General features: G+C 32.8%; 42 protein-coding genes and 1 other RNA gene (1 of these 43 running past the window's edge). 24 read left to right on the forward strand and 19 right to left on the reverse strand.

The window, feature by feature from the left end; genetic code table 11:
• Both V1468_RS09305 and aroC read right to left on the reverse strand, forming a co-directional pair.
• A protein-coding gene (locus tag V1468_RS09305; protein ID WP_331809966.1) for a dicarboxylate/amino acid:cation symporter crosses the window boundary here: on the reverse strand, window positions 1–1,304 show its 5' portion. It extends 4 nt beyond the left edge of the window; the window shows 1,304 of its 1,308 coding nt (coding positions 1–1,304); it begins with the start codon at window positions 1,302–1,304; its stop codon lies off the left edge, out of view.
• A gap of 42 nt (window positions 1,305–1,346) precedes the next feature.
• Window positions 1,347–2,420 (reverse strand): chorismate synthase, encoded by a 1,074-nt coding sequence (gene aroC / locus V1468_RS09310; protein ID WP_331809967.1) that lies wholly within the window; start codon window positions 2,418–2,420, stop codon window positions 1,347–1,349.
• A gap of 208 nt (window positions 2,421–2,628) precedes the next feature.
• Here aroC and V1468_RS09315 point away from each other — a divergent pair, with 208 nt between their 5' ends.
• Window positions 2,629–3,480 (forward strand): UDP-2,3-diacylglucosamine diphosphatase, encoded by an 852-nt coding sequence (locus tag V1468_RS09315; protein ID WP_331809968.1) that lies wholly within the window; start codon window positions 2,629–2,631, stop codon window positions 3,478–3,480.
• On the opposite strand, the gene V1468_RS09320 is transcribed toward V1468_RS09315, so the two are convergent.
• The gene (locus tag V1468_RS09320; protein WP_331810014.1) at window positions 3,472–6,321 is read right to left on the reverse strand and encodes an FAD-binding and (Fe-S)-binding domain-containing protein; all 2,850 of its coding nucleotides are present in this window, start codon (window positions 6,319–6,321) and stop codon (window positions 3,472–3,474) included. The genes V1468_RS09315 and V1468_RS09320 overlap by 9 nt on opposite strands.
• A gap of 220 nt (window positions 6,322–6,541) precedes the next feature.
• On the opposite strand from V1468_RS09320, the gene V1468_RS09325 reads away from it, so the two are divergent.
• Both V1468_RS09325 and V1468_RS09330 read left to right on the forward strand, forming a co-directional pair.
• Entirely contained in the window at window positions 6,542–7,018 is a 477-nt protein-coding gene (locus V1468_RS09325) for a hypothetical protein (protein WP_331809969.1), read from the forward strand.
• A 68-nt stretch (window positions 7,019–7,086) separates the two neighbouring features.
• Entirely contained in the window at window positions 7,087–8,805 is a 1,719-nt protein-coding gene (locus tag V1468_RS09330; RefSeq protein ID WP_331809970.1) for an FAD/NAD(P)-binding protein, read from the forward strand.
• Here the strand turns inward: V1468_RS09330 and V1468_RS09335 are convergent.
• Both V1468_RS09335 and V1468_RS09340 read right to left on the reverse strand, forming a co-directional pair.
• Entirely contained in the window at window positions 8,802–9,575 is a 774-nt protein-coding gene (locus V1468_RS09335) for a TIGR03915 family putative DNA repair protein (protein ID WP_331809971.1), read from the reverse strand. The genes V1468_RS09330 and V1468_RS09335 overlap by 4 nt on opposite strands.
• A complete protein-coding gene (locus tag V1468_RS09340; protein WP_331809972.1) occupies window positions 9,576–10,838 on the reverse strand; it encodes a putative DNA modification/repair radical SAM protein in 1,263 nt (420 codons plus the stop codon).
• A 235-nt stretch (window positions 10,839–11,073) separates the two neighbouring features.
• On the opposite strand from V1468_RS09340, the gene V1468_RS09345 reads away from it, so the two are divergent.
• Window positions 11,074–11,643, forward strand: coding sequence for a hypothetical protein (locus V1468_RS09345; RefSeq protein WP_331809973.1), 570 nt, complete (start codon window positions 11,074–11,076; stop codon window positions 11,641–11,643).
• Here V1468_RS09345 and V1468_RS09350 read toward each other — a convergent pair.
• Window positions 11,640–13,166 carry a GH3 family domain-containing protein gene (locus V1468_RS09350; RefSeq protein ID WP_331809974.1) on the reverse strand — a complete coding sequence of 509 codons (1,527 nt, stop codon included), beginning with the start codon at window positions 13,164–13,166 and terminating at the stop codon, window positions 11,640–11,642. The two genes, V1468_RS09345 and V1468_RS09350, sit on opposite strands and share 4 nt — an antisense overlap.
• A 266-nt stretch (window positions 13,167–13,432) precedes the next feature.
• On the opposite strand from V1468_RS09350, the gene gcvT reads away from it, so the two are divergent.
• The 6 genes from gcvT to V1468_RS09380 all read left to right on the forward strand — a co-directional run bounded on the left by gcvT (window position 13,433) and on the right by V1468_RS09380 (window position 18,707).
• A complete protein-coding gene (gene gcvT, locus V1468_RS09355) occupies window positions 13,433–14,515 on the forward strand; it encodes a glycine cleavage system aminomethyltransferase GcvT (protein ID WP_331809975.1) in 1,083 nt (360 codons plus the stop codon).
• Window positions 14,516–14,546: 31 nt separating this feature from the next.
• The gene (locus V1468_RS09360; protein ID WP_331809976.1) at window positions 14,547–15,377 is read left to right on the forward strand and encodes a sugar nucleotide-binding protein; all 831 of its coding nucleotides are present in this window, start codon (window positions 14,547–14,549) and stop codon (window positions 15,375–15,377) included.
• Between the two features lie 141 nt (window positions 15,378–15,518).
• Window positions 15,519–15,806, forward strand: coding sequence for a 4a-hydroxytetrahydrobiopterin dehydratase (locus V1468_RS09365; RefSeq protein WP_331809977.1), 288 nt, complete (start codon window positions 15,519–15,521; stop codon window positions 15,804–15,806).
• 54 nt (window positions 15,807–15,860) lie between these two features.
• Window positions 15,861–16,607, forward strand: a complete 747-nt coding sequence (locus tag V1468_RS09370) for a YebC/PmpR family DNA-binding transcriptional regulator (RefSeq protein ID WP_331809978.1) — start codon at window positions 15,861–15,863, stop codon at window positions 16,605–16,607.
• 130 nt (window positions 16,608–16,737) lie between these two features.
• Window positions 16,738–17,832, forward strand: a complete 1,095-nt coding sequence (locus V1468_RS09375; protein WP_331809979.1) for a heparan-alpha-glucosaminide N-acetyltransferase domain-containing protein — start codon at window positions 16,738–16,740, stop codon at window positions 17,830–17,832.
• A 2-nt stretch (window positions 17,833–17,834) separates the two neighbouring features.
• Window positions 17,835–18,707, forward strand: a complete 873-nt coding sequence (locus tag V1468_RS09380) for a carboxylesterase family protein (protein ID WP_331809980.1) — start codon at window positions 17,835–17,837, stop codon at window positions 18,705–18,707.
• 117 nt (window positions 18,708–18,824) lie between these two features.
• On the opposite strand, the gene V1468_RS09385 is transcribed toward V1468_RS09380, so the two are convergent.
• The gene (locus tag V1468_RS09385) at window positions 18,825–19,748 is read right to left on the reverse strand and encodes a LysR family transcriptional regulator (protein ID WP_331809981.1); all 924 of its coding nucleotides are present in this window, start codon (window positions 19,746–19,748) and stop codon (window positions 18,825–18,827) included.
• A 90-nt stretch (window positions 19,749–19,838) separates the two neighbouring features.
• On the opposite strand from V1468_RS09385, the gene V1468_RS09390 reads away from it, so the two are divergent.
• The 3 genes from V1468_RS09390 to V1468_RS09400 are packed head-to-tail and all read left to right on the forward strand — an operon-like array spanning window position 19,839 to window position 21,401.
• Window positions 19,839–20,063 carry a hypothetical protein gene (locus V1468_RS09390; protein ID WP_331809982.1) on the forward strand — a complete coding sequence of 75 codons (225 nt, stop codon included), beginning with the start codon at window positions 19,839–19,841 and terminating at the stop codon, window positions 20,061–20,063.
• An 18-nt stretch (window positions 20,064–20,081) separates the two neighbouring features.
• Complete coding sequence (locus tag V1468_RS09395) at window positions 20,082–20,393, forward strand: hypothetical protein (RefSeq protein WP_331809983.1); 312 nt, start codon at window positions 20,082–20,084, stop codon at window positions 20,391–20,393.
• 36 nt (window positions 20,394–20,429) lie between these two features.
• Window positions 20,430–21,401: a sodium-dependent bicarbonate transport family permease gene (locus tag V1468_RS09400; protein ID WP_331809984.1), complete on the forward strand. Its 972-nt coding sequence runs from the start codon at window positions 20,430–20,432 to the stop codon at window positions 21,399–21,401.
• A gap of 69 nt (window positions 21,402–21,470) precedes the next feature.
• On the opposite strand, the gene V1468_RS09405 is transcribed toward V1468_RS09400, so the two are convergent.
• The gene (locus V1468_RS09405) at window positions 21,471–22,520 is read right to left on the reverse strand and encodes a hypothetical protein (RefSeq protein WP_331809985.1); all 1,050 of its coding nucleotides are present in this window, start codon (window positions 22,518–22,520) and stop codon (window positions 21,471–21,473) included.
• A 102-nt stretch (window positions 22,521–22,622) separates the two neighbouring features.
• Between V1468_RS09405 and V1468_RS09410 the strand changes: the two genes are divergently transcribed.
• On the forward strand, window positions 22,623–23,087 hold the full coding sequence (locus V1468_RS09410) for a nuclear transport factor 2 family protein (RefSeq protein WP_331809986.1): 465 nt from the start codon (window positions 22,623–22,625) through the stop codon (window positions 23,085–23,087).
• 97 nt (window positions 23,088–23,184) lie between these two features.
• On the opposite strand, the gene V1468_RS09415 is transcribed toward V1468_RS09410, so the two are convergent.
• The 6 genes from V1468_RS09415 to V1468_RS09440 are packed head-to-tail and all read right to left on the reverse strand — an operon-like array spanning window position 23,185 to window position 28,385.
• The gene (locus V1468_RS09415) at window positions 23,185–23,733 is read right to left on the reverse strand and encodes a 1-acyl-sn-glycerol-3-phosphate acyltransferase (protein ID WP_331809987.1); all 549 of its coding nucleotides are present in this window, start codon (window positions 23,731–23,733) and stop codon (window positions 23,185–23,187) included.
• Between the two features lies 1 nt (window position 23,734).
• Window positions 23,735–24,817 carry an iron-containing alcohol dehydrogenase family protein gene (locus V1468_RS09420; RefSeq protein ID WP_331809988.1) on the reverse strand — a complete coding sequence of 361 codons (1,083 nt, stop codon included), beginning with the start codon at window positions 24,815–24,817 and terminating at the stop codon, window positions 23,735–23,737.
• 47 nt (window positions 24,818–24,864) lie between these two features.
• Window positions 24,865–25,482, reverse strand: coding sequence for a CatA-like O-acetyltransferase (locus tag V1468_RS09425; RefSeq protein ID WP_331809989.1), 618 nt, complete (start codon window positions 25,480–25,482; stop codon window positions 24,865–24,867).
• Window positions 25,479–26,183 carry an HAD family hydrolase gene (locus tag V1468_RS09430; protein WP_331809990.1) on the reverse strand — a complete coding sequence of 235 codons (705 nt, stop codon included), beginning with the start codon at window positions 26,181–26,183 and terminating at the stop codon, window positions 25,479–25,481. The genes V1468_RS09425 and V1468_RS09430 overlap by 4 nt, the downstream gene beginning before the upstream one ends.
• The gene (kdsB, locus tag V1468_RS09435) at window positions 26,174–26,902 is read right to left on the reverse strand and encodes a 3-deoxy-manno-octulosonate cytidylyltransferase (RefSeq protein WP_331809991.1); all 729 of its coding nucleotides are present in this window, start codon (window positions 26,900–26,902) and stop codon (window positions 26,174–26,176) included. Before kdsB ends, V1468_RS09430 begins: the two co-directional genes overlap by 10 nt.
• A gap of 40 nt (window positions 26,903–26,942) precedes the next feature.
• Complete coding sequence (locus V1468_RS09440) at window positions 26,943–28,385, reverse strand: ATP-dependent DNA helicase (RefSeq protein WP_331809992.1); 1,443 nt, start codon at window positions 28,383–28,385, stop codon at window positions 26,943–26,945.
• A gap of 149 nt (window positions 28,386–28,534) precedes the next feature.
• Between V1468_RS09440 and V1468_RS09445 the strand changes: the two genes are divergently transcribed.
• From V1468_RS09445 to V1468_RS09460, 4 genes are all read left to right on the forward strand, one after another.
• A complete protein-coding gene (locus V1468_RS09445) occupies window positions 28,535–29,257 on the forward strand; it encodes a hypothetical protein (protein ID WP_331809993.1) in 723 nt (240 codons plus the stop codon).
• A gap of 2 nt (window positions 29,258–29,259) precedes the next feature.
• Window positions 29,260–30,066 carry a DUF3822 family protein gene (locus V1468_RS09450; RefSeq protein ID WP_331809994.1) on the forward strand — a complete coding sequence of 269 codons (807 nt, stop codon included), beginning with the start codon at window positions 29,260–29,262 and terminating at the stop codon, window positions 30,064–30,066.
• Window positions 30,066–30,602, forward strand: a complete 537-nt coding sequence (locus tag V1468_RS09455; RefSeq protein ID WP_331809995.1) for an RsmD family RNA methyltransferase — start codon at window positions 30,066–30,068, stop codon at window positions 30,600–30,602. Before V1468_RS09450 ends, V1468_RS09455 begins: the two co-directional genes overlap by 1 nt.
• Before the next feature lie 210 nt (window positions 30,603–30,812).
• Window positions 30,813–31,574, forward strand: coding sequence for a hypothetical protein (locus V1468_RS09460; protein ID WP_331809996.1), 762 nt, complete (start codon window positions 30,813–30,815; stop codon window positions 31,572–31,574).
• A gap of 51 nt (window positions 31,575–31,625) precedes the next feature.
• On the opposite strand, the gene rnpB is transcribed toward V1468_RS09460, so the two are convergent.
• An RNA gene (gene rnpB / locus V1468_RS09465) (RNase P RNA component class A) lies at window positions 31,626–31,942 on the reverse strand.
• 102 nt (window positions 31,943–32,044) lie between these two features.
• Here rnpB and dnaX point away from each other — a divergent pair.
• From dnaX to V1468_RS09485, 4 genes are read left to right on the forward strand one after another with little or no spacing between them, the layout of a single operon-like run.
• Complete coding sequence (gene dnaX, locus V1468_RS09470; protein WP_331809997.1) at window positions 32,045–33,763, forward strand: DNA polymerase III subunit gamma/tau; 1,719 nt, start codon at window positions 32,045–32,047, stop codon at window positions 33,761–33,763.
• Window positions 33,764–33,767: 4 nt separating this feature from the next.
• On the forward strand, window positions 33,768–34,352 hold the full coding sequence (locus V1468_RS09475; RefSeq protein WP_331809998.1) for a hypothetical protein: 585 nt from the start codon (window positions 33,768–33,770) through the stop codon (window positions 34,350–34,352).
• Window positions 34,353–34,356: 4 nt separating this feature from the next.
• The gene (miaE, locus tag V1468_RS09480) at window positions 34,357–34,938 is read left to right on the forward strand and encodes a tRNA-(ms[2]io[6]A)-hydroxylase (protein ID WP_331809999.1); all 582 of its coding nucleotides are present in this window, start codon (window positions 34,357–34,359) and stop codon (window positions 34,936–34,938) included.
• Between the two features lie 38 nt (window positions 34,939–34,976).
• Complete coding sequence (locus V1468_RS09485) at window positions 34,977–36,107, forward strand: META domain-containing protein (RefSeq protein ID WP_331810000.1); 1,131 nt, start codon at window positions 34,977–34,979, stop codon at window positions 36,105–36,107.
• A 49-nt stretch (window positions 36,108–36,156) separates the two neighbouring features.
• Here the strand turns inward: V1468_RS09485 and V1468_RS09490 are convergent, their stop codons facing one another.
• The 4 genes from V1468_RS09490 to V1468_RS09505 form a co-directional block, all read right to left on the reverse strand.
• Window positions 36,157–36,690: a porin family protein gene (locus V1468_RS09490; RefSeq protein WP_331810001.1), complete on the reverse strand. Its 534-nt coding sequence runs from the start codon at window positions 36,688–36,690 to the stop codon at window positions 36,157–36,159.
• 106 nt (window positions 36,691–36,796) lie between these two features.
• Entirely contained in the window at window positions 36,797–37,702 is a 906-nt protein-coding gene (locus V1468_RS09495; RefSeq protein WP_331810002.1) for a Ppx/GppA phosphatase family protein, read from the reverse strand.
• 1 nt (window position 37,703) lies between these two features.
• The gene (ppk1, locus tag V1468_RS09500) at window positions 37,704–39,758 is read right to left on the reverse strand and encodes a polyphosphate kinase 1 (RefSeq protein ID WP_331810003.1); all 2,055 of its coding nucleotides are present in this window, start codon (window positions 39,756–39,758) and stop codon (window positions 37,704–37,706) included.
• Window positions 39,755–40,243, reverse strand: coding sequence for a SixA phosphatase family protein (locus V1468_RS09505; RefSeq protein ID WP_331810004.1), 489 nt, complete (start codon window positions 40,241–40,243; stop codon window positions 39,755–39,757). The genes ppk1 and V1468_RS09505 overlap by 4 nt, the downstream gene beginning before the upstream one ends.
• Before the next feature lie 361 nt (window positions 40,244–40,604).
• Here V1468_RS09505 and V1468_RS09510 point away from each other — a divergent pair, with 361 nt between their 5' ends.
• A complete protein-coding gene (locus V1468_RS09510; protein ID WP_331810005.1) occupies window positions 40,605–41,036 on the forward strand; it encodes a hypothetical protein in 432 nt (143 codons plus the stop codon).
• A gap of 34 nt (window positions 41,037–41,070) precedes the next feature.
• Window positions 41,071–47,876, forward strand: a 6,806-nt coding sequence (locus V1468_RS09515; protein ID WP_331810006.1) for a beta strand repeat-containing protein, incomplete at its 3' end; no start/stop codon positions are given.

The raw sequence follows: 47,876 nt of genomic DNA on the forward strand, positions 1-47,876 counted from the left end.
TTAACGGCCTCGTAATTATCATCCCATTCCTTAGGTTTAGGTTCATGAAGTTTGTTTTGCGATTTTGCGACCAACATAGAGACAGAAGCATCACCAGTAACATTAATCACTGTTCTACACATATCTAAAGGCCTGTCTACGGCAAATATTAATGCTAGTCCTGCTTCTGGTATTCCTGCATAACCAAGCACACCAACCAACATCACCATTCCTGCACCAGGAACAGCCGCAGAACCAATAGATGCTAAAGTTGCAGTTGCAATTATACCTAACTGAGTGCCAAACGTCAAATCAATTCCAAAAGCTTGTGCTATAAATAATGCCGCAACGGCTTGATACAAACTTGTACCATCCATATTTATAGTGGCTCCAACAGGTAACACAAAACTTGCAACATCTTCGTCTACACCAAGGTGTTCCGTAACCCTTTCCATCGTTACAGGAAGTGTCGCGGCACTACTGCTTGTAGAGAATGCTAATAATTGTGCTGGCGAGATTCCATTTAAAAAGAATTTAGGAGATGTTTTTGTGAATACACGTACAGCTGAAACATAGATTATTACCATGATAAGCAAGCCTCCTATAACAGAAACTGCATACATTGCCAGTGCAGCAAATAAATCAGCGCTCGGCGACTCTACAACTAATGCAGCTAATAAAGCAAATACACCATAAGGTGCCGCAAGCATTATTAGGTCTACCATTTTTAAAATGACATCATTTACTCCATCAAAAAAGTCCTTTACAGGTTTTCCTTTCTCTTCTGGTATAAGAATTAATGAAATACCAAAAAACACTGCAAAGAAAATAACCTGAAGCATATTTCTATTACTACTTGCGGCTTCAAAAATATTCTCAGGGACTAAATCTATAAGGGGTTGAAGCGGTCCTTTATTTTTTTGTTCCATAGAAGCTTCTTTTTTTGCAGCAGCATCTGCTGAATAAGCCTCAACAAGTTCGGTTCTAGTGTCTTCGGTTATTGTTTTACCTGGTTTTACTAAATTAACAACAACTAGACCGATTGATACGGCAATGATGGTTGTTGTGACATAGGTAATTATTGTTCTCGTTCCCATTTTAGAGAGACTAGAGATATCTTTCAAGTCAGTAATACCCTTTATTAACGCGGCTAAAATTAGAGGTATGGCAATTAACTTAAGAGAATTTATAAAAATAGTACCAAAAGGTTTTATCCAGTCTTTTACAAAATCTGCTCCCCATTCAAAATTAACCATCAAAAGTGCAAAAAGCACCCCTAATACCATTCCTATAATAATCTTCCAGTGTAATGCTAGTTTTTTCATATTGTTTGCCGCGAAAGCGGTAATCTTATTTATTTTACTCTTTTATTTCCAGTCATTAGACTCCTGCCTACGCAGAAGTGTGCAATCTGCCAAAACCAAAGCCGCCATGGCTTCTACAATAGGCACAGCTCTTGGCACCACACATGGATCGTGTCGACCTTTGCCTTGCATTTCTACAGTTTCTCCTTTGCTGTTTATGGTTTCTTGTTTTTGTAATGTGGTAGCAACAGGTTTAAATGCTACTCTAAAGTAAATATCCATACCATTACTAATACCACCTTGTATACCTCCCGACAAGTTAGTTTTTGTTGTTCCATCTTCATTAAACTTATCGTTATGTTCACTACCAATCATTTTTGCTCCGCAGAAACCACTTCCATATTCAAAGCCTTTTACAGCATTTATAGATAGCATAGCTTTACCTAATTCAGCATGCAACTTATCAAAAACAGGTTCACCTAAGCCAGCTGGAACATTTTGCAACACACAAGTTATGGTGCCACCAATGGTATCTCCTTGTTTCTTTACTTCTTGAACTCTAGCTATCATGCGCTCTGCAGAAGCTTCGTCTGGACATCGAATAATATTTGATTCAATTTTACTGAAATCTAAATCCTGATAAGGTTTATCTATAAAAATATCACCCACTGAAGAGGTAAATGCATTAATCTTTATTGAAGATAGCATTTGCTTAGCTATAGCACCAGCTACTACTCTACTTGCGGTTTCACGTGCAGAACTTCTTCCACCACCTCTGTAATCTCGTACACCATACTTCTTGTCATAAGTGTAGTCTGCATGACTTGGTCTGTAAACATCTTTGATATGGGAATAATCCTTAGATTTTTGATTGGTGTTTTTAATAACAAAACCTATGGGAGTTCCTGTTGTTACTCCTTCAAAAACACCAGACAAAAACTCTACTGTATCTGGTTCTTTACGTTGTGTTACAATTTTTGATTGTCCTGGTTTACGCCTGTTTAATTCGTTTTGAATTGCCTCAAAATCTAATTTTATACCCGAAGGACATCCATCAATTACTCCACCTATTGCGACACCATGGGATTCACCAAAAGTGGTGAGTTTAAAAAGTTTTCCGAAAGAATTTCCTGCCATTAATTCTTATTTTACGCTAATGTAAATGTATTATTACAGAAACAAAAATCATCATCTGTTTTTTAAACTTCATTATAACTTCATAACTAGAGGTTTTAACACAACTTTTCTCATAACAATTTCGTAACAGTTTGCTCATAGTTAGTTAATTATCTCATTACAATCAGTTAATAACTATAACTGTAATTTGTACCATTGATTTTTAGCCTTGAATTTAAAGAGAAAAGTAGAAATAGCAGTTATATCTGATGTTCATTTAGGTACTTTTGGTTGTCAAGCCAAACAACTCTTAACCTATTTGAATAGTATTGAGCCTAAGAAGTTAATTCTTAATGGTGATATTGTTGATATCTGGCAGTTTAAAAAACGTTACTTTCCAAAATCACATTTAAGTGTCATTAAAAAAATCATGGACTTTGCAGCAAATGGCACTGAAGTTATTTACATTACTGGCAATCATGATGAAATGCTTAGAAAATTTACTGATACTGAGATTGGAAATATCTCTATTGTAAACAAACTCGTACTTGATTTAGACGGCAAAAAAGCATGGTTTTTTCATGGTGATGTTTTTGATATTTCTATTCAAAATGCAAAATGGCTAGCTAAGTTAGGTGGTTGGGGATACGACTTATTGATTCTAATGAATAGCGTGGTGAATTGGGGATTAGAGAAGCTTGGAAAAGAGCGTTATTCCCTTTCTAAACGCATTAAAAATAGTGTAAAAGGTGCTGTGAAGTATATAAATGACTTTGAAAAAGTTGCTACTGATCTTGCGATAGAAAATGGTTATGACTATGTAGTTTGCGGCCATATCCATCAACCTAAAATGCTAATAAAAGAAAATAAATACGGTAAAACTACGTATCTAAACTCTGGTGATTGGGTAGAAAACTTTACTGCTTTAGAATATCAATTTAAACGTTGGAAAGTCTACAACTACAATAACGACAAACTCTCACCTTTTTTTGCTGACGAGGAACTTAAGGATATGGATGTAAAAGATCTTATTGCTGCCATTACGATAGTTGAACAGCCTAAAAAGAAAAAATCAAAGTAAAGCCTCTCTAAGAATTGAAACAGGATGCTTAGCAACACGTCCTGTGCCATCCTTAATTTGATGCCTGCAACTTGTACCATTAGCAGAAATTATAGTGTCTTCTGAAGCTTTACGAACAGCAGGAAACAGAGTTTGCTCGCCTATTTGCATACTAACCTCATAATTATCTTTTTCATAACCAAAACTACCTGCCATACCACAACATCCACTAGGTATTATGGTGACTTTGTAATTTTCTGGTAAATTAAGAATATCAAAGCTTGATTTTTGATTTGCTAGTGCCTTTTGATAGCAATGGCCATGAAATTTTACTGTTTTACTTTCTTTGGTAAATTGATTTGAAGTAATGTTACCTAATTCAATTTCCTTTTGAATAAATTCTTCAATAAGAAACGTTTTACTTGCAACAAACTGAGCTGTTTCTTTATCATCAGCTAATTTTAAATACTCATCTTTAAACGTTAAGATGGCAGAAGGCTCAATACCAATTAAATAAAAGTCATCATTAACTACACTCTTAAAATAAGAAATGTTCTTATTTGCTATAGCCTTAGCCTTTTCTAAAAAGCCTTTAGATAGAAAGCTTCTTCCGCTTTCTATATTGTTGATAGTAATTACTTTATAATTTAAAGATTCAAGCAATAGTTTAGCATCTATAGCTATATCGGATTCGAGATAATTTATAAACTCATCAACAAATAAATAGATTGTTTTGTTGTACGTTTTTCCTGCATTATATCTAGCATTGTTTTGGGTTATTTTTGAAAAGGACTTGGTTACTTCCGGTAAACTTCTTTTGGGATGAATATCTAAAGAAGCATTCATAAAACCTCTTACAAATTTGGTTTTAAATAACTCATTAGCTAAATCTGGAAAACGTGATGCCATTTTGTTATACTTAGTTGCATTGGCATAAAACTTATCTTTAAAAGATACTCCGTTTTCTTTTTGATATTGATATAAAAATTCAGCTTTTAAACTAGCCACATCTACACTACTTGGGCATTCACTTGCACATGCCTTACAGCTTAGACACAAGCTAAAAACATCTTTTAATTCTTGATGATTGAATTTATTCTGCTTCTCAGAGTTAGTCAAATACTCGCGTAATGCATTAGCTCGTGCTCTTGTGGTATCTTTTTCGTTTCGTGTAGCTCTGTAGCTTGGACACATTACACCACCAAACTCAGATAATTTTCTGCAATCACCAGAGCCATTACATTTTTCAGCCTCTCTAAGAATGCCTTGCGAATGCGAAAAATCTAAAAGTGTCTCTATTTCTGGTTCTTCCCTATCAGTTTCATACCGTAAGTTTTTATCCATCGGAAAAGCATCTACAATCTTTCCAGGATTAAAAATATTATCAACATCAAAAGCTGATTTTATTCGTTTTAATAATTGATAATTTGCTTCACCAATCATTAAAGGAATAAATTCTGCACGCACAATACCATCACCATGTTCACCAGACATTGAACCTTGATATTTCTTTACAAGTTTGGCAACATCTGTGGTTATAGTTCTAAACAATTTAACATCTTCAGCGTGTTTTAGATTTAAAATTGGTCGTAGATGTAATTCACCAGCTCCTGCATGTGCATAATACACTGCATTTTGGTTATAAGAGCGCATAAGTGTTGTAAACTCTTCAATGTAAGCATCTAAATCATCTAAAGCAACAGCAGTATCTTCAATACAAGCTACTGCTTTTTTATCACCAATCATGTTGCCTAAAAGGCCTAAACCAGCTTTACGTAATTCTAATGCTTTTGTAATGTCTTCACCTTTAAGAATTGGTGCCGCATAACTTAAATTAAGTTTTTTAGCTGTTTTTATGATTGCCTTTATCTCTATATCTAACAATTCTTGAGTTTCAGCTTTTAACTCACACATTAAAATCGCTGTTGGCTCACCTTCTATAAAAGCTCTATTTTTTTGTTGTGTTTTATTATGTTTTGTGAGATTTAGGATAGAATCATCTATCATTTCACAGGTGTGTAAATTATGCTGCATTAAGGGTTTTACTGCTTTCATGCAGCTTGCCACACTTTCAAAATGAAAAGCCACCATAGCACTATAACTAGGTGGTAAATCATCTAATTGAAGCTTTATTTCTGTTGTAAAAGCAAGTGTACCTTCACTTCCAGCTAACAATTTGCACATGTTGAATTTTTCATCTGAATTAGTGAAAACCTCAGATTTAATTAATTCATCAATTGCATAACCTGTGTTTCTTCTATGAATACTGGCTTTAGGAAAGTTTTCCTTAATCTGTTTTTGTACTGTTTCAGATTTTAATTGTTCATAAATTGACTTATAAATACTTCCTTCTAGCGTTTGCTCCTTTGTTTTATGAAGAAAATCATCTTTTGATATTTCATTAAAAATCGCTTCACTTCCATCACTCAAAAGCGTTTTTAAACTAAGGACTTTATCTCGTGTTACGCCATACTGAATAGATGTAGTTCCTGAAGAATTATTACCTACCATACCACCAATCATACAGCGATTAGATGTAGATGTATTTGGTCCAAAAAACAAACCATAAGGTTCCAGATAATTATTTAGCTGATCTCTTACCACACCTGGTTGAACTGTGACAGTTTTTTTAACCTTATTTATACTAATAATTTTGGTAAAATACTTAGATACATCTACTACAATACCTTTGCCAACTACTTGTCCGGCAAGAGAAGTTCCTGCTGTTCTGGGTATAAGCCCTACTTTATGAGTTTTCGCAAATAAAATAAGCTTTTTAATATCTTCAATTGTCTTAGGCAAAGCCACTGCTGCTGGTAGCATTCTGTAAACAGACGCATCAGTGGCATAAAGCTTTAACATCAACTCATCATAATGCAATTCACCTTCTAGTTTAGTTTCAAGAGTTGTAAGATTCTGCTTTAATTTATTCACCGTTTAGCTTAAATAATGTGTTTCTAAAAATTATAATGTTGTCTTAAAACCTATTGCTAAAACTCAATTTTAACATAATTTCGTCGTTATAATCGTACAACAACAAGACAACTTGTTGGAAATATAAACACTAAAACTTAAAATTCTTATGAAAAAAATAATTTTATTACTTACAGTTTTTGCAAGTTTTACTTTTGCTGCTAGCGCTCAAGAAATTGCTGATAATGCCATTGGTCTTAGACTTGGCGATAGCGATGGTTTTGGGGCAGAAATCTCTTACCAACGTGCTCTTGGTGGTAACAATCGTTTAGAAGCTGATTTAGGCTGGAGAAGTGGAAATGGTTACGATGGCTTTAAACTTACTGGTTTATACCAATGGGTATGGCAATTAGATGGTAACTTTAACTGGTACGCTGGTGCAGGTGGTGGACTTGGGTCTTACAGTTTTGATAATAACGATTTTGATGATGAAACATTTGTCTTTGTAGCTGGTGATATAGGTATTGAATATAACTTTGATATTCCTTTAATTTTATCATTGGACTTTAGACCTGAACTTGGTTTTGGAGATTTTAGAGATGATCTAGATTTTGATATTGCCTTGGGTATTAGATATCAATTTTAATTAGTTGAAATATTATTTATTTAAAACCACCTTATTCAAGGTGGTTTTTTTATTACTTTTAATATCATATGAAAGCACTAGCTATTATTGGATTTGGACCTCGTGGACTCTATGCTTTAGAACGTCTTGTTTATCATTTAGTCATGAGAAAACAAAAGATCAATATTTTAGTTTTTGAAAGTAAAGAACTAGGAACTGGCGCTGCTTGGAACACGAATCAACCAGATAGCAATCTTATAAATATAACAGAACGTGCTTTGGTAGACTTACCGTCAAGACCTAAAACGATATATCGAAATATAGAAATCCCTCAGTTCCCTTCTTATCATCAATGGTGTGAATTCTCTCAAAATGAACTAGAACCAGATACTTTTCCTCAGAGAAGAAAAGTGGGTAAATACCTTTCGGAACGTGCCAACTCGATAATTGATGTTTTAAAATCTAAATCAGATTTTAAACTTATTATAACATCAATTAAAACAATTGACATAAAAGACAATAAACTAATTCTATCGTCAGAGAATAGAACTTGGAAAGTTGATGATGTGCTTTTAACTATTGGTCATCAATCAACCAAAAATTCTGAACAGCTCACCGAGTGGATTAAATATTCAAAATCAAATGCTAAAATTAAAGCTTACGAGAACACATACCCAGTATCTCAATTTGAAAGTATAAAGAACCAAACAAACATTTCTATTGGCATAAGAGGTTTTGGTCTTTCTATGTTAGATGTGATGCGCTATCTAACCATAAACGATTTTGGTAATTTCAAAATTACAGATAATCACACTTTTGAAGCCCAATACTATAAGGTGAATAAACAACAACTAGAGCTTATTCCTTTCTCTTTAGATGGTTTACCACTAGTTCCGAAACCATTAAATGAACATATTGATAAATGGTACGAACCAACAGATGAAGAACTGAAATATTTTAAAACTTCAATTACTTCAGTAGCACAAACTAGTGAAGATGTTAATACGATTGATTTTTTGCTAAAAACTATAGCTGAAATTAGCGCTAGAGTGTTTCTAGATTTACATGATAATGCCGTAAATCATAATTGTGACAAAAATGTTATTAAAACGGTTGTATTAAATTGGTTACACAATCAAGACTACCAGCATTCAACACTACAAAATAACAATACCAACACTTACAATCTTATTAAGAATTACATTGAAATGGCTTTAGGTGAAGCTAAAATCACTTTAGACTATTGTGTTGGTCAGGTTTGGAGACATTGCCAACCGACACTCTATGACGCTTTCTCTTATGCAAATCTAAAACCTGAAATCATAGAAGATATGATTGCCCAAGACGAACGATGTAAGCGCTATTCTTATGGACCTCCAATAGAAAGTATGCAACAACTATTGGCTTTGGTAGATGCTGGAATTTTAAATTTAGATTTTGTCAATAATCCAGATATTGAACTCGAAGACAATAGTTGGCGACTTACAAATAAGAGTCAAAACAATAAAGGTGTAAGCATAATGATTAATAGTGTTCTAGATTCCCCAAAACTATTGGAAGTGAATTCACCTTTAGTCACAAACCTATTACAACACGATTTAATTTCACCCATACATTCTAAACTCGGGATAGAAACAGATGAAAACGCTTACGTTAAAACTGACAACAAAAAGAATAAAGTCAACATTGCCGTTTTAGGACGTTTAGCAAAAGGTAGTGTTATTGGTGTCGATGCGATTTTGGAATGCTTTGGATCTCGAATTGATAATTGGGGGAAAGCTTATTCTGAAAAGGTATCAGAAAGTTAATCAGGTTGTTTTTCGCTTAAATATTTCCAATAGCGTTTTGGCACATGTCGCGTATGTAACTTCATGTTTTTTCGTGATTCTATATTGGTGCTTTTAAAATAATCTTGCCATAACTTTTGAAATTCAAACTCTTCCTCTGAAAAATAATCGCTATCCGTTTTTGAAAAATTGAAACCAGAAGGCAATTCAATATTTATGATTTCAGCATTTTCTAAATCATAGTAAATACCATAAGCGCGCTTAATATCATAAATCAACCATTTTTGATCTGCATATCGACTTTTAAAATGTTTAATGATAAGCGGTAGCACATTAAAATCGGGCTCAATATTAGCAAAATAAATGTGGTCTTTAGTCAGTTTAAACCTTACAAAAGCTTCCATCCTATGCTTTTCCCTTCCTACCATTTTTGCAATTTGAGCTACTTGTAAAATAGAAGAATGAGAATAATTTTTATCGCTAATTAAATTTGAACTAAGAATATATCGAATAGCATCTAGCATTATATTTTCAACACCTTCTTTTTCACTCAAAAATGTATAGTACAATTGGTAACTGCCTGTTCTGCTTGTTTTATTTTTGATGCCTTTCCAAACACGATTGGCTTTTTCAGTTTCTGTGATAACATTCTCATTATCTGAAAATAATTGTGATTGCGCAGTAAACTTATTCTTAATAGTTACATCTTTTAGCTTATACTCGTAAACATGAAAGACAGCACACAAAAAGCCATCAAAAGTTCCATCATATATTAAAGTTTTTGATTGCATCTATCCAAATAAACTCAATTGATTGCTTAAGGTAGTTCTATATTTACTATTTGAATTTTGCAGAATAAAACCTTTAATTTTTTCAGAAGTCAAATCTCGTTTTTCAAACTGATTGCTATCACAAACCATAAAGTATTTTGCCCTATTGAGCGCTACACCAATCTTTTTGAGATGTTCCCAATTCAAACTTCTAAAGCGTCTTGCATTCAATATTTTGTGAACCGACCGCATACCTAGACCTGGAATTCTGGCCAACATACGTTTATCAGCAGTGTTGACATCCACAGGAAATTCATGTAAGTTACGTAAAGCCCAACTCAATTTAGGATCAATATCTAAATCTAGATCTTGGTGTTGTTCATTTAGAATTTCACTGACGTCAAAGCCATAAAATCGCATTAACCAATCAGTTTGATACAATCTATTTTCTCTAAGTATAGGCACTTCACTACCTATTTTTGGCAATCTGCCATCATAACTTATTGGTACATAACCCGAATAGTAAACGCGTTTTAAATTAAAGTTTCTATAAAAATGATTTGAGGTTTGCATAATTTGAAAATCATTCTCGCCACTAGCACCAATTATCATCTGTGTACTTTGTCCTGCAGGTGCATATTTTGGAGTGCTTCTTATGATTTTCTTTTCGGCTTTATATTGAATAATTTCATTTTTAACCTTAGCCATTGGTTTAATGAAATCCTCTCGATTCTTATCTGGCGCTAACTTTTTAAGGCCTGATTCCGTAGGGATTTCAATATTCACACTCAACCGATCTGCATATAAACCCGCTTCTCGCATTAATTCATCAGATGCTCCTGGAATAGATTTTAAATGAATGTAGCCATTAAAATTTTCCTCTTTTCGTAGTTTCTTCGCCACAGCTACCAAACGCTCCATCGTAAAATCGGCATTTTTAAAAATCCCTGAACTCAAAAACAAGCCTTCAATATAGTTTCTACGATAAAAATTAATAGTTAAATCCACCACTTCCTGAACCTTAAAGGCAGCACGCTTTATATCATTACTTTTTCTGGTGACACAATAAGCACAGTCAAAAATACAATGGTTAGTTAGCAGAATTTTCAATAAAGACACACATCTGCCATCCTCAGTATATGAATGACAAATGCCCATACCAGAAGAATCTCCCAAACCTTTATTGGTATTGCTTCTTTTACTTCCACTTGAAGAACATGAAACATCATACTTAGCAGCATCGGCTAAGATTTTAAGTTTTTCTTGTATACGTTGAAATGACAATTTGGGACTATTTTATTTATTGAATTTCTATAAATTCAAAAATACCACTAATTGTAGTAAAACATTGCCGTAATTTGTAGCAAACAAATGTTAAAGTAAATCATAAAAATTGGTATAAAATTCTATAAATACTTATACTCTTTTATTCTTTTATTCTTTTATGATTATGAGCAAAAAGAAATTAATCATCCTTTTACTTTTTTCCACCCTTTTTATAATAGCTAAGATAAATTTTATGAGTGACCAAGAACACCATGTTATACCAAAAGAAATAGAAAATGAAGTTAATAAAGCTTTAGGGTACTATCCACAATTGGATAGCACTTACATTGAATTTAAGTTTAAGAAAAATATAAAAAAATCAACAATGCAGGCCAGGCCTACTTTTGACAGCTTCTTTAGAAGTAAAAAGAATAGACGCTATGTGATTTTAATAAGCGAAAAATTTAAAATATCTGATAAAGAATTTAGAACTGTTGATATATCTTCAGATATATTTATAGGCTGGATAGGTCATGAACTAGGTCATATTTTAGATTACCAAAACCGAAGCAACCTTAATTTGGTCTGGTTTGGAATTAATTACTTATTCTCTCAAAATCATATTGTTGAAGCCGAAAGAGCTGCAGATTCTTTTGCGGTAAACCAAGGTATGGAATCGTACATTCTAAAAACAAAAGATTTCATTTTGAATAATGCCGATATTAATCAAACATATAAAGACAGAATAAAAAGGTATTATTTGTCTCCTGAAGAAATTATGGAGTTAGTGAAAGAACGAGAAGACTTGCTTCAAGCTAATTAATTATTGACAAAGTCTTCCCAATCCTTGAATTTATCTTCATTCATTACGCGTTCCATTTTTACTTGCCCACCTTTCTTTTTGTTATGTGCATTCCAGTCGTAAAAAACTTTCGGTGAAATGACTTTTACTTTTACTCCTTTTAAAGCTTTACTTCTTGCTACTTTGTAATTTTTATTAGCATCTTTTAGTGCTTCATCAAGAGCATTAGCTATAGCTTCTTCATTAGGGTTTTCAATTTCTGAACCTAAATACCAATAATGATAAAATTCGCCATCGTCTTTACTTCGTTTTGCGCAAATAGTATATTCAGGAATTTTAGTATTAAACTGCTCTTCTAATTCGCGCATGGCAGCATCCATTTTATTAACGGACAGTTGCGAACCAACAGTGTTTAAAAAGAATTTAGTTCGTCCTGTGATTTTAATTTCAGCACGTTCAACATCTGTAAACTCAATAGTATCACCAATAAGATATCTCCATGCTCCACTAACCGTACTTATTATTAATGCATAATCTTGATCAGGTTCGACTTCAGCTAAAGTTAACGAAGGTGCTTCGTTTGTAAGGGAACCATCTTCATTAATATATTCTGGTTTAAATGGTACAAATTCGAAATAAATACCGTTATCTGTATTCAATTGCATAGCATCGGTTTCGGGACGAACTTGCGTTGCTATGTAACCTTCTGAAGCCAAATAGGTATCTATAACGGTAACTGGCTTACCCATCAAAGCATTAAAACTTTTTTCATAAGGTCCAAAAGCTACACCTCCTGAAGTATAAACTTGAAGATTGGGCCATATTTCATGAATGTTTTTCAAGTTATGATGTTCAATCACTTTTTGAAGCATTAACTCTATCCATGAAGGAATTCCGCTCAACGCTCCTATGTCCCACTCCTCTGCTTTTTCTGCAATAGTTTGTACACGCTTGTCCCAATCATCAATTTTTGCAACATCTTTTCCAGGTTTGTAATACCCACTAAACCACGACGGAATATTACTAGCACTAATGCCACTAATTTCTCCTTCGAGATGATTATTGTTTTCCTGAAGGTCTGTTGAGCTTCCCAACATCATGATATCCTTTTCAAAAAAATCTGCTGGTAAATCGAAGTTCTTGAGCGCAAAAACCTGCTTTATTCCTGCTTGTCTAATAGCTTCAATCATTTCATCCGTCACAGGAATTCGTTTACTAGTTTTTCCTGTTGTACCAGAACTCAATGCAAAATAGTTAGGATTCCCAGGCCAAGTAACGTCAGACTCACCTTCATGCAGCTTATGCCACCAAGCCTCATTAATTTTATTGTAATCAAAATATGGAAGTTCTTTAGCAAAAACTGTTTCAATATCATCAGACTCTAAAATTGTTTTAAAATCATAATGCTTGCCGAATTGAGTATCTTCTGCTTTTGTCAATAAATCCTTAAGTACGTCTTTTTGAGATTCAATATGATTCACCTCTTTAGAAACAAAGTCTTTGAGATAAATTGCTCCTTTAATGATATGTCCGATAAATGCCATTAATTACATTGTTTATTATGATGGTATTGTAAGTATTGTTTAGTAGCTACACATATTTTTTGTGAAATTACTATTTAATTACAACAATACATTTAATGTTAACATAGTTTATCAAAACTATTGCATTTGCATCTCATATAGGCATACCTGTGCTTTCTTCACCTAACAATAAAAACGTTAATGATTGGTGATTAGTTTTTTAATAGTTACTCATAAAATTCCTTAATTTTGCGCATCAAATTTTTAGTCTTATAAATAAATCTAACATGAAAAATACAGCACTTACTGATACTCACATTGCTCTTGGAGCTAAAATGGTTCCTTTTGCAGGTTACAATATGCCAGTACAATACGAAGGTGTAAATATAGAACACGAAACTGTGCGTAAAGCAGTTGGTGTTTTTGATGTGTCTCATATGGGTGAATTTTTAATTGAAGGTCCTCATGCTTTAGAGCTCATTCAAAAAGTATCGAGTAATGACGCATCAAAATTAGAAATAGGAAAAGCACAGTATAGTTGCTTACCAAATGATGATGGTGGAATTGTAGATGATCTAATTATTTATAAAGTTAAAGACGAAACTTATCTACTCGTTGTAAATGCCAGTAATATTGAAAAAGACTGGAACTGGATTACTTCAAAAAATGACGTTGGTGCAGATATGCGAGATTTGAGTGAAGATTATTCGCTTTTAGCAATTCAAGGTCCAAAAGCTGTTGAAGCGATGCAATCTTTATCTAGCCATGATTTGTCTGCTATAAAGTTCTACAATTTTGTGGTTGGTGATTTTGCAGGTATAGAGCATGTAATTATTTCTGCTACTGGTTATACTGGTAGTGGTGGTTTTGAGATTTACTGCAAAAACTCTGAAGTAAAGCAAATTTGGGATAAAGTATTAGAAGCTGGTGCTGACTTTGGGATTAAACCAATTGGATTAGCTGCAAGAGACACATTACGTTTAGAAATGGGTTATTGTTTATATGGAAATGATATAGATGATACTACGTCTCCAATAGAAGCAGGTTTAAGTTGGATTTGCAAATTCAACAAAGAATTTACAAACAGTGAAGCTTTACAAGCAGAAAAAGAACGTACACCAGAGCGTAAATTAGTTGCTTTTAAATTAGATGAAAGAGGTATTCCTCGTCAAGGTTACGATATTGTAGACAACAACGGTAATACCATTGGTAATGTTACATCTGGTACTATGAGCCCGAGTTTAGGCATAGGAATTGGATTAGGCTATGTACCTAAAGTTTTCTCTAAAGTAGATAGTAAGATAAATATTCAGGTGCGTAAAAAAGCGATTCCTGCTACTGTTGTAAAATTACCATTTTACAAAGGGTAAAACGTTTTTAAGAATTAGGTTGTAGGAATTAATGAAGAAGAATTTAAGTAAACACAGAATCCTTATTCTTGGTGCTAGCGGATACATTGGTAACGCAATTTACAAAGAGCTAGGACCATATTTTAAAACCTTTGGTACCTATAGAACTCCAAAAAAAATATTTGAGAGCAATAAACAATTCTTCCATTATAATGTAGAAGAAGACGATGTATATGAAATTTTAGAAGCCACTAAGCCTACAATTGTTATTTCAGCTATAAGAGGAGATTTTAATGCACAGACTATTGCACATCAGCATATCGCAGAATACGCATTAGAGTATGGCACAAAAATTATTTTCTTATCCTCTGCTAATGTTTTTGATGCTTATAGCAAATATCCAAGTTACGAGTTAGACAAAACGTTGAGCCATAGCATCTATGGTCATTTCAAAATAAAGATTGAAAACATGCTATTGCGGTTACCAAAAAAGCAAGTAGCTGTATTAAGATTACCAATGGTTTTTGGACAGCAATGTCCAAGAATTCAAGAAATGAAACTTTTTATTTCTGAGAACGAATCGGTTGAAATTTTTCCTAATCTTATTATGAATGTCACACTAGATAGGAAAGTAACACAACAAATTCATTATATCATTAACCGTGAGAAATACGGAATATTTCATTTAGGCAGTACAGATTTAGTACATCATGATGAATTTGTAAAGCAGATTTTAAAAGCAATTAGTCCTAAAAAGGTATCACTGAAACATGTTTACACAACTAATGACGACCGTTACCTGGCTGTATTACCAAAGTTTAATAAATTACCGAAGCATCTTCAAATAACAAGTGATAAGGTTTTAGAAGAACTTATAAAATAAGCTTGACAACCACATGGTATTTTATTAATTTCGGATAATTAATAATTCAATCTATGAAACACCCATGACTAATTTATATACACACAGAAGAATGTCAATTGGGTGTTCCATGTGACCTTTAAAAAAAATAAATATTAACACATGAAACTAGACGAATCTACTATCGAAAAGAAATTGCTTCGCTTTCCAGAATGGGAATATTATGATAATGCTATACATGTAGAATTGGAGTTTGACAACTTTAAGGATTGCTTTAGTGCCATGAGCAGAATTGCTTTTGAGTGCGAGGCATTGAATCACCATCCTAATTGGAGCAATGTGTACAATGTTTTAAACATATCACTATCTACACATGATGCAGGTGGAGTAACACAAAAAGATTTTGCTTTAGCACAAGCAATAGAAGCTATTGTAGAAGCCGAAGAATAGACTTTAAATAATTAACATATTTAATTACTTTTACGCGAATAAATTTTAAACACTATGGGAAGAGCTTTTGAGTTTAGAAAAGCAAGAAAAATGAAACGATGGTCTGCTATGAGTAAGGCCTTTACTCGTATAGGTAAAGACATTGTAATGGCAGTAAAAGAAGGTGGGCCAGACCCAGATAGTAACTCTCGTTTAAGAGCTGTAATACAGAACGCCAAGTCTGTAAACATGCCAAAAGACAATATAGAACGTGCTATAAAACGTGCATCAGACAAAAGCCAAGGAGACTACAAAGAAGTACTTTTTGAAGGCTATGCACAACATGGTATTGCAGTACTCATAGAAACTGCGACCGACAACAATACGCGTACAGTAGCTAATGTTCGTAGCTATTTTAATAAATGTGATGGAAGTTTGGGAACATCAGGTTCTGTAGTTTTTATGTTTGATCATACCTGTAATTTTAAAATAAAAGGTGATGATTTAGACTTAGAAGAATTAGAATTAGAGCTTATAGATTTTGGTGTTGAAGAAATTTTCGAAGATACTGATGAGGATGAAGATGGAAATGAAGTTACAAGCGTTATGATATACGCACCTTTTGAAAGTTTTGGAAATATTCAATCGTACTTAGAAGAAAACAATATCGAAATTATTTCCTCTGGATTTGAACGTATTCCACAAGTGACAAAAAAATTAACAGCTGAACAAGCAGAAGATGTTGAGAAGCTTCTTGAAAAACTAGAAGAAGATGACGATGTGCAAAATGTATATCACACAATGGAAGAATCAGCAGAGTAAATAATATACTTACGCAATAATCTTAGAGGGCTTCTGCCCTCTTCTTTTTTGCCTAAATTTTAGAACTTTCACCTTTTTAAAAAGGGATTAAAACACTAAATCCTATCTTTGTTATTCAATCAACCAACAATTGAATAAAAAACGTCTTTACTTTATTGATGTCGTAAGAGCCTTTGCTATCTTAATGATGCTACAAGGTCATTTTATAGATACACTCCTAGATGTATCTTATAGAGATGATAGTAACTTGGCTTTTTCAATTTGGAAATACTTTAGAGGAATAACTGCTCCTACATTCTTCACCATTTCAGGATTAATATTTTCTTACTTATTAATTAAAGCAAAGCGAAGTGGAGATGTTGCCTATAGAATGAAAAAGGGGTTTTACAGAGGTTTGCTTCTTATTGGCATAGGTTATCTTCTTCGAGCACCAATATTTCAATGGTTATATGGAGATTTTGATTCACCTTACTTCTTACTTGTTGATGTTTTACAGTGCATTGGGTTATCTCTAATACTTGTAGTTGGCATTTATACAATAACCTTCAAAAAAACACTCTTATTTTCAATATTGATGTGTCTTTTAGGATTTACAATATTTCTTACCGAACCTCTTTACAGATATTTAGATTTACCTGATGTTCCAAAGGTTTTTGCCAATTGGCTTACTAAAGATTATGGTTCTATATTTAACATCATTCCTTGGTTTGGTTATGTTGCCTTTGGTGCATTTATAGCCACGATATTCTATAAATATTTAGAACGACCAAAGTTTAAACTAGGCATAATCATAGGTTTTATTTTTTCCGGATTTATTCTGATATTTAAATCAGGATGGCTTTTAATGCAACTATACTATCTAACAGATTTAGAGCTACTTAAAGATGTTGCTTATTATAACTATCTCTTTACCAGATTAGGAAATGTATTTGTATTGTTTGCTATTTTCTATGCGCTTGAAAACTATATAAAACAGCCTTTATTACTTAAGATTGGGCAAAAAACTTTGTCTATATATGTTATTCATTTTATTATCATTTATGGAAGTTTTACAGGTATAGGACTACATCAAATTATAGGTAAAACATTATTACCATGGCAGGCTATTGTAGGTGCTATTTTATTTTTAGCAACCGTATGTTTCATTTCATTTTATTATGTAAAGACAAATACGTTTTTGTATAACTCAATTCTAAAAACATATAATAAAATATCAAAAAAGTAGGTTTGATAACACAATTAAAAAAAATTTTAATTATTTCTTTTCTATTTTTTTTAGCATGTAAAAAAAGAGAAGATATATCTACACTTCGTTATACAACTAGGACTACTCATATTTATAAAGAAAATCTCAGTTTTGATTATTACAAACCAAAAAAACCAAATGATTTTACAATAATTTATATACATGGTGGTGGGTTTTCTAAAGGAAAAAAAGACAGTAAAGAAATAATACAGCTTGCTGAAGACTTTGGAAAAAATGGCTATGCTACTATTTCCATTTCTTACAGACTTGGTCTTAAGGGATTTAATGATAACTGTAAAATATCTGCCTCAGATAAAATAAGAGCTTTTGATATTGCTTCTAAGGATATATACAATTCAATTAACTACATATTGCAGAACAGGCATAAACTTCATATTAATACTGATAAAATTTTTATTAGTGGTATAAGTGCTGGAGCTGAGGCCATTTTAAATCTTTTCTATTTAATTGAGGAAAAAACAATATCTCAAGAAATTAAATTCAAGGGTGTAATAAGTAGATCTGGGGCTATAAGATCCTTAAACTGTCTAGATAAAATTGACATACCTTTACAGCTTTTTCACGGTACTAAAGATTCAATTGTTCCTTATGATGTTGGTTTTCATCGTAATTGTATAGAAACTGAACCAGGTTATTTAAAATTATTTGGATCAAAAGCAATAGCCAATCATCTAAAAAAATCAGACAAACCATACTATCTTATAACATTGAAAAATGGTGACCATGGAATGAAAGCATTTTCCTATTATGATTATGTAAAAGAGTGTCTTTTGTTTTTAAATTCTGTTAGATTAAATACATTTAATAAACAAATTGAAAAGTACTATAATTAATTACTTTATTTAAAAATTAAGTCTCTAACTAAATTTACCAATATTAATTATACAACTTACTCATATAAAAAATACATTTTTATGTAAGGACTTTTCATGTTTAGCGATAAAAAAGATCTAGTAAGCCTTGTACCAATCAAAATTCTCCTTTATGATTCTATCTTTCTCATTATTTATAAATTCTAAATAAGCTTGAGCTACAGGCGAAAGATTTTTAGATTTTTGCCAGACTAGATTCCAATTTGTTACAATTGGCAACCCTTTGAATGGAATAATTTTTAAATCACCGTTTTTTAATTCATTTTTTATACCTATCAACGGCATAATTGAGTACCCTAAGCCTGCTATTACAGCTTGCTTTAATGCTTCATTAGAGGTAAGTTTCATGCGTTTTGGTGTACTGATGTTTTGACTTGCAATAAAAGATTCCATTGCATTTCGTGTAGCGGAACCATCTTCTCTATATAGCATTGGATAGTTTTCAAAAATTTTCTTCTTTGATACCTTTTGATTAAATTTCTTTTTAGTACCACCAACCAAATAAAGTCTGTTTTCCATAAGCTCTACTCTATTTAGGTTCAGTTGTTCTGGTATAATGGAAACTAAAGAAAAATCAACTTCATTATTTTCAAGACTTTTAACAACACTTTGCTTGTTAGTAACATCCATAATAAGATCAACACCTTTATTTTTATTTGTAAAGTCTGATAAAAAGTATGGCATAACATACTTACCTGTAGATACTACTGAAATTTTTAATCTGCCAGCAACTTGTCCTTTAAAAGCCATTGTCTTGTAATTTATAGCATCTACCTCATTAAGAATTTTTTCAGCTGCTTCTGCAATTTCCAATCCAAAATCTGTAACGTAAAGTTGTCTTCCAACCACTTCTGTGAGCGGTATAGAAAATTGATCTTGAAATTTTTTTAGTTGAATTGAAACTGCTGGCTGACTTAAAAATAAAGCTTCAGAAGCTTTTGTAATACTCTTTAACTGAGTGATTTTTAGAAATATTTGTAATTGATGTAAAGTGTAATTCATAAATATTATTTATAGATATGATTAAATATATATATAAAAATAAATAAAAAAATTGTTTCAATTTTGTCCCATGTTTAAAAATTATTCAAAATGAAAATGGAAAGAATTGAGTCTAACACCAATCCAAAAAAATTTGAGTTATATGAAAAAAAGGTTTCTCAAAGAACTAAAATTTATGTGGCTATGACTTTAATAATATTATCTGGCTTCATTACACTATCCTATGTGAATGATAATATTTTTATAGAATACATAACCATATGTGCCTTTATAATATCAAGCATTTGCTTTATAAAACTTACAGAAATTAAATAACACTAATCCAGTATTAAGATGTCAAACACAAAAAAACAAGACAAAATCGAAAAGGCAACCCAAGAGGTTAATTTGGTAGAAGGTTTATTTAGACCCTCAGAAGCTGATTTTTTAATAAATGTACTTATTGAAGAAAAAATAAACTTTCACAAGCTTCAAAGACTAAGTTTATGTATAGGGCAAGAAAAGGCCGATACAAAATATGAGAATAGTAGAATTGATGAACTTTTAAGGGAGAAACAAATAGCTAAAGACTACATTTCAGTTGCTAGAAAAGAAGGTTACAATGTGGTTATTAATGGCAAACTTAATATTTCGTTTGTAAAATAATAATAACTAAAATACTCTTTCTGAAATAATTCTACAATGGATTTACATCTATTATTTGATAACCTAACAAACCCTGCATTACTATTCTTTTTCCTTGGAATTATTGCAGTACAACTAAAAAGTGATTTAGAAATACCTGCTAACTCCTCAAAATTCATCTCACTCTACCTGCTTTTATCCATTGGTTTTAAAGGAGGACAAGAACTCTCTCATAGTGATCTTAATTTAGAAATAATTTGGTCACTTTTGTTTGGTGTATTTTTAGCAATAGTAGTACCTGTGTACACATATTTTATTTTAAGACGTAAGTTTAGCGTAGCTAATGCAGGTGCTATTGCCGCTTCTTATGGCTCTGTCAGCGCTGTGACGTTTGTAACGGCAATTTCATTTCTTGAGATTGAGCAAATAACATTTGGTGGCCATATGGTGGCAGTAATGGCTTTGATGGAAGCTCCTTCAATAATTATAGGCCTTTTACTTATTTCAATGTACGATAAAGAAAACTCCATCAAAATATCTATGGGAAAAGTTGCTAAACACGCCTTAACCAATGGTAGTGTACTTTTAATTTTAGGGAGTTTAATGGTTGGCTTTTTGGCAAGCGAGCAACAAGCTGAAGGTATAAAACCATTTACTACCGATATTTTTAAAGGTTTCTTGGCTGTTTTTTTATTAGATATGGGAATTACAAGTGGTAAAAAATTATCATCATTTCTTAAAAAAGGATGGTTTGCATTGATATTTGCTATAATTATTCCAATACTAAACGGAAGCTTAGTAGCTGTAGTAAGTTCTATTTTTACACAAAGTGAAGGAAATCGATTATTATTTGCCATACTAGCAGCAAGTGCCTCATACATTGCCGTACCTGCAGCAATGCGAATTGCTGTGCCAAAAGCAAATCCCAGTTTGTATTTACCAATGGCGTTAGCTATTACGTTTCCATTCAATATTACATTAGGCATGCCATTGTATCTCTGTATAATACAAATGTGCTCTATATTTTAAATAAAAAAGGCTTCCTAATTAAAGGAAGCCTTTTTCTTTCTCATAACAATTTTAAAACTCAAAAAAATATTAATTGTTAGATAAATACACCGACGAAGCCGATGCTAAAGCACTATTAAAAAACGGTGTTAAGTTACCACCAGCACCAATGTTATTGAAAGCTAAAATTCTTCCTCCACCATTTCCTGCTTCGGCTATATAAACTGTTTGTGAATCTGCATCATAAGCCACGTCTACTGGGTTTCCTAATAATGTAGAGCTACCAGAAACACGTGTTTGGCTAGATAACGCTAAGGTTCCTCCGTTAGAAGTCGCATTTAATTTATTGGTGAAATTTTCTATTACATGAAAACCACCATCATCTTGTCCGTTTGAAGCTTCAGCAATGTCAGTCATCACTAAAACATCCGAACCAGCATCGTAAGTAATACCGTGAGTTCTTACAATACCTTCAATAACAATACGCTTAGATGCACTTAATGTGGTTGTTGATGTATTTGATAAGAAGTTTGTAAAAATCGCTAATTCATTAGTTGCATCTACTACAGCATATAAATCGTTTCCGTTAAAAGTAATTCCCCAAAGTTTAAAGTTTGTAGTAATTACATTTCTAAGTGAAAAACTTCCATTAGACATTGTATAAACATACAATCTACCATCTGGCGTATTGGTATCACCATCAACATCTGCATTATCAGCTACCACAAATAAATTGCCATTAACTGCAACTTCACGAGGACTCATCATGTCGCTAGTACCAGTTACACCAACATTTATTACTGAACCACTTACAAGGTCATCCACATCCATGAATCCTTCTAAATTATTTCCAGATCTTGATGCTTGAAAAACAGACTCTGTACTACTGTTATAATACACACCGTCAGCAGCAGTAGAAGTGGTAATTAAGGTTTTTGATGTAATACTCTGAGAAGATGTTACATCATACACAGTAATATTACCATCAGAATTGTTTGAGGCAAAAAGGCTAATTGTTCCGTCATCTCCATTATTATTGCTATCATCATCGCTACAAGAAGTCGCTAAAAATGATACCATAATAACTAAGGTTGCTATTAGTTTAGAATTTCGAATTTTCATTACATTTTGAATTTTCATGATTAAATAAGTTTTTTGTTTGTACTTTACTTACGTAATTATGATTAGGTGGGTTTTAAAAAAGTTCTAAAAAACTCAAATTAATTATTTAAAACATTGATTATGAGAAATTTAATTTCTGATTTTTATAAGGCATTTCATCAACTCGATGCTAATAAAATGACTTCATGCTATCATAAGGATGTTGTTTTTGAAGATCCTGCCTTTGGTGTTTTAGAAGGTAAAAAAGCTGGTGCTATGTGGCACATGCTTTGCGAATCACAGAAAGGAAAGGATTTTACAGTTGAAGCTTCAAATATTACTGAAAATTCAGCACATTGGGAAGCTTTTTATACTTTTAGTAAAACGGGAAGAAAGGTTCATAATAAGATTGATGCTGCATTTGAATTTAAAGATGGTTTAATTATTAAGCATACAGACCATTTCAATCTTCATACTTGGGCAAAACAAGCTATTGGTTTTAAAGGTTGGTTATTAGGTGGTACAGGTTTTTTTAAAAAGAAATTACAATCGCAAACAAACCGTCTTCTCAATAAATATATCGTAGAAAAAAAGCTACCGAATTAAATCGATAGCTTTTTGAGGCAATGTTTCTTTTTAGGGACTTAATAGTTTACTTTATGTTTCATTGCATATTATATAAAACAAATCTTATGCCAAATATTTAACTATATTTTTTTACTTTACCTTCTACACCCTTGTAAAAAGCCTTCATAAATTTAAAATCGTCTTCAATGTTATCTGTTGGATAAAACGGTTCCGATACTTTATTCTGCTTATTCTTAAAATCGAAAGTAAACATGATGATTGGCACATTAGCCGCTTTAGCAATATAGTAGAAACCTGTTTTCCATTTTTCCACTTTTTTACGTGTTCCTTCTGGAGCAAGAGCTAATCTAAACTCTTCTTCATCCTTAAATAATTTAGCAATAGCTTCAACTTTATTCTGACCCGAAGTTCTATCTAATGCCTTTCCGCCAACAGCTCTAAAATAATAACCAAAAGGCCAACGAAATAATTCTTTTTTAGCTACAAAATTGGTTTTAACTCCCGCTACTTTTCGTAATAAAATGCCTATATAAAAGTCGTGCCAACTTGTATGAGGTACTCCAATAATTACAGCCTTCTTTATTGTATCTGTTGAAAAGTTTGTATTACCAACAATTTTCCATCCTAAGAGTTTAAAATAAATAAATTTGGCTGCCCAACGCATCTTACATCTTTTTGTAGAGCTTTAGAAGTACTTCTCTGGTAATTTTAGTTTTCCAGTTTTTGCCAATAGCATTTTCCCATAAAGGTTCCAGACTCAGTGCCACATCTATCATAGTATTAAGCTGATTATCATCTAAGTCTGCGCAAATACCTTTTGGCAATTCAATACCATGTTTTTCTTTCATTTTCTTAAACATAGCAACTCCCTCAGGGTAATAGTCCTCTAAATGATCAAAAACAATACAATTTCCTATACCATGTTTTACACCTAAAAGGTAGCCTAAGCCATAACTCATAGCATGTGCAACACCAACTTGAGAGTATGCTATACTCATACCACCATGCCAAGAAGCCATCATTAGTTTATCTTGAGATTCTTCTTCAGTCAAATTATCACTTAAGAAAATTTCTTGACAAAGCTCATAAGCTTTCTCTCCATAGGTTTTACTAAAAGCATTTAAATACGTTCCGTTAAGAGATTCTACACAGTGAACAAAACAATCCATACCTGTGTAAAACCATTGATTTTTTGGAACATCTTTAGTTAATTCTGGATCTAGAATAACTTGATCAAAAGGTGTATAATCACTATTAATACCCAGTTTGCGGTCTGGACCAGTAAGTATTGTTGTTCTAGACACTTCTGCTCCGGTACCCGAAATTGTTGGAATACCAACATGATATATTGCTGGATTTTTTATTAAATCCCAGCCTTGATAATCTTTCGATTGACCTTTATTGGTTAACATTAGAGATACTGCTTTAGCAACATCCATAACAATACCTCCACCTATTCCTATGATGCCAGAAGGTAATTCACTATATTCTAGAATAATATCTTCTACTAATTGATCTATTTGAGACGTTTTAGGCTCTTCTTTGGTAGGTACGTAAATAATCTTGTCCTTATAAGACAAAGTAATTCTTGAGGTTAACCAATGGTTGCCCTTAAAAACGTCATCTACATAATATATGAATGGTGCGTTTCGTCCATTTCGTTTAGTAGCTAAAATTTCATCTAATTGATTAAAACTTCCGCGTCCAAAAACAATTCTAGACACCATTGGAAAATTTTTATATATCATTTACTCTTATATATCTTTAACAAAAATAATAACAAACTTGGTATTACCTAAGTATTTAAATTATTTTGAAATATTTCAACAAACTGCCCAACATGATAACCATCAATTAATGCATGGTTAACATGTATAGACACATTTATTATTAATTGATTTCCTTCTTTTTTAAATTTTGAAAACGCCAATTCTGGTATTGATTCTATATTACCAGAAGAAGGTTCTTTATGTCCTGAAAACTGAAACCAAGGCAATGCAGAACAATGTATACAATCCTGACCATTTACAGGAGGATACAACTCATCTGAGCTTTGGATTCTTTGTTTTTCTTTATTGAAAGAACTAATAAATTCTTCTAAATCTTCACTATAGTTTATAAACGAAAAACCATAGGTATTATCTTCTCGCGCTATTGTTGCAGAAGCATGTATAACTTCAAAATCTACAATGTTATCATCAATTATTCTGTATCTAAAATTATCTACAGCATTGATAGCCTTCATACAATCATGTAAGTATTTAACAAAAAAACTTACGTTATTCTCCTTAGAAAACTCAAATGCTCTTGTAACATTAAACGGTACAACAACACCAAAATAAGGGTCTTGTAATTGCATAAAATGATTATATAACCGTTTTCGGCTCCAGGAATCAACGTCTATATATTTCATTTTAAAATATTTAAAATATCGCTTAGACTCTCAACTGTTTTATACTCTAATCCGTTTGTGTCTTTTTTGTTTACTTTTTCGTGTTGCCAAGTTGTATGAAAAGGAACATGTATGGCTTCTGCTCCAATATTTACTAATGGCAAAATATCTGACTTTAACGAATTACCAACCATCAAAAACTCTGAAGGTTTAATGTCTAAATGTTTTAACAACTTATCGTAGTTGGCTTCTTGTTTTTCGCTCAACACTTCAATATGGTGAAAGTAATCTAAAAGTCCTGATTTTTCCAGTTTACGCTCCTGATCTAACAGGTCGCCTTTAGTTGCAACAATTAATTTGTAATCTTTAGATAAAGTTTTTAAAACTTCTTCAACACCGTCTAATAATTCAATAGGTTTATTAATCATATTTTTACCAATATCTAAAATCTTACCTATAATTTCATTTGAAACGCTTCCATTTGATAATTCAATAGCCAACTCTATCATAGATAATACAAAGCCTTTTACACCATAACCGTAGGTTGAAAGGTTTTTCATCTCCATTTTAAAAAGTTCTTGGTCTATTTTATTTGGTGTCTCGTAATGCGACAACAAACGACCAACCTCTTCTTCTGCCTCTCTAAAATAGGTTTCGTTAACCCAAAGTGTGTCATCAGCATCAAAGCCAATTACTTTTATGTTGCTATAGTCTATTTCCACAATTTTTTAGCTCTTTCTAAATCCTCTGGAGTATCAATCTCTACACCTTGAACTTGGGTTTCAACCATTTTAATTTTTTTACCATATTCTAAATATCGAATACATTCAATCTTCTCGGTTGCTTCAATAAATTGCATTGGTAAAACGGTAAAATCTAATAAAGCTTGTTTTCTAAAAGCATAAATTCCTTTATGCTTAAAATAACGCGCTCCTGCTTCTTTATCTCTCGGGAAAGGAATTGGGCTTCTAGAAAAGTATAAAGCAAAGTTATTTTGATCTACGATAACTTTAACAGTATTTGGGTTATTGATTTCGTTCCAATCTGTGATCTCTACCATTAAAGATGCTAAATCAATTTCTTTTTGTTGGTCTTCTTTAAAGACCTCTAGTACTTTTCTTAAGCTTTCTGCTTCTGTAAAAGGTTCATCTCCTTGTACATTAACAACAATATCACAATCTACACTAGCTACTGCTTCTGCAATTCTGTCACTACCAGATTCGTGTTCTTTTTGGCTCATTATAGCTTTTCCGCCATTATCAACTATTTCATTGTAGATAATATGGCTATCTGTTACAACATAGACTTCACTAAAAAGATTTGTTGCTACTGTTGCTTCGTAGGTTCTGAGTATTACTGATTTTCCGGCCAAATTTTGCATTAATTTGCCTGGAAAACGAGAAGCACTGTAACGTGCAGGAATCATGGATATAATCTTCATATATCTGCTTTATCGGTATTCAAAAATAAAGTTTTCTCTTTTAATTGACGCCGTTTTCAACAAACATTTCGTCCTTAAAACCTATGAGATAAAGTTTTTCTTTTGCTCGTGTTACTGCAGTGTACAACCAGCGTAAGTAATCTTTATCCATGCCATTTGGCAAGTATGGTTGTTCTACAAAAATAGTATCCCATTGGCCACCTTGAGACTTATGGCAGGTTATTGCATAAGAAAACTTTACTTGCAATGCGTTAAAATATTTATTGTTTTTAACACCCAAAAAACGCTTGTAGTTACTGGTCTCATTGGCATAGTCCTTTGCTACTTCTTGATATAGTCTGTTAGAATCATCGTAGCTTAACGACGCGCTTTCTGCATCAATTGTATCTAAAAGTAAGACGGTTTCAAAAGGTCGCATTCTAGGATAATCGACCATTTTTACTTTGACTTCAGCAAATTTAAAGCCGTATAATTCTTTAATACTAAAGATTTCTAGCACTTCTATAATGTCGCCATTGGCAATAAAACCAGCTTCGGTTGTTGGTTTAATCCAAAAGTAATTATTCTTAACTGCCATAAGGTAATCTCCTGCCGACAACTCACTTTCATTAAATAGAATGCGCTCTCTTATTTGCTTGTTATAAAGATTTGCTCTTTTGTTACTACGGACTATTATTGCAGTTTCTTCATAACCATTACTACTGTATGCATCATTAATGGCATCCATAATTTCGTAACCATCAACTAATCTTACAATATCCTTAAACGGAGTAACATTAAATTTGAAGCTCTCATAAAATCCAGATTCTAAAGTAGATCTCAGTTCTGTAGCATTTTCTAAAATACCAGAGTCTTGTTCTTGTCGTACCACTTCATCTAGCTCTACACCAGAAACATCTTTGTTATAATTAAGACTTAACTTATCAGAATCTAAAGCAGGACTTAAATCTGATTTTACAGGTGGCAACTGTGCTTTATCACCTATTAACAATAGCTTACACTGATGACCTGAGTATACATATTGCATTAAATCATCTAGAAGAGATCCGTTTTCAAACAATTTTGAATCAGATGGTGTGTCTGGTATCATTGAAGCTTCATCAACAATAAATATGGTGTTTCTGTGCTTATTGGGCTGCATAACAAATTTTACACCTCCACCCTTCTCTTTTTTAGGAAAGTATATCTTCTTGTGTATTGTAAAAGCCTCTTTTTTGGAATAATTTGAGATGACCTTAGCAGCTCGTCCTGTAGGTGCTAGTAGTACAGCACTTTTTTTTGCTTGCCATAAATTATTAACAATTGTTCCTACAATACTTGTTTTACCAGTACCAGCATATCCTCTTAACAAATAAGTCTGATTTGAAGACTTGTCAAAAATAAACTGAGACAATTGCATTAAGACCATGTCTTGTTTAGAAGTTGGAGCAAATGGAAACTTAGACTTTAATAGTGTATAAAATGCAGAAGCATTAGTAATCATATAGAATTAAATTATGAGCAATATACCATTATTATACTATCATAAAAAAACCTATTTGAAATTTGAATGATTTTTATTTAGATAGTTTTTCCCAATAAAAAAAAATTGTAGATTTGCGAGAAAGCTAATTAATTAATAAAAACTATAAAATGATAATTGCAGCTATAATTGGTATTATAATTTTAACCATCCTTATTGTATGGGTAATTGACAAATTTGTTCCTAAAAAATTAAAACCAGTAATTAACTTGGTACTTTGGGCACTTATTATTTTTCTTGGGTACATTACTTTTATGTCAGTATACAAGGAAATACAATTCAATCAGTTGAAGGTTGAGCGTTACAAAGTTGTAATTGATAGATTAGTAGATATTAGAGATTCTCAGATTGCATACAAAGAAGTAAAAGGAGAATATGCTGGTAGCTTTGATAAGCTAATAGATTTTGTAGAAAACGACAGTATTCCTATTACACAAAGAAGAGATAGTACTGTACTTGATGAAGAGCGTACAAAAGCATTTGGTGGAGTTGAAACCTTTAAAACTATTACCTTAATTGATACATTAAACTATTGGAATGTAAAGGACTCTATTTTTAAAGGCGATAGTCGTTATAAAAACATGGCTGATGTTGGTGTTGGTAAGCCTGGAGCTAAATTTACTTTAAAAGCAGGTAAATTAGAAGAAATTCCTGTATTTGAAGCAAGTGTTGACAAAGCCATTGTATTAGATGGACAAGAAAAATACTTAATAGAAAAGGAAAAGCAAGCAGTTTCTATTGCTGGTGTTAAAGGAGAATCTGTAAAAATTGGTTCTATGGAAGAAGTTAATACTAGCGGAAATTGGGGTAAAGACCTTTCAACAAAGGAATAGTTTTGACTAAAAATAACATTAAAGAACTGTCCATTCAAGTTAATTTGAATGGGCTTTCTTTTTGTATACTAAACAGAACCTCTAACACAATTGAGTTTCTTAATAGTATTGAGTTTAATCACAAGCTCAATCCTTTTGATGTTCTAAATCGTCTAAAAACCGAGTTAAGTGCCAACTCTGTATTTTCAGATGAATTTGATAGTATCACTGTTATACATCAAAATGAACTGTCTACACTAGTGCCAAAAGCACTCTTTAACGAAAACAACAAGGCAGACTATTTAAAATTTAATACAAAAATTCTAAAAACAGATTACATTACACATGATGATATTATTGTGAATGAAAGTGTAAACGTATATATACCATATATAAATATCAATAATTATATTTTTGAAACCTTCGGCGAGTTTACCTACAAACATTCTTCTACTGTTTTAATCGATGCGCTTTTGCAAAAAAAGCACGAGAGTGATACTACAGAAGTGTATCTACACGTAAATAGTAATACTATTGAAATTGCTGTATTAGACAAAAAACAGCTTCAATTATTTAACATTTTTGAGTATCATAGCAAAGAAGATTTCATATACTATGTTTTATTTGTTTTTGAACAGCTTAATCTCGATGTAGAAACTACCATAATCCAGCTAAGTGGCAATATTCATAAAAATGATGAATTATATAGTTTACTGTATACTTATGTAAGACATGTAGAGTTTGACAAATTAAACTTTACATATAACTTCTCAGAAAAAATCGACACACAAAAGTTGCACAAATCCTATTTGATACTAAACACGTTTTAATGCGAATAATCTCTGGAACATATAAAGGCAGAAAAATTGTAGCACCTGCTAAACTACCTGTTCGTCCAACTACAGACATGGCAAAAGAAGCTTTATTCAATATTTTGAATAATCAATATTATTTTGACGACATCTCTGTATTAGATTTATTTTCAGGAACAGGAAATATAAGTTACGAATTTGCTTCTAGAGGTACAGAAGACATTACAGCGGTAGATGACAATTATGGCTGTATAAAATTTATAAACAGTACGGCAGAAAACTTTGATATGCCTATAAAAACAATAAAAAGTGATGTCTTTAAGTTTTTAGAAAACAATAACCAGCAATACAGTATAATTTTTGCTGATCCACCATATGATTTTGAGGTAGAACTATTCTCAAAAATCCCTCAATTAATTTTTGAAAACAACTTACTTCAAGACGAAGGGCTTTTAATCATTGAACATTCTAAACACACAGATTTAAGCCACTTAGAGCATTATTCTCATTTTAAAAAATATGGTGGGAATATGTTTAGTTTTTTTGTTAAATAGCAGCCCTTTTCACTCATTAAATTCACTAAAAACACTCAAATTTTATATACCTCAATTTGTAGTATAAATCCTAAATTTATTTTTTCACTACATTAGCGATATAATCTTCTGATTTTTAGACAAATAAACAGCCCTGTTTATCTTCGATTTAATTAACCTCTGTTGGTACTTGCTATTAAATAATTTACTAACCAATTAAATCAATTTATTATGAAGAATTTAAAAACGGGATTACTAATTCTCTTAATTACAGTTTTTACTGTAAACTTTTCAAATTCACAAGAAGAAGAGCAACCAACAATGTTTGTAGTACATACAGACAATGTAAAGTTTGAAATGATGCAAAAATATGAAGAACTAGCACTGAAGCTAAAAAATAGTTGTGACGAGAATAAAATTGAAGGTATGAGTTGGACAACCATTAGTGTGGAGGACGGTCGTTATGTTTATGTATCACCAATTAAGAACATGGCTGAGTTAGACACCAACCCAATGGAAGGTCTTGCAAAGAAAATTGGAGAAGAAGAAATGGGTAAAATGTTTGAGGGAATGGATGAGTGCTATGATTCTCACAGTAATGAAATTATACATTTTATACCAGAGTTATCATATACTCCTGAAGGCTATACTACCAAAGACAAAAACGAAAGAGAATATCACTTTTTGTATTACGCTCCAAAAAACGCAAAAGCTATGAATGAAGGCATGGCAAAAATTAAAGAGATGTTTGAAACAAAAGGTGTTAAAAATGGATATGAAGTATACCACAGTGGATTTGGCAGCGAAGAAAGTTACTATATGGTCTCTATAGCTGGTGAAAGTGAGTTAGCCATAGCACAAGATGGTGAAGATGATGACGAACTTTTAGGAGATGAAAGCCAAGCTACATTTTGGGAAGTAATTAAGCTCGCAACTAAATATAATGAAGTAGAAGCCAAGATTCGTCCAGATTTAAGTTATTATCCGGAATAAAACATTCAGTCCAAAAACAAACCCTTTACTATTTCAGTAAAGGGTTTTTTATATTTAAGCAAACCTATAAGCCGAATTCTGTATCGAGACAGTAATCGTCTCAACCCTTATCATTTATCTGAGTTTACTGTTACCAGCAAACTTTAGCTGCCTACCCTCCAACATCGAGCGTGCAGCCCTCAAACGTTGGTATACATGACATTGCACCGCATAGAGTTTACCTGATTTCACTACAGCATTACCTGTACATCCTTTCTGTTGCACTTTTCCTAGCCTCACGGCTGGTGGCTGTTAACCACTATGCTTGCACTATGGTGTTCGGACTTTCCTACCCTAATTAAATTAGAATCGATAAGGCGATTTACTAGCCGTCAAAATTACATAAATTGTTAATAACTCCTATTAATTTTTAATCTTAAGAAATGGCTATTTAGAGGTTATTATTAAATTTGTAATTCAGTTAATTTTTCATGGAGCATTTCGTAGTATCGGCACGTAAATACAGACCTCAAACCTTTAAGGATGTTGTTGGGCAACAAGCCATTACTAATACACTTCTTAATGCTATTGAAAACAACCACTTAGCACAAGCTTTATTATTTACAGGTCCGCGTGGTGTAGGCAAAACAACATGTGCACGTATCCTTGCTAAAATGATAAATAGCGATGGAAACACTAGTGAAGACGAAGACTTCGCCTTTAATATTTTTGAGCTAGATGCCGCTTCAAACAACTCTGTAGACGATATCAGAAACTTAACCGATCAGGTGAGGATTCCTCCACAAGTTGGTAAATACAAAGTCTACATTATAGATGAGGTACACATGCTCTCTCAAGCTGCTTTTAATGCTTTTTTAAAAACGTTAGAAGAGCCACCAAAACACTGTATCTTTATTTTGGCAACTACAGAAAAGCATAAAATTATACCAACAATTTTATCGCGTTGTCAGATATTTGATTTTAAACGCATTACGGTTACTGATGCTAAAGAATACTTAAAGTACATAGCAGAAGAACAAGGCATAAAAGCAGAAGATGACGCATTGCATATTATTGCTCAAAAGGCAGATGGTGCAATGCGTGATGCTTTATCAATTTTTGATAGAGTTGTAAGTTTTTCTGGTAAAAATTTGACTAGACAAGCTGTAACCGAAAACCTTAATGTATTAGATTACGAAACGTATTTTGAAAGTACGGATTTAATCTTAGAAAATAAGATACCTGATTTATTGGTTCAATTCAATACAATACTATCAAAAGGTTTTGATGGTCATCATTATATTGCTGGTTTAGCTTCACATTTTAGAGATCTAATGGTTTGTAAAAACCAAGCCACTATAGAGTTACTAGAAGTTGGCGAAGAAACAAAACAGAAATATGTAGATCAATCCAGAAAAACGTCTAACACTTTTCTGCTTAAAGGCATTGAACTTGCCAATGATTGCGATTTAAAATACAAAACAAGTAAAAATCAAAGATTACTGGTTGAGTTAACACTTATGCAATTAGCCTCTATCACTTTTGATGGAGAAAAAAAAAATGATAGACATTTCATAATTCCACCTTCTTATTTTCAAGCAAAAGGTATTAAACCTGTACCTGTTGCTAAGCCAAAAGAAGAAGCTAAATCTGTTTCTCAACAACCAAATATTCAGAGGAAAGAATTAGAGCCGGTTAACACAGTTTCTGAGCCAGTTACAATTCCTAAAATATCAATTGATAAGGCAAAAAAATCGACTTCTGGTTTATCCTTAAAAAGCATTAGAAAGAAGAAAGAACATCAAATACGTCAATTAGATGTTGTAATAGACGAAGAGGATCTTCCTAAAGAACCAGTTACTCAAGAAGCACTAACAGAAGCCTGGAATGATTATACAGCTTCAGTGTCTAAAAAAGGTGAAAAAATATTGGCTTCCATTCTTCAAATGGATAAGCCAAAATTAAAGAATACTGCAATTCACCTAACCTACTCTAACAATACCAATAAAATTGAGCTAGAGCGTGCTCAGTTTCCACTTCTCGCCTATTTACGAAAGAAGTTAAAAAACTATGATCTGCATTTAGAAATTACAGTAAATGAAGAAGTAGCAAAAAAATATGCTTTTACTCCAAGAGAAAAGTACGAAAAGCTAAAAGAGAAGAATCCAAATATAGAATTACTAAAGAAAGCTTTCGGATTAGACATATAATAGTATGAGAATATTTCTTGGTATTTTATTAATTATAGTGCTTGGCTTTACTAGCTGTGAAGGCCGAATTAGCAAAACTCAGGCATTAGAAAAAGACATTAAAGAGTTTCAGGATTCTGTTTCTATACAAGTAGATATATATAAGCCCAAAAACTATTTAGAGCGTGAAGTAGACACTACACTCAGCAATGGCTTTAGAGTTAAAAAAAAAGCTTATACTGACATGGACAACAGCATTCTCTTAACTAAAATAAAAGATACCATTAACTATCAAACATATTATCGAAATTTTAAGTTTGATATTTTAGTTGAAAAGGATAACAAGGTCATCTATAACAAAAGTTTCGATAAGGAAAAAGCGAATAAAGCGTTTAAATTTAATCCTAATCTGGTAAAAGGTTCAGAGCTTTATAACTTTGATAAACTTGCTATATTAAACGCTATACAAGTAGATGATGCTCCACGCTATATAAATATGGTAGCCATAGACGTTATGTATGCTATACCTGAAACTGATAAGGTATCTCATCACAAAATATTGATTAACGACAAAGGAAAAGCAAACTTTATTCAAACAGAAAACTATTAAAACTATGTTAGGTCTTAAACTTCCAACAGACCCAAGATGGGTAAACATTGTAGAAAAAAATATTGAAGAAATATTAACTGACCACGCTTATTGTGAGCAGAAAGCCGCCAGTACTGCAATTTCATTGATTGTAGGCTTCCCTGAATACACAGAGCTAGTGCAAGAAATGATTGATTTGGTAGAGGAAGAAATGAGTCATTTTAAAATGGTGCATGACCTTATCTTAGAACGAGGTTGGACACTTGGTAGGGATCGTAAAGATGAATATGTACTTGCCTTATTAAAGTTTTTTCCAAAAGGAGGTAGCAGAACCACACAGTTAGTACATAGATTATTATATGCAGCTTTAATTGAAGCACGTAGCTGTGAACGTTTTAGATTACTATCTGAAGATTTAGAGGACAAAAAACTAGCCAAATTTTACAGAAAATTAATGATTAGCGAAGCTAACCACTACACTATGTTTTTAAATTTTGCAAGGCAATATGGCGACAGAAAAGAAGTAGACCAAAAATGGCAACAACTGCTTGAATATGAAGCAGAAATAATGAAAGATTTAGGTAAAAAAGAAACTGTACATGGGTAATATTTTATAAATTAGAGCAATAATTAGCTCTAATTTCCATGAAACACATTTACACTTTAATCTGTTTATTTGCTTTAATCTCTTTTAACGCTTCTAGCCAAAGTGATTTAATAGGTACTTGGTATTTAGACCATATCGTTAAAGAAGGTGTAACTCATCCTAACTATTTTAATAGCTACACTGTTTTTAGTCTTGAATTTACAAACAATTCAGGCGATTTACCTGGGACTTTAAGTTTTAGTTCTGGCCATGGCTGTAATGCCTCTAACGGGTCTTATTCTGTAGATACTAATGAAATTACAATCAACACATCTGGAACAACGCTTGCCGATTGCCTTACTGCACCATATGCAATCTACGAAGAACTTTATTATAATGAATTAAATTGTAATGGTGGTTTAGATTGTATACAAACGTATTCAATCACAGGAACGGGAGATGACCAAGTTTTAACCTTAACAAATACAGATGGAAATTCATTGGTATTTGGAAAACAACCACCAACCACTTTACTAGTATCAACATGGTGGTTGCATCATATAGATATTCCTGGAAATCCTATTATTGATATACCAATACTAGAGAATGGTCCTTCTATCACATTTTCAAATCAGATCGATTTTAATAGTTTTTATATGTATCCTAGTGGTGAGGGTTTTGGAGGTTGTAACGACTTTTACATTAAATATAATACAAGTTTTAATGGAGGTAACAATATTACAATCATTGATTATGGAGCTACATTGATGGATTGTGGAAACTACGCAATTGAAAATTCATACCTATACGACATATTATTTAGTGAAACTACAAACTTCTTCGAATTTGAGATTGTAGATGAAGGTTCTACATTAATTTTAACTGATTTATTAGGTGCAAAGTTAATTTTTGGAGATACCTCTTTATCAATAGATGAATATGATGAGAGTCGATATGATATTTCTTTACTACAAAATCCTGTTGAAGACAAGCTTTTGCTTAATATAGACAATCAGCTATTATCAAAAACTATTGAATACTCGATTTATTCAATAGAAGGCAAACAAGTAAAATCATCTATTCTGAATAATGATTCTATTAATGTTGAAGATATATTTTCTGGGGTTTATTTTATTAGTTTCGTAGGTGAGGATTCTTCAGCTAAAACTCTAAAGTTCATAAAAAAATAAAGGCCTTAACCATACAGTTAAAGCCTTTAAAATTATTTCAATTTATCTTTTAAATCTTTATTCCAAAACCAAATTGCATTACATGATTTTTAGCTTCTAGATTTGGTATGTCATCTTCATCCAAGATGTTTGTTAATCCATAAGAAAATCTGGCATCAACAAACAACTCATCTGTTATCATATATTCTGCTCCAACAACACCAGAAAATGCAAATGTTGAAAAGCCATCATTGTCTTGCCAAGTTTTTAAGGCTACCTGAGGTCCTGCCATAAAAGACAATCTATCTGAAGTAGATAATTTTAATAAAATTGGCATTTGTATGTAATCTGCTCTTAGGCTTTCATCTTTTCCTCCTTCAGCAGACCATTGCAATTCTGTATGCAAAGCTAAATCTTCAGAAAAACCATAATCTACAAAACCTGCAAAAGCAAAACCATTTCTATGCTGATTATTGAAAGTTGCATCAGGATCAAAATCTAGGTTAGATACATTAAGTGCACCTCTTACACCATAACGAACTTCTTGAGCTAAACAAATTGTTGTAAAGCATACCAGTATTGAGGCAAGTAAAATTTTCTTCATAATATTAATTTGAGATAACGAATATAAATTAAATTATACTATTGAAGTAAATGTTTAGATTTTAATAGAAAAAAAGTAGTTGAACGGTAAAATTCATTATAACTTCCTATACAACTACACTAGAAACAGTTTCGTAATAAACACTTTTTATTATTCCATCTGATAATCCTATTTTAGGAACATAAATATCCTTGGCACCACTCCACTTCATAGCAGATAAATAGATTCTTGTAGCCGGAATAATAACATCTGCTCTATCTTGGTTTAAATTTAATTCTGTAATACGCTCTTCGTATGAATATTGTTGTAAGTTGTGGTAATAATTACTTAAATAAAAATATGTTAGTGGTTTACCAAGCTGTTTACCAGAAATCTTAAATATTTTATTGATGTTACCACCAGAACCTATTAAATCTATTTTATCATAGACTGTAGCATTTTCTTTAATCCATTGTTCTAGTTCGTTCCAAGTTTCTCTGGTTACAATATCGTTAAGAAGTCTTACTGTACCAACTTTAAAAGATTTTGATTTTATTTTATTACCATTGTGAATAATAGAAAATTCTGTACTTCCGCCACCTACATCTACATAGAGATAAGTTTTATTTTCATCTATATAAGTACTTAAATCTGTTGCCGCAATAATAGCTGCTTCTTCCTCTCCGTCAATTATATCAATACTTATACCGCAGGTATCAATGATTTTTTTTGTAAGGGTATCACTATTTTTAGCCTCTCGCATAGCAGATGTGGCACAAGCCTTGTAACGAACTACACCATGAGATTTCATTAGTAAGCTAAATGCTTTCATGGTATCTATCATTCGCTCCTGGTTATACTTAGATATTTTACCATTAATAAAAACATCTGCACCTAGTCTAATAGGTACACGTACTAACGAGTTTTTTTTAAATACGGTCGGTTTACCGCTTTGCTCTATAATGTTTGAAATTAATAATCTTACTGCGTTAGAACCAATATCTATAGCAGCGTATTTTTGAATCTTCAGCATATTATCCTTCTAACTTTTTTAAATAATAATTGTACGTATCGAACTGAGCTCTAATTTTTGGTTTGTCATTTCTAAGATACGTGTTATCTTGTGTTTCATTAATATGACGTGCTTTTACATTGTCGTTCCAACAAATCTCGAACAAATCCTGTAATTCTTGTTTTATATCCTCATCATATATTGGGCAACTTACCTCTACTCTGTGTTCAATATTCCTAGTCATCCAATCAGCAGATGAAATATAAACTAATGGGTTATCATTATTAGAAAACACATACAAGCGTGTATGCTCCAAAAACTTATCTACTATACTAATAATTTCAATATTTTCGCTCATAGCTTTAACACCTGGCACCAAACAGCATAGGCCTCTAACAATCATTTGAATTTTAACACCTGCTCTACTTGCTTCATATAATTTGTCTACCATTTTATAACTGCTTATACTATTCATTTTTAGCTTTATATAAGCATTTTTGCCATTTTTAGCGTTTTCAATCTCTTTGTCTATCAAAGAGAATAATTTGGTTTTAGTATAATGAGGTGACGCTATAATGTGTTTGTATCTATTAACAATATAGTTGACTTCTAGGAAGTTAAACACTTTATTGATGTCTTTAAGAATCTTAGAATTAGCCGTAAGAAGCGTAAAATCCGTATAAAACTTAGCTGTAGATTCATTAAAGTTTCCTGTACTAATAAATCCGTACCGTTTTAACTTATTATTTTCTTCGCGCTCTATGACGCACATTTTACTATGTACTTTTAAACCAGGTACACCAAATAACATATTTACACCAGCATCTTGCATTTGCTCGGCATAATTAATATTAGCTTCTTCATCAAAACGTGCCCTAAGCTCAATAGAAACAGTAACATACTTGCCATTTTTTGCCGCATTAATAAGCGAACTGGCAACGTGTGATATCTGAGCTAATCTGTAAATAGTAATCTTTATCGTTCTAACTTTTGGGTCTAAAGCAGCTTCACGCAAAAATTTAACTACGTAAGAAAATGTATGATAAGGAGTATAGACCAAATAATCCTTTTTGGCTACGGTAGTGAAAATGCTTTCTTGTAGACTTAGGCCTTTTACTGGCAAAGGTTTTATTCTATCGTATAGCAAGTCTGTTCTACCCAAACTAGGAAAATCCATATAGTCTCTACGGTTATGATAACGACCACCAGGAATGATACTGTCCTTAGAATCTATTTCCATTCGTTCTAAAAGAAAGCTTAAGGTATCAGGTTCTATATTTTTATCGTGTACAAACCTAACAGGATCTCCGCTTTGTCTGCCCTTTACACTTCGAGATAATTTATCTACAAAACTCTTACTCAAGTCACTATCAAAATCTAATTCTCCGTCACGAGTTATTTTTATCATATGAGATGATATAGCGTCATATTTAAAGATGTTAAAGATTTCGTCTAAACAATATCTAATAACGTCATCTACCATTATAATGTAATTAGCCTCACCTCTATTTGGTAAAACAATAAAACGCTCCATACTTTTTGAAATCTCAATAAGCGCATACTGATCCTCACCTCCAGAATTTGACATCTTTATGGTTAAATAACCTGCACTATCCTTAAGCTCTGGAAGCGCAATATCTTCATCCAAAATAATTACAACCAATGCTGGACTAATTTCTTGATAGAAATAGTTTTTTATAAACTCATGATGATCGTCTTCAATTTCAGTTTCATTTATTATGAAAATATTTTCACTCTCAAGCTCTTGCTCTATTTTATTTAAAATCTCTACACTTTCTCTCTGTTGATCGATAACTACCTCTGTGATTTCTTCTAATAATTCGCCTGCCTTAATACCACCAAGCTCACTCTTACCACCTTTACCAGCATCATAAATTCGTTTTACCGTGGCATAACGTACCTTAAAAAACTCATCTAAGTTATTAGAAAAAATACCTAAAAATCTTAATCGCTCAATTAGCGGTACAGTTTCGTCAGCGGCTTCCTGAAGTACTCTTGCGTTAAACTGTAACCAACTTAATTCTCTATTTATGTAAGTGTTTTTATGTTTTGTCATGCTTTTAATTCCTTAGGAATAATTATAAATTCTGTTGTTCCTTTTTTAAAGTCTTTCCAGTCAGAAATATCAAAATTAAGCTTAATAAGTCCACCTGTTGGAAGATTGTCTATAAATTTATCACCAAATATATTAGCAATTGATGTAAAGGCATGGTTATGACCAAATAACATAACAGTATTATAATTATTGGGTAATCTTTTAATAAACCTCACAACATTTTCCCCTCCAAAATCATATAATTCATCTTTAACGTTAACAGAATCTTCTGACAAACCAAAAACGGCTAAAAATATTTTACATGTAGAGAAAGCTCTGACAGCAGGACTCGAGTATATAAAGTCTGGTAGGCCATTATCTCTAACAAACTGATTAGCAACCAATTTAGCATCATTAATTCCTCTGTTTTTTAATGGTCTTAAGGCGTCTGAAACGTCAAATTCCCATGAAGATTTTCCGTGTCTTACTAGTATAATTGATTTCATTGAATTTCGATTAAATGCAATTTTTTTCGATAAAATGTTGCATATCTCCGTTTTAACGACTATTTTGGCGCTTTAACTCTAATCTTTGTATAAGATTGTGTTTATAAGTTCTTTTGTTTACAAAATTAATGTAAGTGACCCCAAATCAAAAAATATATTAATCCATATTATGACATCACTTATATTAATTGAAACTTCCCTCTATATACATAATAATACATATTTAAGTTAAAATATTTTTTAAATATAGTGACTTATGAATTTATTAGCTAAAACTAGTGATTGGCTAATACTTAAACGAAATACTATGAAATCGATTATTACGAAATTATCGTTTTGTCTTGTTTTAACATTATCTCTAATGTCGTACTTATCTGCGCAAGAGAATGATGTTATATTATTTAATGGTACTAACAATGCAAAAAAAGCTTCTAGAATAGATAAGGATGTTTTAAAAAGATATGTTTACAGTAATATAGAGTCCGCATATAAGCTTAGTTCTGAAAAACAAACCTCTATTACCAAAAATACAAAACGCTTGTACTTAGATGTCAATTATTTAGAAACATTAGAATCTGAAAAATCTAATTCAATAGAGGTTGTAGTAGTTAAAATTTTAAATAAAGAAGATCTTTCTGATTCGATTGGAATAGAATTTGCAAATAATTTTCCAAATCTAAAATGTATTTACATAAGTTGTGAAGTTGAAATAAGCTTATCTGAAATCAAAAAAAATATCCAAACACCAAAGCATAATGTAAAAACTTATTTGGGCTTTAATGCGCCTAACTAAGGTATTGATACATGTTAATTCTTTATATGACAATATGATGAAGAACTACTTAACCCCATTTCTAAAATCCATTGCAGTATTAGTTATTCTAATACTTTCTTCGGTTAGTGCTTACGGTCAGCTTAGAGTTCCTTTTACTCAAAGAACATCTCAATATACTCCTGGTAAAGTAATTTATAATATTAAAGGAGATTTTACTATGATTGGTAATTCCAATCTAACTTTACAAAATTATGGCACTAATACCAATAACAGTAATAACTCAATGGTTTTTATCGATGAAGATAATGACCTAAACACATCCAACTCATCATCCGCAACTTTAGATTTTTCTACAGAAAACGGTGCAAATCCGGAGTGTTCTAATATTATCTATGCAGGCCTTTATTGGACTGGTAGAGGTGGCACTAGTCTAACTGAGCAGCAAATGAGAACTGTTAAGTTTAAGGGCCCTAATGATTCTAACTACACAACGCTAACGGCTAGTGCCAATGATATTATGTATCCTGGAGATAACAATATGTATGCTGGCTACATAGAAGTTACTGATAGAGTCCGTAATAATGGAATTGGAGAGTATTTTGTTGCAGATATTGCTATTACTGAAGGTAACGGTGGCGCCACAGGTTATTATGGTGGATGGGGAATGATTGTTGTGTATGAAAACTCCAAAATGAATTGGAGAGATGTTACAATTTTTGATGGTTATGCCTATGTACAAGGAAATGTTACCCAAGATTATGAAATTCCTGTATCTGGGTTTAATGCTGTACAAACAGGTGATGTGAATATTAAGTTGGGATTGATGGCAGGTGAAGGAGATAGAGGTATCTCTGGTGACTATTTTCAAATAATCCATGCTGATGAAGTTAACAATAATAACCCATCTGCTAATGATTGGGAAACGCTGAGTCACTCCGGAAATTCCACCAACAACTTTTTTAATTCTTCTATTAATACAGGCGGTAACGCCAGAAGTCCCTCCCTTACTAATAATACTGGTTTAGATATTGCAATGTTTGATTTAGATAATTCTGATAAATCATTGATAGATAATAGTCAAACCGAAACAAGATTTAGGTATGGTACAACACAAGATACCTATATAATCTTTAGTATGGCAATGTCTGTTGATGCGTATATACCAGAGTCAGAAGGTGTTTTATCAACAACAACAATAAATGGTAATCCGCCAACGGCAGATCTTTCGGCAGAGCCAGGTGATGAAATAGAATATAAAATTGAAATAAAAAATAAAGGAACAGAGCCTATTCTTAATGCTCAATTAATAGTACCTATACCATTCACGTCAGAATTTGTACCAGGAAGTATTAGCTATGGTGCGTATTTGCCAGCCTTTGCAGCTGACCCTCCATATTTTGACCCTAATTTAGGCGCAACAGGTTCAATAGTTTGGGATATTAACTTTTTACCTTTATTCCCTGCAGACATTGATTTATTATTAGCAGATCTCACTTTTAAACTTAAAGCTACAGAAGATTGTTCGCTTCTATTAAATGATAATTGTGAACCTAAAATCGTAATTGTAGGTGGTACAATATCTGGTACAGGTATGATTTCTGGAACTGATTATTCTCTTCCGTTAATACAAAGTTATCAAAGCGACGGAATATGTCAAGGTGAACCTAATACCGACCCTATTGAAATTGACATAGACGCAGATCAGTATATAGCAGAAAACTGTACTAATGTTACTTTAGAAAGAGACTTCTTTTATTGTAGTTTCGAAGGTAATAACATACCTGTTTCTGAACTTGAATCTGAATTTCCTCCAGGAACCAGATTTTATAATTCCTATCCTGTTACAGGAGGTTCTACAGAATATACAGACTCTAACCCTTTTCCGGCTACTTTAGGAGTGTCTACTTATTATGGAGTTCCTCCAGGAGATTATGGCTGTCATTACGAGTTTACGATTGAAGTTTCGGATATTACAACTTTTCCAACTGTAAATGATGTAGAATATTGTAAAAATGAAACGGCTTCGCCTCTTACTGGTCAGTCTTCAAACCCAGACTATGTTGTTGTTTATTTTACAGATAATAATCCTAATACTGTTGGTCAACTTAGCTTAACTCCAGACACTAGTCAATCAGGAACTTTTACCTACTATGTTTCAGAAGGTCCTACAGAACAATGTGTTAATACAGATAGAATACCTATTACAGTTACAGTCTACGATGAAATATCAATTGTTTTAGAAAATTTAGAAAATGTAGATTGTTATAATGGTGAAAATGGTAGTATTGATATTTCGGTAAGTGGTGGCTCCGGCAACTACACATATGATTGGGATTATAATGGAACAGAAACCCCAAATACAGACCCTCAAGATTTAAACAATCTTAGTAGTGGTATATATACTGTAACAGTTAATGATTCAAACTCCAATTGTTCTGCAACAACAAGCTTTACAATCAGTCAGCCTACTGAAGCTTTAAGTTCAACAATAACATCAATAACAGATGTATTATGTCATGGTGAAGCAACAGGTGCAATTGACTTAACAATTACTGGTGGTACTGGACCATATTCAATCTTATGGAACAACGGCTCAACTGATGAAGACCAGAACAACTTAACTGCTGGTACCTATAATGTAACCATTACAGACGCAAATGGATGCTCTACAACCAATCAGGCAACTATTAGTCAACCTACAAATTCACTATCAGCTAATATTACAAACATCAATAATGTTTCTTGTAAAAATGGTACTGATGGTAGTTTTAATGTAAATGTTACGGGTGGAACAAGCCCATACCAATATTCTATTGATAACGGCACAACAAATCAAAATAATGATTTATTCGAAAATCTCAGTGCTGGTACTTATAATGTATTAGTTACTGATGCTAATAATTGTACTGCTAATGCACAAGTTACAATTACTGAGCCAGAAAAAATTAAGGTATCAATTACTAATGTAAATAATGTTGATTGTTCAGGAGAAGCAACTGGAGATATATCTATTTCTGTATATGGTGGCACACAGCCATACACCTATTCTTGGAGTAACTCTGCTACAACGCAAAACTTAACTGATGTTGTTGCAGGTACATATAGTGTTACAGTAACAGATGCTAATGGATGTACAGCTTCTGCTAATACAACTATTTCAGAACCTTCTAGTCCTATAAGTTTAAATATCAGTAAAGTAGATGCAAACACTGCTCAAGGATGTACTAATGGTGAAGCAACAGCGAATGTTTCTGGTGGTACATCACCATATACATATGCTTGGAGTGCTTCAGCTAACAACCAAACCACATCCACAGCTACTAATTTACATGTTGGCTCACATTCAGTTACAATTACTGATGCTAATGGTTGTGAATTAACGCAAAGTATAGTAATATCATGTGTTAATACTTGTGATGCTGAAATATCAATTGGTAATATAACAAATGTTCTTTGTGTTGGTGATGCTACTGGATCTGGTACTGTAACCGCAAGTTCTACTGCAAATCCAAGTGCAACATTTACGTTTACATGGAGTAATGGTCAGGTAGACGCAGGAGTAACTTCTAGTACTATTAATAATATTACAGCTGGCGTGTATGATGTTAGTGTAACTATAGATGGAACGGTTTGTCAACCTGTTGAGGAAACAATTTCAATTTCTGAACCTAACAACGCTTTAAACCTTACAGCAAGCTCAACAGATGAACTGGGTCCAAATACAAATGATGGTACTGCAAGTGCAACTGCAACAGGTGGTGTAGAACCTTACACTTACCAATGGTCACCAGGCGGAGAAACGACTCAAAATATTTCAGGACTAGCGTCTGGCTCATATACAGTTACCGTTACTGATGCTAATGGATGTACTGAAACTGCTACAGTTACTGTTAATCCTGGTTCTTGTCATAACTTATCAATTTCCGGAACTTCATCACCTGTTACATGTAACGGTGAAAGTAATGGTAGTGTAAGTGCTGTAGTTACTAATGGTGTTGGCCCTTTTACATATTCTTGGGATACTCTACCAAATACTACACCTAACGTTAATAATTTGCCTGCAGGTAGTTATACTGTTACTGTTACCGATCAAACAACATTATGTACACAAAGTACTACCATCACAGTTAACGAGCCTAATGCATTAAGTTCTGGAATTGCTGTTACAAATATTTTATGTAAAGGTGACAGTACTGGTTCTGTAGATTTAACTGTAAATGGTGGTACACCTCCTTATTCGTATTCATGGAATAATGGTGCTACAACTGAAGATTTAGTTAATGTTACTGCTGGAACATATTCAGTAACCATTACTGATGCAAATGGATGTACTTCTACAAACCAGTCAACTGTTCAGGAACCTAACGAAATAGTAAGCGGTTCTATAGTAAGAGTTACAAATGTTGATTGTACTGGTGAAACTAATGGAAGTATTTCAGCTGAAGCTGCTGGTGGAATTCCACCTTATTCTTACTCAATAGATAATGGAGCAACTAGTCAATCTAGTGGTGTTTTTGAGAATTTAGCTGCTGGTAACTATTCTATTTTAATTACTGATGCTAATGGTTGTACTACAACTATTTCTGACACAGTAAATGTGGACGACACTGAAGATCCTGTGATTTCTGTTCCTGCTTCTATTACAATTGAAGGTTGCTCTGAAAACGACATAACAAACACAAATGCTGTATTTGAATATAGTAATACAACTTCTAGTGATATTCAATCAGTTTTTACGTCAAATCCTAATTATAATGCATCTGATGATTTTAATATAGCTTCAATAACTTACATTGATGTTATTATTTCTGCAAGTTGTCCTGTAACTATAGAACGAACATTTATTATAACAGATAATTGTGGTAATACGGCGAATGCTGACCAAACCATTACAGTGGTTGATACTACTGATCCTACAATCAACGTTCCTGCGGATGTCACTATTGAGTGTACTGAAGATGAGTCTTCTGCTAATACTGGTGTTGCTACTGGTGCAGATACTTGTGGTACAGTTACCATTACTGAGTCAGATGTAGAGACTGCAGCTTGTGGTAATACAAAAACTATTGTTAGAACTTGGACTGTAACTGATGAGTGTGGTAACAGCGTATCTGCTGACCAAACCATTACAGTGGTTGATACTACTGATCCTACAATCAATGTTCCTGCTGATATCACGATTGAGTGTACTGAAGATGAGTCTTCTGCTAATACTGGTGTTGCTACTGGTGCAGATACTTGTGGTACAGTGACCATTACAGAATCAGATGTTGAAACTGCAGCTTGTGGTAATACAAAAACTATTGTTAGAACTTGGACCGTAACTGATGAGTGTGGTAACAGCGTATCTGCTGACCAAACTATTACTGTGGTTGATACTACGGATCCTACAATCTCTGTTCCTGCTGATATTACAATTGAGTGTACTGAAGATGAGTCTTCTGCTAATACTGGTGTTGCTACTGGTGCTGATACTTGTGGTACAGTAACTATTACGGAATCAGATGTTGAGACGGCTGCTTGTGGTAATACAAAAACTATTGTTAGAACTTGGACGGTAACTGATGAGTGTGGTAACAGCGTGTCTGCTGACCAGACGATTACAGTTGTTGATACTACTGACCCTACAATCTCTGCTCCTGCGGATGTTACTATAGAGTGTACTGAAGATGAGTCCTCTGCTAATACTGGTGCTGCCACTGGTGCAGATACTTGTGGTACAGTAACCATTACGGAATCAGATGTTGAGACTGCTGCTTGTGGTAATACAAAAACTATTGTTAGAACTTGGACCGTAACTGATGCGTGTGGTAATAGCGTATCTGCTGACCAAACGATTACGGTTGTTGACACGACTGATCCTACAATCAATGTTCCTGCTGATATCACGATTGAGTGTACCGAAGATGAGTCGTCTGCTAATACTGGTGTTGCTACTGGTGCAGATACTTGTGGTACAGTTACCATTACTGAGTCAGATGTAGAGACTGCAGCTTGTGGGAATACAAAAACTATTGTTAGAACTTGGACCGTAACTGATGAGTGTGGTAATAGCGTATCTGCTGACCAAACGATTACGGTGGTTGATACTACTCCACCAACTATAGATAATACAAATACAGATAATATTGTAATTCAATGTGGTGTTACACCTGATGGGACATTAGAAGCATGGCTTGCTAATAATGCTGGTGCAACAGCTAATGATACTTGTGGTACGGTGACATGGTCTAATGACTATGGTGCCAATACTGACGTAGATTGTGCTAATGGTGCTATTACAGTGACATTTACTGCTACGGATGAGTGTGGTAACGCTTCGAATACTACAGCTACATATTCTATTATTGATACGGTTGACCCTGTATTAACAATTCCTGAAGATACTACTGTAGAATGTACTGAAGATACTTCACCTGCTAGTACTGGTACTGCTACGGCTATTGATGATTGTGCTGAACCAAATGTATCTTTCACTGATGCTGAAGTCGCTCAGTGTGGTAACACTAAAACGATAACAAGAACTTGGACTGCTACTGATGCTTGTGGTAACTCTGTATCTGCTGACCAAACCATTACGGTTGTTGATACTACTGACCCTACGATTACAGTTCCTGCGGATATCACGATTGAGTGTACCGAAGATGAGTCGTCTGCTAATACTGGTGTTGCTACTGGTGCAGATACTTGTGGTACAGTTACCATTACTGAGTCAGATGTAGAGACTGCAGCTTGTGGTAATACAAAAACTATTGTTAGAACTTGGACCGTAACTGATGAGTGTGGTAATGACACTGTGCATACTCAGGTAATCACAGTTCAGGATACGACGGCACCAACCTTTAACGAAGCACTTCC

Source organism: Winogradskyella poriferorum, assembly GCF_036553625.1.
Lineage (GTDB): Bacteria > Bacteroidota > Bacteroidia > Flavobacteriales > Flavobacteriaceae > Winogradskyella > Winogradskyella poriferorum.

Coding starts and splice junctions, on each gene's coding strand:
- aroC (WP_331809967.1), bottom strand. CDS start 2,420: ATGGCAGGAAATTCTTTCGGAAAACTTTTTAAACTCACCACTTTTGGT.
- V1468_RS09320 (WP_331810014.1), bottom strand. CDS start 6,321: ATGTTAAAGCTTTATGCCACTGATGCGTCTGTTTACAGAATGCTACCA.
- V1468_RS09325 (WP_331809969.1), top strand. CDS start 6,542: ATGAAAAAAATAATTTTATTACTTACAGTTTTTGCAAGTTTTACTTTT.
- V1468_RS09330 (WP_331809970.1), top strand. CDS start 7,087: ATGAAAGCACTAGCTATTATTGGATTTGGACCTCGTGGACTCTATGCT.
- V1468_RS09335 (WP_331809971.1), bottom strand. CDS start 9,575: ATGCAATCAAAAACTTTAATATATGATGGAACTTTTGATGGCTTTTTG.
- V1468_RS09345 (WP_331809973.1), top strand. CDS start 11,074: ATGAGTGACCAAGAACACCATGTTATACCAAAAGAAATAGAAAATGAA.
- V1468_RS09350 (WP_331809974.1), bottom strand. CDS start 13,166: ATGGCATTTATCGGACATATCATTAAAGGAGCAATTTATCTCAAAGAC.
- gcvT (WP_331809975.1), top strand. CDS start 13,433: ATGAAAAATACAGCACTTACTGATACTCACATTGCTCTTGGAGCTAAA.
- V1468_RS09360 (WP_331809976.1), top strand. CDS start 14,547: ATGAAGAAGAATTTAAGTAAACACAGAATCCTTATTCTTGGTGCTAGC.
- V1468_RS09365 (WP_331809977.1), top strand. CDS start 15,519: ATGAAACTAGACGAATCTACTATCGAAAAGAAATTGCTTCGCTTTCCA.
- V1468_RS09370 (WP_331809978.1), top strand. CDS start 15,861: ATGGGAAGAGCTTTTGAGTTTAGAAAAGCAAGAAAAATGAAACGATGG.
- V1468_RS09385 (WP_331809981.1), bottom strand. CDS start 19,748: ATGAATTACACTTTACATCAATTACAAATATTTCTAAAAATCACTCAG.
- V1468_RS09390 (WP_331809982.1), top strand. CDS start 19,839: ATGAAAATGGAAAGAATTGAGTCTAACACCAATCCAAAAAAATTTGAG.
- V1468_RS09395 (WP_331809983.1), top strand. CDS start 20,082: ATGTCAAACACAAAAAAACAAGACAAAATCGAAAAGGCAACCCAAGAG.
- V1468_RS09400 (WP_331809984.1), top strand. CDS start 20,430: ATGGATTTACATCTATTATTTGATAACCTAACAAACCCTGCATTACTA.
- V1468_RS09405 (WP_331809985.1), bottom strand. CDS start 22,520: ATGAAAATTCAAAATGTAATGAAAATTCGAAATTCTAAACTAATAGCA.
- V1468_RS09410 (WP_331809986.1), top strand. CDS start 22,623: ATGAGAAATTTAATTTCTGATTTTTATAAGGCATTTCATCAACTCGAT.
- V1468_RS09415 (WP_331809987.1), bottom strand. CDS start 23,733: ATGCGTTGGGCAGCCAAATTTATTTATTTTAAACTCTTAGGATGGAAA.
- V1468_RS09420 (WP_331809988.1), bottom strand. CDS start 24,817: ATGATATATAAAAATTTTCCAATGGTGTCTAGAATTGTTTTTGGACGC.
- V1468_RS09425 (WP_331809989.1), bottom strand. CDS start 25,482: ATGAAATATATAGACGTTGATTCCTGGAGCCGAAAACGGTTATATAAT.
- kdsB (WP_331809991.1), bottom strand. CDS start 26,902: ATGAAGATTATATCCATGATTCCTGCACGTTACAGTGCTTCTCGTTTT.
- V1468_RS09440 (WP_331809992.1), bottom strand. CDS start 28,385: ATGATTACTAATGCTTCTGCATTTTATACACTATTAAAGTCTAAGTTT.
- V1468_RS09445 (WP_331809993.1), top strand. CDS start 28,535: ATGATAATTGCAGCTATAATTGGTATTATAATTTTAACCATCCTTATT.
- V1468_RS09455 (WP_331809995.1), top strand. CDS start 30,066: ATGCGAATAATCTCTGGAACATATAAAGGCAGAAAAATTGTAGCACCT.
- V1468_RS09460 (WP_331809996.1), top strand. CDS start 30,813: ATGAAGAATTTAAAAACGGGATTACTAATTCTCTTAATTACAGTTTTT.
- dnaX (WP_331809997.1), top strand. CDS start 32,045: ATGGAGCATTTCGTAGTATCGGCACGTAAATACAGACCTCAAACCTTT.
- V1468_RS09475 (WP_331809998.1), top strand. CDS start 33,768: ATGAGAATATTTCTTGGTATTTTATTAATTATAGTGCTTGGCTTTACT.
- miaE (WP_331809999.1), top strand. CDS start 34,357: ATGTTAGGTCTTAAACTTCCAACAGACCCAAGATGGGTAAACATTGTA.
- V1468_RS09485 (WP_331810000.1), top strand. CDS start 34,977: ATGAAACACATTTACACTTTAATCTGTTTATTTGCTTTAATCTCTTTT.
- V1468_RS09490 (WP_331810001.1), bottom strand. CDS start 36,690: ATGAAGAAAATTTTACTTGCCTCAATACTGGTATGCTTTACAACAATT.
- V1468_RS09495 (WP_331810002.1), bottom strand. CDS start 37,702: ATGCTGAAGATTCAAAAATACGCTGCTATAGATATTGGTTCTAACGCA.
- ppk1 (WP_331810003.1), bottom strand. CDS start 39,758: ATGACAAAACATAAAAACACTTACATAAATAGAGAATTAAGTTGGTTA.
- V1468_RS09505 (WP_331810004.1), bottom strand. CDS start 40,243: ATGAAATCAATTATACTAGTAAGACACGGAAAATCTTCATGGGAATTT.
- V1468_RS09510 (WP_331810005.1), top strand. CDS start 40,605: ATGTCGTACTTATCTGCGCAAGAGAATGATGTTATATTATTTAATGGT.